Annotated in this window: 47 protein-coding genes and 5 tRNA genes (2 of these 52 only partly in view); 42 read left to right on the top strand and 10 right to left on the bottom strand. The window is 72.7% G+C overall.

Annotated features, from left to right (window positions below; all coding sequences use genetic code 11):
* Positions 1–54: the final stretch of a PP2C family protein-serine/threonine phosphatase gene (locus ACIF6L_RS05920; protein WP_352289197.1), read on the top strand. Its footprint begins 1,176 nt before the window's first position; only the last 54 of its 1,230 coding nucleotides appear in the window; the start codon falls outside the window, past its left edge; it ends in the stop codon at positions 52–54.
* A gap of 542 nt (positions 55–596) precedes the next feature.
* Positions 597–791: a hypothetical protein gene (locus tag ACIF6L_RS05925; protein ID WP_329487645.1), complete on the top strand. Its 195-nt coding sequence runs from the start codon at positions 597–599 to the stop codon at positions 789–791.
* A 62-nt stretch (positions 792–853) separates the two neighbouring features.
* Here ACIF6L_RS05925 and ACIF6L_RS05930 read toward each other — a convergent pair whose 3' ends face one another.
* Positions 854–1,594 carry a DUF6348 family protein gene (locus ACIF6L_RS05930; RefSeq protein ID WP_396487053.1) on the bottom strand — a complete coding sequence of 247 codons (741 nt, stop codon included), beginning with the start codon at positions 1,592–1,594 and terminating at the stop codon, positions 854–856.
* Between the two features lie 260 nt (positions 1,595–1,854).
* Here ACIF6L_RS05930 and ACIF6L_RS05935 point away from each other — a divergent pair, with 260 nt between their 5' ends.
* On the top strand, positions 1,855–2,406 hold the full coding sequence (locus tag ACIF6L_RS05935; protein ID WP_329487643.1) for a hypothetical protein: 552 nt from the start codon (positions 1,855–1,857) through the stop codon (positions 2,404–2,406).
* A 112-nt stretch (positions 2,407–2,518) separates the two neighbouring features.
* On the opposite strand, the gene ACIF6L_RS05940 is transcribed toward ACIF6L_RS05935, so the two are convergent.
* Positions 2,519–2,589: transfer RNA gene (locus ACIF6L_RS05940), tRNA-Gly, on the bottom strand.
* A gap of 143 nt (positions 2,590–2,732) precedes the next feature.
* Between ACIF6L_RS05940 and ACIF6L_RS05945 the strand changes: the two genes are divergently transcribed.
* From ACIF6L_RS05945 to clpX, 6 genes are all read left to right on the top strand, one after another.
* Positions 2,733–2,806 (top strand) — tRNA-Pro (locus ACIF6L_RS05945).
* Positions 2,807–2,969: 163 nt separating this feature from the next.
* Positions 2,970–4,439: a DHA2 family efflux MFS transporter permease subunit gene (locus ACIF6L_RS05950; protein ID WP_396487051.1), complete on the top strand. Its 1,470-nt coding sequence runs from the start codon at positions 2,970–2,972 to the stop codon at positions 4,437–4,439.
* A gap of 255 nt (positions 4,440–4,694) precedes the next feature.
* The gene (gene tig, locus ACIF6L_RS05955; RefSeq protein WP_329487641.1) at positions 4,695–6,098 is read left to right on the top strand and encodes a trigger factor; all 1,404 of its coding nucleotides are present in this window, start codon (positions 4,695–4,697) and stop codon (positions 6,096–6,098) included.
* 307 nt (positions 6,099–6,405) lie between these two features.
* Entirely contained in the window at positions 6,406–7,023 is a 618-nt protein-coding gene (locus ACIF6L_RS05960) for an ATP-dependent Clp protease proteolytic subunit (RefSeq protein ID WP_305067940.1), read from the top strand.
* A gap of 58 nt (positions 7,024–7,081) precedes the next feature.
* Positions 7,082–7,744 carry an ATP-dependent Clp protease proteolytic subunit gene (locus ACIF6L_RS05965; protein WP_327676905.1) on the top strand — a complete coding sequence of 221 codons (663 nt, stop codon included), beginning with the start codon at positions 7,082–7,084 and terminating at the stop codon, positions 7,742–7,744.
* Between the two features lie 282 nt (positions 7,745–8,026).
* Positions 8,027–9,316 carry an ATP-dependent Clp protease ATP-binding subunit ClpX gene (gene clpX, locus ACIF6L_RS05970; protein WP_396487050.1) on the top strand — a complete coding sequence of 430 codons (1,290 nt, stop codon included), beginning with the start codon at positions 8,027–8,029 and terminating at the stop codon, positions 9,314–9,316.
* Between the two features lie 79 nt (positions 9,317–9,395).
* On the opposite strand, the gene ACIF6L_RS05975 is transcribed toward clpX, so the two are convergent.
* Positions 9,396–10,208 carry a hypothetical protein gene (locus ACIF6L_RS05975; RefSeq protein ID WP_396487048.1) on the bottom strand — a complete coding sequence of 271 codons (813 nt, stop codon included), beginning with the start codon at positions 10,206–10,208 and terminating at the stop codon, positions 9,396–9,398.
* Positions 10,209–10,314: 106 nt separating this feature from the next.
* The gene (locus ACIF6L_RS05980) at positions 10,315–11,169 is read right to left on the bottom strand and encodes a hypothetical protein (RefSeq protein WP_359811631.1); all 855 of its coding nucleotides are present in this window, start codon (positions 11,167–11,169) and stop codon (positions 10,315–10,317) included.
* Positions 11,170–11,381: 212 nt separating this feature from the next.
* On the opposite strand from ACIF6L_RS05980, the gene ACIF6L_RS05985 reads away from it, so the two are divergent.
* Both ACIF6L_RS05985 and ACIF6L_RS05990 read left to right on the top strand, forming a co-directional pair.
* Complete coding sequence (locus tag ACIF6L_RS05985) at positions 11,382–13,994, top strand: valine--tRNA ligase (protein WP_396487134.1); 2,613 nt, start codon at positions 11,382–11,384, stop codon at positions 13,992–13,994.
* A gap of 315 nt (positions 13,995–14,309) precedes the next feature.
* Complete coding sequence (locus ACIF6L_RS05990) at positions 14,310–14,837, top strand: hypothetical protein (RefSeq protein WP_329487637.1); 528 nt, start codon at positions 14,310–14,312, stop codon at positions 14,835–14,837.
* 27 nt (positions 14,838–14,864) lie between these two features.
* On the opposite strand, the gene ACIF6L_RS05995 is transcribed toward ACIF6L_RS05990, so the two are convergent.
* The 3 genes from ACIF6L_RS05995 to ACIF6L_RS06005 form a co-directional block, all read right to left on the bottom strand.
* A complete protein-coding gene (locus ACIF6L_RS05995) occupies positions 14,865–16,406 on the bottom strand; it encodes a chitinase (RefSeq protein ID WP_396487047.1) in 1,542 nt (513 codons plus the stop codon).
* Positions 16,407–16,571: 165 nt separating this feature from the next.
* Entirely contained in the window at positions 16,572–17,714 is a 1,143-nt protein-coding gene (gene wecB, locus ACIF6L_RS06000) for a non-hydrolyzing UDP-N-acetylglucosamine 2-epimerase (protein WP_396487046.1), read from the bottom strand.
* 106 nt (positions 17,715–17,820) lie between these two features.
* Complete coding sequence (locus tag ACIF6L_RS06005) at positions 17,821–19,254, bottom strand: glycosyltransferase (protein WP_396487045.1); 1,434 nt, start codon at positions 19,252–19,254, stop codon at positions 17,821–17,823.
* A 174-nt stretch (positions 19,255–19,428) separates the two neighbouring features.
* Here ACIF6L_RS06005 and ACIF6L_RS06010 point away from each other — a divergent pair, with 174 nt between their 5' ends.
* The 8 genes from ACIF6L_RS06010 (at position 19,429) to rodA (ending at position 28,228) form a co-directional block, all read left to right on the top strand.
* Positions 19,429–20,820, top strand: a complete 1,392-nt coding sequence (locus ACIF6L_RS06010; protein ID WP_359808012.1) for a folylpolyglutamate synthase/dihydrofolate synthase family protein — start codon at positions 19,429–19,431, stop codon at positions 20,818–20,820.
* A gap of 2 nt (positions 20,821–20,822) precedes the next feature.
* Positions 20,823–21,167 carry a DUF4233 domain-containing protein gene (locus ACIF6L_RS06015; protein ID WP_329487632.1) on the top strand — a complete coding sequence of 115 codons (345 nt, stop codon included), beginning with the start codon at positions 20,823–20,825 and terminating at the stop codon, positions 21,165–21,167.
* A gap of 109 nt (positions 21,168–21,276) precedes the next feature.
* A complete protein-coding gene (gene ndk / locus ACIF6L_RS06020) occupies positions 21,277–21,690 on the top strand; it encodes a nucleoside-diphosphate kinase (RefSeq protein WP_329487631.1) in 414 nt (137 codons plus the stop codon).
* Positions 21,691–21,999: 309 nt separating this feature from the next.
* Positions 22,000–23,025, top strand: coding sequence for a rod shape-determining protein (locus ACIF6L_RS06025; RefSeq protein ID WP_305067939.1), 1,026 nt, complete (start codon positions 22,000–22,002; stop codon positions 23,023–23,025).
* Positions 23,026–23,118: 93 nt separating this feature from the next.
* Positions 23,119–24,072, top strand: coding sequence for a rod shape-determining protein MreC (gene mreC, locus ACIF6L_RS06030; RefSeq protein WP_329487630.1), 954 nt, complete (start codon positions 23,119–23,121; stop codon positions 24,070–24,072).
* A 3-nt stretch (positions 24,073–24,075) separates the two neighbouring features.
* The gene (mreD, locus tag ACIF6L_RS06035; RefSeq protein ID WP_329487629.1) at positions 24,076–24,717 is read left to right on the top strand and encodes a rod shape-determining protein MreD; all 642 of its coding nucleotides are present in this window, start codon (positions 24,076–24,078) and stop codon (positions 24,715–24,717) included.
* Between the two features lie 53 nt (positions 24,718–24,770).
* A complete protein-coding gene (gene mrdA / locus ACIF6L_RS06040) occupies positions 24,771–27,032 on the top strand; it encodes a penicillin-binding protein 2 (protein ID WP_329487628.1) in 2,262 nt (753 codons plus the stop codon).
* Entirely contained in the window at positions 27,029–28,228 is a 1,200-nt protein-coding gene (gene rodA, locus ACIF6L_RS06045; protein WP_352289164.1) for a rod shape-determining protein RodA, read from the top strand. The genes mrdA and rodA overlap by 4 nt, the downstream gene beginning before the upstream one ends.
* 77 nt (positions 28,229–28,305) lie before the next feature.
* On the opposite strand, the gene ACIF6L_RS06050 is transcribed toward rodA, so the two are convergent.
* A complete protein-coding gene (locus ACIF6L_RS06050; RefSeq protein ID WP_329487626.1) occupies positions 28,306–29,610 on the bottom strand; it encodes a M14 family zinc carboxypeptidase in 1,305 nt (434 codons plus the stop codon).
* Positions 29,611–29,886: 276 nt separating this feature from the next.
* Between ACIF6L_RS06050 and ACIF6L_RS06055 the strand changes: the two genes are divergently transcribed.
* The 11 genes from ACIF6L_RS06055 (at position 29,887) to ACIF6L_RS06105 (ending at position 44,723) form a co-directional block, all read left to right on the top strand.
* On the top strand, positions 29,887–31,812 hold the full coding sequence (locus ACIF6L_RS06055; protein ID WP_359808015.1) for a TIGR03960 family B12-binding radical SAM protein: 1,926 nt from the start codon (positions 29,887–29,889) through the stop codon (positions 31,810–31,812).
* Between the two features lie 222 nt (positions 31,813–32,034).
* Positions 32,035–32,835 carry a TIGR03936 family radical SAM-associated protein gene (locus ACIF6L_RS06060; protein ID WP_359808016.1) on the top strand — a complete coding sequence of 267 codons (801 nt, stop codon included), beginning with the start codon at positions 32,035–32,037 and terminating at the stop codon, positions 32,833–32,835.
* Positions 32,836–33,231: 396 nt separating this feature from the next.
* On the top strand, positions 33,232–36,861 hold the full coding sequence (locus tag ACIF6L_RS06065; protein ID WP_396487043.1) for a ribonuclease E/G: 3,630 nt from the start codon (positions 33,232–33,234) through the stop codon (positions 36,859–36,861).
* Between the two features lie 223 nt (positions 36,862–37,084).
* Positions 37,085–37,402 (top strand): 50S ribosomal protein L21, encoded by a 318-nt coding sequence (rplU, locus tag ACIF6L_RS06070; protein ID WP_030397424.1) that lies wholly within the window; start codon positions 37,085–37,087, stop codon positions 37,400–37,402.
* 12 nt (positions 37,403–37,414) lie between these two features.
* Positions 37,415–37,672 carry a 50S ribosomal protein L27 gene (gene rpmA / locus ACIF6L_RS06075; RefSeq protein WP_329487622.1) on the top strand — a complete coding sequence of 86 codons (258 nt, stop codon included), beginning with the start codon at positions 37,415–37,417 and terminating at the stop codon, positions 37,670–37,672.
* A gap of 99 nt (positions 37,673–37,771) precedes the next feature.
* The gene (gene obgE, locus ACIF6L_RS06080; RefSeq protein WP_329487621.1) at positions 37,772–39,250 is read left to right on the top strand and encodes a GTPase ObgE; all 1,479 of its coding nucleotides are present in this window, start codon (positions 37,772–37,774) and stop codon (positions 39,248–39,250) included.
* Between the two features lie 335 nt (positions 39,251–39,585).
* On the top strand, positions 39,586–40,722 hold the full coding sequence (gene proB / locus ACIF6L_RS06085; RefSeq protein WP_329487620.1) for a glutamate 5-kinase: 1,137 nt from the start codon (positions 39,586–39,588) through the stop codon (positions 40,720–40,722).
* A 118-nt stretch (positions 40,723–40,840) separates the two neighbouring features.
* Positions 40,841–41,368 (top strand): hypothetical protein, encoded by a 528-nt coding sequence (locus ACIF6L_RS06090; protein WP_329487619.1) that lies wholly within the window; start codon positions 40,841–40,843, stop codon positions 41,366–41,368.
* Positions 41,369–41,477: 109 nt separating this feature from the next.
* On the top strand, positions 41,478–42,800 hold the full coding sequence (locus ACIF6L_RS06095) for a glutamate-5-semialdehyde dehydrogenase (protein WP_396487042.1): 1,323 nt from the start codon (positions 41,478–41,480) through the stop codon (positions 42,798–42,800).
* A gap of 100 nt (positions 42,801–42,900) precedes the next feature.
* Positions 42,901–43,494, top strand: coding sequence for a hypothetical protein (locus ACIF6L_RS06100; RefSeq protein ID WP_329487617.1), 594 nt, complete (start codon positions 42,901–42,903; stop codon positions 43,492–43,494).
* Between the two features lie 134 nt (positions 43,495–43,628).
* Positions 43,629–44,723: a hypothetical protein gene (locus ACIF6L_RS06105; RefSeq protein WP_396487041.1), complete on the top strand. Its 1,095-nt coding sequence runs from the start codon at positions 43,629–43,631 to the stop codon at positions 44,721–44,723.
* A gap of 135 nt (positions 44,724–44,858) precedes the next feature.
* On the opposite strand, the gene ACIF6L_RS06110 is transcribed toward ACIF6L_RS06105, so the two are convergent.
* The gene (locus ACIF6L_RS06110; RefSeq protein WP_329487615.1) at positions 44,859–45,917 is read right to left on the bottom strand and encodes a M48 family metallopeptidase; all 1,059 of its coding nucleotides are present in this window, start codon (positions 45,915–45,917) and stop codon (positions 44,859–44,861) included.
* Positions 45,918–46,162: 245 nt separating this feature from the next.
* Here ACIF6L_RS06110 and ACIF6L_RS06115 point away from each other — a divergent pair, with 245 nt between their 5' ends.
* The 8 genes from ACIF6L_RS06115 to ACIF6L_RS06150 all read left to right on the top strand — a co-directional run bounded on the left by ACIF6L_RS06115 (position 46,163) and on the right by ACIF6L_RS06150 (position 50,935).
* Positions 46,163–46,309, top strand: coding sequence for a hypothetical protein (locus ACIF6L_RS06115; protein ID WP_329487614.1), 147 nt, complete (start codon positions 46,163–46,165; stop codon positions 46,307–46,309).
* 160 nt (positions 46,310–46,469) lie between these two features.
* A complete protein-coding gene (locus ACIF6L_RS06120; protein ID WP_329487613.1) occupies positions 46,470–46,628 on the top strand; it encodes a hypothetical protein in 159 nt (52 codons plus the stop codon).
* Between the two features lie 136 nt (positions 46,629–46,764).
* Entirely contained in the window at positions 46,765–47,397 is a 633-nt protein-coding gene (nadD, locus tag ACIF6L_RS06125) for a nicotinate-nucleotide adenylyltransferase (protein WP_329487612.1), read from the top strand.
* A gap of 19 nt (positions 47,398–47,416) precedes the next feature.
* Positions 47,417–49,285 carry an LCP family protein gene (locus ACIF6L_RS06130; RefSeq protein WP_396487040.1) on the top strand — a complete coding sequence of 623 codons (1,869 nt, stop codon included), beginning with the start codon at positions 47,417–47,419 and terminating at the stop codon, positions 49,283–49,285.
* 173 nt (positions 49,286–49,458) lie between these two features.
* Positions 49,459–49,929, top strand: a complete 471-nt coding sequence (gene rsfS, locus ACIF6L_RS06135; protein ID WP_329492097.1) for a ribosome silencing factor — start codon at positions 49,459–49,461, stop codon at positions 49,927–49,929.
* Entirely contained in the window at positions 49,926–50,573 is a 648-nt protein-coding gene (locus ACIF6L_RS06140; RefSeq protein WP_396487131.1) for a histidine phosphatase family protein, read from the top strand. Before rsfS ends, ACIF6L_RS06140 begins: the two co-directional genes overlap by 4 nt.
* Before the next feature lie 179 nt (positions 50,574–50,752).
* Positions 50,753–50,825, top strand: a tRNA-Ala gene (locus tag ACIF6L_RS06145).
* A gap of 37 nt (positions 50,826–50,862) precedes the next feature.
* A tRNA-Ala gene (locus tag ACIF6L_RS06150) sits at positions 50,863–50,935 on the top strand.
* 86 nt (positions 50,936–51,021) lie between these two features.
* On the opposite strand, the gene ACIF6L_RS06155 is transcribed toward ACIF6L_RS06150, so the two are convergent.
* Entirely contained in the window at positions 51,022–51,927 is a 906-nt protein-coding gene (locus ACIF6L_RS06155) for a helix-turn-helix transcriptional regulator (RefSeq protein ID WP_359808029.1), read from the bottom strand.
* A gap of 102 nt (positions 51,928–52,029) precedes the next feature.
* Here ACIF6L_RS06155 and ACIF6L_RS06160 point away from each other — a divergent pair, with 102 nt between their 5' ends.
* The 4 genes from ACIF6L_RS06160 to leuS all read left to right on the top strand — a co-directional run.
* On the top strand, positions 52,030–53,472 hold the full coding sequence (locus ACIF6L_RS06160; protein ID WP_352289137.1) for an MFS transporter: 1,443 nt from the start codon (positions 52,030–52,032) through the stop codon (positions 53,470–53,472).
* Positions 53,473–53,573: 101 nt separating this feature from the next.
* Positions 53,574–53,646, top strand: a tRNA-Ala gene (locus tag ACIF6L_RS06165).
* A gap of 224 nt (positions 53,647–53,870) precedes the next feature.
* Positions 53,871–55,349 carry a hypothetical protein gene (locus tag ACIF6L_RS06170; protein ID WP_396487039.1) on the top strand — a complete coding sequence of 493 codons (1,479 nt, stop codon included), beginning with the start codon at positions 53,871–53,873 and terminating at the stop codon, positions 55,347–55,349.
* Between the two features lie 208 nt (positions 55,350–55,557).
* On the top strand, positions 55,558–57,671 hold the 5' portion of the coding sequence (gene leuS / locus ACIF6L_RS06175; protein ID WP_380384814.1) for a leucine--tRNA ligase. Its footprint extends 784 nt past the window's final position; the window shows 2,114 of its 2,898 coding nt (coding positions 1–2,114); the start codon lies at positions 55,558–55,560; the stop codon falls past the right edge of the window.

A 57,671-nucleotide genomic window follows, 5' to 3' on the forward strand; every position in this document is an offset into this window, starting at 1 on the left:
GTCGCCCGGGACATCAACGACGACCGCGCCGTCCTGCTGCTCTGGCGCGACTGACCGCGCGCGTCCCCGCCGGCCCGGCCCGGGAGGCCCTGACCGGGCCGGTTCCCCCCGACGGGCGGGCGGGCGGTTCCCGGGCACATGCCGCGGGCAGCTGCTGTCAAGCCTGGCAGCTGATCTTCGGCCATTTCCGACCCGCCGTCACCGGAGCGGACCAGCCCGTTCCGGTCCGGCCCGCCGGCCGTTTCCCGGCCGCTCAGCGGCGCCCCACCGACGATTCGTCAGAACGGCTCCGCTATCGTCTCGGTCGGCGGAAACTCGTCTCGCATCGCAGGATATCGGCGTTCGGCTGACAGTCAGACCTTTACGCAATCGGCACGGTCGACCACACTGAGTCCGGGCGGGACTGGTCAGGATTCGGGGGATGGGGGCGCCACATGCGGCACGACGGACACCGTCCGGCCGTACCGGACTCTCCTTCCGGCCGCGACACGTCGGACGAACTGCCGTTCCGCCTCGGGACCGTCGGACAGGCCGGGGTCCGGCTTCGCAGGGGTCAGCCGATGGCGCCCCGCTATGAAACGAGGAAGTGAGTCCGGGTGGCACTCTCCGTCTCCGCACTGGTCCTGTTCGGCGTCATCTGCTTCATCTTCATCCGCAACAAGCAACTGAAGGTCGGGCACGCGATCCTGGCCGCCCTGTTCGGCTTCATGCTCAACCAGAGCACGGCCGCCAAGCCGATCCAGGACTTCCTGAGCCAGATCGCCAAGAGCATCTCCAACATCGCCAGCTGACCCCCGGCCCCGGTCGGGGCCCCGAGAGCGGGTTCAGTGGGGGAGGAGGCCGGCCGTCCGGGTCACCGGTCGGCCCGTCTGGCCTGCCGCCAGCGGGCGAACAGCCCGCGGGCCCGGGCCGCCGCCAGGGCCCGCGGCCGAACCGTGACGGGCGCCGCCACGCCCGTCGGCGCGGTCGTCGCCACCGCCGTGTCCGGGGCGGTCAGCAGCACGAACAGCCGCGCCCAGCACAGCCGTTCGCCGCGCGGCCAGTCCAGCGCGCGCAGCGCCGCCGACGCGGCCTCCGACACCTCGCCGTTGACCCGGACCTCGGCGACGTCGTCCCCCGACTTGCCGCCGAGGAAGAGCTTCACCCCGTTCAACTGCCGCCCGGCCAGGTCCGGCAGCAGCGCGGGCGCCAGGGCGGGCAGCACCCGGTGCTCCGCCAGCCAGCCGGCCAGCCGTTCGTTGCCGAAGCCGAACACCGCCGCCGGCCCCTGTACGGCGTGCCAGCCGGGCAGTTCCGCGTGATCGGCGTGGTCGGCGTACTCGCCGCGGCGTTCCCGCAGTTCGACCAGCGCCGCCGCGGTGGTGGTCGCCCACATCCGCACCGCGTTGTCGAGCTTCTCCTCCTCGGTCTTGCCGAGGCCGGCCGAGCAGTCCCAGACCACCGGCGCGTCCGCCCGGCCCAGCCGCAGCACGAAGCCCAGGTCGACGTGGCCGGCGCCGTCGATGCCGGGGTGCTCCCGGACGGCCACCGCGGTGGTGCCCGGACCGCGCACCACCTCGCCGTCGACGGTGAATTCCTGCCCGAAGCGTGCCATTTCCCGGACCACAGAGCGCTGTATGACGGCCAGTCGGTCCTGGGGACGCACCGGACACTCCTCCACCCTCGGGTTCGCAGCGTTCTCGAACTGCTCTCGAACTACTTTCGAACGCCGCCGAGGCTATCGGCCCGGAGCCCTGCCGGGAAACCGAAGCGGACCGCCGCCCGTCGGCGTGAGCCCGGCTCTCCGGTCGCAGAAATGTCCCTTATGCACCATTTTGGGTAGCGGCAACCGTAGGCCACCGCCTGGAGAACCGCATGCCCCGCACCGACCTGACGCCCGCTCCGCCGCTGCTCACCCCGGACGGCACCGGCCTGGTCGCCGAGATCGAGGCGTACCTCGCCACGCTGCCCGCTCCGGCGCGCACTCCGGCGCCCTACCTCCGGCCGCCGTACGTCTGCCCGCTCGGCTCGACCGTGCAGCCGTGGCACGCCGGCCACCCCTCGCCCCGGGCCACGCTGCTGGACCGCGCGCTGCGCCGGCCGCCCCGTCCGGTGCCGGTGAGCGCCGCCGAGCACCTGCGGCTGGCCTCCCGCTACATCGGCGCGGCCGGCTGGCTGCAGGGCGCGATGTGGGACGGCGCCGGCCGAGTCTGCCTGCTCGGCGCCCAGGCCGCCGTCCTCGCCCACGGCTACGGGACCCCGGACACCGTCCGCACCGCCCGGACGCAGCTGATGGAGGTGCTGCACGCCACCGGCCGGCCCGCGGCCTCCCCGGACGAGTACAACGACCGGCCCACCACCCGGCAGGCCGACGTCCACCAGCTGCTCGACCGGGCGGCGGCCCGCGCCGGACGGCTCGGCCTCTGACGGACCGCCGGGCGGCGCCGGTGCCGACGGGCGGCGCCGGGTGCTGACGGGAGGCCGGGAAACGCGACGGCCCCGGAGCGACGGTGACGTCGTTCCGGGGCCGGGCGGTCGGAGCGGGTGACGAGAATCGAACTCGCGTGACTAGTTTGGAAGACTAGGGCTCTACCATTGAGCTACACCCGCGCGATCCTCCGGCCGTCGCCGGACGGAAGGTCGGGAACAGCGTACCTGGTCCGGTCGCCCGAGCGCACACCACATTCGTTCCGGGGCCCCGGATATGTCGCCGACCGGGCGGGGCCCGGCGTGTACGCTTCCTCTCGGCACCACGGGGTGTGGCGCAGTTTGGTAGCGCGTCCGCTTTGGGAGCGGAAGGCCGTCGGTTCGAATCCGGTCACCCCGACAGTGCGGCAGGGTCTCGTCCTCGGCGGGGCCCTGTTGGCGTCTCCGGGGGTCCCGAGAGGTCCGGTCGCCGGCCCGTGGGTGCGGAAGATCGGGCCTGTTGTCCTTTTCGGCCCGGTCCGGCATGGTGAATGGTTGACCTTTCACCAAATGCTGGAGCCCGGATGAGCCTGATGAGGATGAACCCCAAGATCGCGGTCGGAGTCGTCTTCGTCGCCTCGCTCTTCATGTCGATCATGGACACCACGATCGTCAACGTCGCCCTGCCGGCGATCGGCCGGGAGTTCGGCACCGATCCGGCCGGGGTCGGCGTGATCAACGTCGGCTACCTGGTCAGCCTGGCCGTCTTCGTCCCGCTCTCCGGCTGGCTGGGGGACCGCTTCGGCACCCGGCGGGTCTTCCTCGCCTCGCTCGCCCTGTTCACCGTCGCCTCGCTGCTCTGCGGCGCGGCCGGCTCGATGACCTCGCTCACCCTCTACCGGATCCTCCAGGGCGCGGCCGGCGGCCTGCTCACCCCGGTCGGGATGACCATGCTCTTCCGGGCCTTCCCGCAGGAGGAGCGGATGCGGGCGACCCGCATCCTGATGCTGCCCACCGCCGTCGCGCCGGCCGCCGGGCCGGTGCTCGGCGGCTGGCTGGTGGACGGCTGGTCCTGGCACTGGGTCTTCATCGTCAACGTGCCGGTCGGCCTCGCCGCCCTGGTCTTCGGGCTGCTCGCGCTGCCGGACTACCGCGCCGAGCGGGCCGGGCGCTTCGACGCGGCCGGCTTCCTGCTCTCCGCCGTCGGCTTCGGCGCCGCGATGTACGCGCTCTCCGAGGGCGCGTCGCAGGGCTGGGGGAGCGCGCGAATCGTGGCCTCCGCGCTCGTCGGCGGCTGCGCGCTGGCGGCCCTGGTCGTGGTCGAGCTGCGCCTGCCCGAGCCGATGCTCGACCTGCGGCTCTTCCGGGACCGCATCTTCCGCACCACCAACCTGCTCTCGCTCTTCTCCGGCGCCGCCTTCCTCGGCATGCTCTACCTCTTCCCGCTGCTGATGCAGGACGCGCTCGGCATGGACGCCCTGCACAGCGGTCTGATGGTCTTCCCCGAGGCGCTCGGGGTGATGCTCGCCTCCCAGATCGCGAGCCGCCTGTACCCGAGGATCGGCCCGCGCCGGATCCTGGCCACCGGCTCCGCCGTGGTGGCCTGCTGCCTGGCCCTGATGGCCACGATCGGGCCCGACAGCAACCTCTGGGCGGTCCGCGCGCTGATGTTCGTCACCGGGTACGCGATGTCGCACGTCTTCATGCCCTCGCAGACCGCCGCCTTCGCCACGATCAGCGCCCGCGACACCGGCGCCGCCTCCACCCTCTACAACGCGCAGCGCCAGCTCGGCTCCGCGCTCGGGGTCGCGGTGCTCGGCACCGTGCTGACGGCCGTGGGGGCCGTCACCGTGAACGCCTCGGGTACGCCCGTGGCGAACCTCGCCGCCTACCGGGCGGCCTTCCTCACCGCCGCCGGCCTGGCGCTGGCGGCGGCCGCGATCGCCTTGCTGGTACGGGATTCCGACGCCGCCGCCACCATGCGCGCGGTACCGGCCGGGGGTACCGGCGTGGGGGCGGCCGAATCCGTCGCGGAGCCCGTCGGGAAGGGCTGAGCGACCCCCGGCGGCGACGTCCTGGCGTCCGCCTTTCGTGGTACCGGTAGGATGGGGCGCTGGCGGTAGTCCCTGTGGCGTCAACCCAGGTCAACCGCACGAGGGCGAGGAGTCACGCTCACCGTCCACCCCCCACGGGAGATGCAGCTCCAACCGCCCATCGCCCGTCTCGCCCGACCCGCCCGCACCGGCCCAGGCCGGCGTCGATGGGGAGGGCGGAGGCAACCTGACCGCAAGCCCATAGGAGACCAAACCGTGAAGAGCGCCGTCGAGACTCTGAACCCGACCCGGGTTCGACTCACCGTCGAGGTGCCCTTCGAGGAGCTCAAGCCCAGCCTCGACGCGGCGTACAAGAAGATCAACCAGCAGGTCTCGGTCCCGGGCTTCCGCAAGGGCAAGATCCCGAACCGTGTCATCGACCAGCGTTTCGGTCGTGGCGCCGTGCTGGAGGAGGCCGTCAACGACGCCCTCCCGCGCTTCTACACGCAGGCCGTCGACGAGGGCAAGATCGAGGTCCTCGGCCAGCCCGACATCACCAACATCGAGGGTGTCGAGACGATCGCCGACGGCGGTGACCTGAAGTTCACCGCCGAGGTCGACATTCGTCCCGAGATCACCCTTCCGGACTTCTCGACCATCGAGGTCACCGTCGACCCGATCGTGGTCACCGACGAGGACGTCGACAAGTCGCTGGAGCAGCTGCGCGAGCGCTTCTCCTCGGTCAAGGACGTCGAGCGCGCCGCGGCCGCCGGCGACATCGTGGTCGTCGACCTGGAGGCCAAGGTCGACGGCGAGGTGCCGGAGGACGGCATCGCCAAGGCCGTCAGCTACGAGATCGGCTCCGGCCGTCTGATCGACGGCATCGACGACGCCGTCGTCGGCCTGGAGGCCGGTGGCACCGCCACCTTCTCCACCGAGCTCAAGGGCGGCACCCAGGCGGGCAAGACCTCCGAGGTCACCGTCACCGTCACCGCCGTCCAGGAGAAGGAGCTCCCCGAGCTGGACGACGAGTTCGCCCAGCTGGCCAGCGAGTTCGACTCGCTGGAGGAGCTGCGCGGCGACTCCCGCAAGCGCCTGGAGCGCATGAAGGAGTACGACCAGGCCACCCAGGCCCAGGAGAAGGTGCTCGACGCGCTGCTGGCGCTGGTCGAGATCGAGTTCCCGGAGAAGCTCCTCAAGGACGAGATCGAGACCCGCAAGCACAACCTGGAGCACCACCAGCTGGAGCCGATGGGCCTCAACCTCGCGACCTACCTGGAGACCCAGGGCAAGACCGAGGAGGAGTTCCTCGCGGAGACCGAGGAGCAGGCGAAGAAGGGCATCAAGACCCAGTTCGTCCTGGACCAGATCGTCGCCGACGAGGAGCTGGGCGTCGACCAGCAGGAGCTCACCGAGCACCTCATCCGCCGCGCCGCCGGCTCGGGCCTGACCCCGGACCAGTTCGCGCAGCAGGTCGTCCAGGGTGGCCAGGTGCCGCTGCTGGTCGGCGAGGTCGCCCGCGGCAAGGCGCTGGCCACCGTGGTCGAGGCCGCCAAGGTCGTCGACACCGAGGGCAACGAGATCAACTTCGACGACGACGAGACCGACGAGTCGGCCGAGACCGTCGCCGCCGAGGCGCCGGCCGCCGAGGCCGACGCCGAGGAGAAGACCGAGGCCTGACCGCCCCGGTCCGACTGACGCAGTAGCGGGCCCGGACGCCGTACGCGGCGTCCGGGCCCGTCGCGTTCCCCGGCTGACCGCGTTCCCCGCCGGTCGCGGCGGCCGGCCGCCCCGGCCGCGCCGTGAACCCTGCGCTCACAGCGAACAGTTCGGCGTGAGGGATTCTGCGGCCCGGCCTGCGCGTTAGGGTCCTTGGACAGCAACAATCACACCGTGATACCCGGAAGCTGTGCGACACCGTGAGGGCCGTGGCACGGCCCTCCAAATCGACTGAGCAGGTGGCTAAGTGACGTTCCCGCAGATGCAGATGCCTGGCCCGATGGCGCCGCACGCCGCCTCTGGTGACGTGCTCGGCGGCCTGGGCGACCAGGTCTACAACCGGCTGCTCAACGAGCGGATCATCTTCCTCGGCCAGCAGGTCGACGACGACATCGCCAACAAGATCACCGCCCAGCTGCTCCTGCTGGCCGCGGACCCGGACAAGGACATCTTCCTCTACATCAACTCCCCGGGCGGCTCGATCTCGGCCGGCATGGCGATCTACGACACCATGCAGTACATCAAGAACGACGTCGTCACCATCGCGATGGGCATGGCCGCCTCGATGGGCCAGTTCCTGCTGACCGCCGGCGCCAAGGGCAAGCGCTTCTCGCTGCCGAACGCCAACATCCTGATGCACCAGCCGTCCGCCGGTCTCGGCGGCTCGGCCACGGACATCCGCATCCAGGCGGAGCAGCTGCTCCGCACCAAGAAGCGGATGTCCGAGCTGATCGCCTTCCACAGCGGCCAGTCCTTCGAGCAGATCACCGCGGACTCCGACCGCGACCGCTGGTTCACGCCCGAGGAGGCCCTGGAGTACGGCCTGATCGACGCGATCATGCACAGCGCCGCGGACGTCCCCGGCGGCGGCGGCACGGGCGCCTGAGCCTCGGCCCGGCTCCCACGAGACCACAGCCACAACGCTCCGGAGGACTAGAACCCCCATGAACATCCCCAGCCTGTCCAGCGCCAAGGCACGCGTCGAGGACATGCGCGCCGAGGGCCGCTACATCGTCCCGCGCTTCGTCGAGCGCACCTCGCAGGGCATCCGTGAGTACGACCCGTACGCCAAGCTGTTCGAGGAGCGCATCATCTTCCTCGGCTCGCAGGTCGACGACGTCTCCGCGAACGACATCATGGCCCAGCTGCTCTGCCTGGAGTCGATGGACCCGGACCGCGAGATCCAGATGTACATCAACTCGCCCGGTGGCTCGTTCACGGCGCTGACGGCCATCTACGACACCATGCAGTACGTGAAGCCGGACATCACCACCGTCTGCATGGGCCAGGCCGCCTCCGCCGCCGCCGTGCTGCTCGCGGCCGGCACCCCCGGCAAGCGGATGGCGCTGCCGAACGCCCGCATCCTGATCCACCAGCCGTACACCGAGACCGGCCGCGGCCAGGTCTCGGACCTGGAGATCCAGGCCCGCGAGATCTTCCGGATGCGCGAGCAGCTGGAGGAGATGCTCTCCAAGCACTCCAACAAGTCGGTGGAGCAGGTCCGCGACGACATCGAGCGCGACAAGATCCTCACGGCCGAGGAGGCCGTCGAGTACGGTCTGGTCGACCTCGTCATCTCCACCCGCAAGGCCTCGCTGACCTCCTGAGGCCGGCACTCTCCCGCCCTGCCCCCGTCGGGGCGGGGCGAAGCTCCCGGGCGGGGCGCGCAAGGAGTCGCGCGCCCCGCCCCCGGCGCATCGGCGGCGCGGCCGCCGGCATCTGTTCGGTATCAATTCGCCCAGGGCGTAGGGCAGACCTGGCGAAGAGGACGGAATCAGGGGCCCGGCAGAGTACCGTCGGATAGCGAGACCGGGCGCCGTCGGCGTGTACGGTCCACAGCACCAGGCCCCGGAACCCCCGCGGGGCCCCTGGCGAAGGGGAAGCACCTCGTGGCACGCATCGGAGACGGTGGCGACCTGCTCAAGTGCTCGTTCTGCGGCAAGTCGCAGAAGCAGGTGAAGAAGCTGATCGCCGGCCCAGGCGTGTACATCTGCGACGAGTGCATCGACCTGTGCAACGAGATCATCGAGGAGGAGCTCGCCGAGACCTCCGAGGTGCGTTTCGAGGAGCTCCCGAAGCCGCGCGAGATCTACGAGTTCCTGGACCAGTACGTGGTCGGCCAGGACCTCGCCAAGAAGGCGCTGTCGGTGGCGGTGTACAACCACTACAAGCGCGTGCAGGCGGGCGAGGCCGGCCGCAGCGGCGGCAACGGCCGTGAGGACGCCATCGAGCTGGCGAAGTCCAACATCCTGCTGCTCGGCCCGACCGGCTCCGGCAAGACGCTGCTCGCGCAGACGCTCGCCCGGATGCTGAACGTGCCGTTCGCGATCGCCGACGCCACCGCGCTGACCGAGGCCGGGTACGTCGGCGAGGACGTCGAGAACATCCTGCTGAAGCTGATCCAGGCGGCCGACTACGACGTCAAGAAGGCCGAGACCGGGATCATCTACATCGACGAGATCGACAAGGTCGCCCGCAAGAGCGAGAACCCGTCGATCACCCGGGACGTCTCCGGCGAGGGCGTGCAGCAGGCCCTGCTGAAGATCCTGGAGGGCACCACCGCCTCGGTGCCGCCGCAGGGCGGGCGCAAGCACCCGCACCAGGAGTTCATCCAGATCGACACCACCAACGTGCTGTTCATCGTGGGTGGCGCGTTCGCCGGCCTGGAGCGGATCATCGAGGGCCGCGCGGGCGCCAAGGGCATCGGCTTCGGCGCGAACATCCGCTCCAAGCGGGAGCAGGACGCCAGCGACCAGTTCCGTCAGGTGATGCCGGAGGACCTGGTCAAGTTCGGCATGATCCCGGAGTTCATCGGCCGCCTGCCGGTGATCACCAGCGTGCACAACCTCGACCGCGAGGCGCTGCTGCAGATCCTCACCGAGCCGAAGAACGCGCTGGTCAAGCAGTACCGCAAGCTCTTCGAACTGGACGGCGTCGAGCTGGAGTTCTCCCGCGACGCGCTGGAGGCGATCGCCGACCAGGCGATCCTGCGCGGCACCGGCGCGCGCGGCCTGCGGGCCATCATGGAGGAGGTGCTGATGTCCGTGATGTACGAGGTGCCCTCGCGTCAGGACGTCGCCCGCGTGGTGGTCACCGGGGACGTCGTCTCCAAGCACGCCATCCCCACGCTCGTCCCGCGTGACATGATCAAGCGGGAGCGGCGCGACAAGAGCGCCTGACCTTCCGCGTGAAAGGGCCCCCGGAGACCGTCGGTCGGTCTCCGGGGGCCCTCGCGTTCCACGCCGCGGGCGGAGGAGGTTACTTCGCCACCTCGGCGACCGCGCGCAGGTCGCGGGCGTCGGCCGCGAGCTTCTCCAGGTCCGGCGCCTTGCCGTCCTCGGGCGCCTGCATCAGCAGCACCAGGGTGCTGTTGTCGGCCCAGGCGCAGATGCCCAGGTCGGTGCCGGACTGGGTGGCCTTGGCGCACTCCATGGTGCCGCCCTTGGAGCCGGCGTCGACCGAGTGCCGGTCGGTGACGGCGGGGCCGCCGGACGAGAAGCCCTTGAACATGGCGTCCAGCTCCTGCTTCGGGAGCAGCACCTTGCCGTAGCCGCCGACCACGATGAGCTGGGGCTCCTCCGAGGAGTCCTGGTAGACGGCGCTGACGCCGGTCGGGTTCCAGGCGCCGTCGCCCTTGCCGAACTCGGAGGTGATCTCCTTCTCCATCGCGTCGGCGATCTCGTTGTCGGTGTCCTTCGTGAGGTCCTTGAAGGTGGCCGGCAGGACGATCTTCTGGGTGCCCGCGTTGGACGTCACGTCGAAGACGAAGTAGGCGAGACCGCCGCCGATCAGCGCCAGCACGCCGACGAACACGCCGAGCAGGATCCAGAGCGTCTTGCGGGACTTGCGCGGCGGAACCGGGGCGTACGCGCCGTAGCCCGGGTAGCCGGGCTGGCCCTCCGCCGGCGGGAAGCCGGGCGGCGTGCCCTGCGGCGGGACGGCGCCCCAGGCCTGGTCGGCCGGGGGAGGCGGGGGCGTCGCGCCGTAGCCGGGCTGGGGCGGCACGGGAGCGCCGCCCTGGGGCTGTCCGGCGGGCGGCGGCGGGGCTCCGTACGGGGTCTGATCGGTCACGATGGCCTTTCTGGGGACGGGAGGGGACGGGAGGGGACGGGACGGCGGACGTGACGCACTCCCACCCGGAGCCGGGTGGCAGGTGTGAGGGTGAGCGGCGCCGGGGCTACTTGGCGACGACCATGGCGGAGCGGATCGCCCGGGTCTTCTCGGCGGCCTGGGCCGGGGTGAGCGCGGTCTGGGCGGCGCCGGTGAGGCTGGCCTTCAGGAAGGAGACCCGGGCCGTGGTCGACTTGTCGGCCCAGATGCAGACGGTGGACTGCGACTTGCCGCCGAGCACGCCGTAGACGCCGCAGGAGAGCTTGGCCGAGGAGTTGTGGCTGTCCTGGGCCGGGAACTCCGCCAGCGGGGTGGTCCAGCTGCCGCCCTCACCGGGCTTCTCGGAGTCCTTCATGATCTTGTCCGGGTCGTCGAGGTTCCCGTAGACGCCGATCACGCTGATGGTGTCCAGCGGGTCCGCGCCCTTGGCGTAGCTGGCGACCAGCACGTGCAGGTCGGTGCCGAGCTTGGAGGTCTCGGCCTTGCTCGGGTCGGCGGCCTGCTCCTTGGCGGACTTCTGGGTGTAGCCGTCCGGCAGCGACTGGGCGGCGGTGATCTTGTACTTCCCGCCGGTGTCCCCGCCGAGGACCTTGTAGAGGCCGAAGCCGCCGCCGCCCAGCACCAGGGCCCCGATCACCAGGCCGACCACCAGCCCGGCCCTGCTCTTCTTCGGCGGCGGCGCGACCGGGTAGCCGGGCGCGCCGTACGGGGCCTGCGGCGCCGCCGCGCCGTAGGGCGGCTGCGGGGCGCCGTACGGGGGCTGGGGCGCGCCGTACTGCGGGGCCGGGGCCCCCTGCTGCGGATAGCCGTACTGCTGCGGCGGCTGGCCGTAGGGCGGCTGCGGCTGCGGTGCGCCGTAGGGCTGCGGTGCCCCGTACGGCTGCGGCTGACCCTGCGGATACTGCTGACCCTGGCCGTACATCTGCCTGTGCTCCCCCGCCGCACCCGCGGCCTGTCGTGATGAAGTCCTCCGTGTCCCTACCAAGGACCGGACGATTGTGCGGGCACGTTATCGCACAGGGCCGACGGCCCGCCCGGGCCGGGCGCGAGGGGCCCGGACCGAAAGCGGTTCGTAACCCACGTCCCCAGGTACGTAAACTGTGCGTCGTGACCGACACCACGAACCAGCGCCCCGTGAGCACTCACGCCGGGGACGACGCAGCCACCCTCCCGACGACCTACGCTCCGGCGGACGTAGAGGGCGAGCTGTACGAGCGCTGGGTAGAGCGCGGTTACTTCACGGCCGACGCCAAGAGCGACAAGCCCCCGTACACCATCGTCATCCCGCCGCCGAACGTCACGGGCAGCCTCCACCTGGGCCACGCCTTCGAGCACACGCTGATCGACGCCCTCGTCCGCCGCAAGCGGATGCAGGGCTACGAGGCCCTCTGGCAGCCCGGCATGGACCACGCCGGCATCGCCACCCAGAACGTCGTCGAGCGCGAGCTGGCCAAGGAGGGCAAGTCCCGCCACGACCTCGGCCGGGAGGCCTTCGTCGACCGGGTCTGGCAGTGGAAGGCGGAGTCCGGCGGCCAGATCTCCGGTCAGATGCGCCGCCTCGGCGACGGCGTGGACTGGTCCCGCGAGCGCTTCACCATGGACGAGGGGCTCTCCCAGGCCGTCCAGACCATCTTCAAGAAGCTCTTCGACGACGAGCTGATCTACCGCGCCGAGCGCATCATCAACTGGTGCCCGCGCTGCCTCACCGCGATCTCGGACATCGAGGTGGAGTACCAGGACGACGACGGCGAGCTCGTCTCCATCCGCTACGGCGAGGGCGACGCCTCGATCGTCGTCGCCACCACCCGGGCCGAGACGATGCTCGGCGACACCGCCGTCGCGGTCCACCCGGAGGACGAGCGCTACCGCCACCTGGTCGGCACCGAGATCGAGCTGCCGCTGACCGGCCGCCGCATCCCGGTCGTCGCCGACGCCCACGTCGACCCGGAGTTCGGCACCGGCGCCGTCAAGGTGACGCCGGCCCACGACCCGAACGACTTCGAGATCGGCCAGCGCCACGGCCTGCCGTCGATCGCCGTCATGGACGAGCACGCGGTCATCACCGTGCACGGCCCGTTCCAGGGCCTGGACCGGCTGGAGGCCCGCTCGGCCATCGTCGGCGCGCTGCGCGCCGAGGGCCGGATCGTGGCGGAGAAGCGGCCGTACGTCCACTCGGTCGGCCACTGCTCGCGCTGCAAGACCACCATCGAGCCGCGGCTGTCCATGCAGTGGTGGGTCAAGGTCGGCCCGCTCGCCCAGGCCGCGGGCGACGCGGTCCGCGACGGCAAGGTCAAGATCCACCCGCAGGAGATGGAGAAGCGCTACTTCGACTGGGTCGACAACCTCCACGACTGGTGCATCTCGCGCCAGCTCTGGTGGGGCCACCGGATCCCGGTCTGGTACGGCCCGGCCGGCGAGATCGTCTGCGTCGGCCCGGACGAGCAGCCGCCGACCGGTGAGGGCTGGCACCAGGACACCGACGTCCTGGACACCTGGTTCTCCTCCGGCCTGTGGCCCTTCTCCACCCTCGGCTGGCCCGAGCAGACCGACAGCCTGGCGAAGTTCTACCCGAACGCCGTCCTGGTGACCGGCTACGACATCCTCTTCTTCTGGGTCGCCCGGATGATGATGTTCGGCCTCTACGCGATGGACGGCACCCCGCCGTTCCACACCATCGCGCTGCACGGCATGGTCCGTGACCAGAACGGCAAGAAGATGTCGAAGTCCTTCGGCAACGTGGTGAACCCGCTGGACTGGATGGACAAGTACGGCTCCGACGCGCTGCGCTTCACGCTGGCCCGCGGCGCCAACCCGGGCGTCGACGTCCCGATCGGCGAGGACTGGGTCCAGGCGGCCCGCAACTTCGCCAACAAGATCTGGAACGCCACCCGCTTCGCGCTGATGAACGGCGCCACCGTCGAGGGCCCGCTGCCCGCGCCGGAGGAGCTGACCGCGGCCGACCGCTGGATCCTGTCCCGGCTGAACAGCACGGTCGCCGAGGTGGACGCGCTCTACGAGGACTACCAGTTCTCCAAGCTGTCCGAGGCGCTCTACCACTTCGCCTGGGACGAGGTCTTCGACTGGTACGTCGAGCTCTCCAAGACCACCCTCGCCAAGGGCGGCCCGCAGGCCGACGCCGCGCGCCGGGTGCTCGGCGAGGTCCTGGACGTCACGCTGCGGCTGCTCCACCCGATCGTCCCGTTCGTCACCGAGACCCTGTGGACGACGCTCACCGGCGCCGAGTCGGTGGTCATCGCCGACTGGCCGGCGGACAGCGGCTACCGTGACGCGGCGGCCGAGGCCGAGATCGCCACGCTCCAGCAGGTGGTCACCGAGGTCCGGCGCTTCCGCACCGACCAGGGCCTGAAGCCGGGTCAGCGGGTCCCGGCCCGGCTGGAGGTGGCCGGTACCGTGCTGGCCGTCCACGAGGACGCGATCCGCTCGCTGCTGCGGCTGACCGCTCCCGAGGAGGGCTTCTCGGCCACCGCCTCGCTCCCGGTCGCGGGCGCGACCGTGCTGCTGGACCTCTCCGGCACCATCGACGTCGCGGCGGAGCGCAAGCGCCTCGCCAAGGACCTCGCGGCCGCCGAGAAGGAGAAGGCCCAGACGGCCGGCAAGCTCGGCAACGAGGCGTTCCTCGCCAAGGCGCCGGACGACGTGGTCGCCAAGATCCGGACCCGTCAGGAGGCCGCCGAGACCGACATCGTCCGGATCACCGCTCAGCTCGCGGCGCTGCCGCAGGCCTGACCGGCCGGCTCACCAGGGGCCGCACTCCGCCGACGCGGGGTGCGGCCCCTCGGCGTTCGCGCGGGCTTTCGGCCGGGCGCCGGCCGGGGCGGCGGGAGCGCTCCGGCCGGCCGCTCCGGCCGAACGGTGAAATGGACCCTCTAATAGCCCAGTGCCATTGCTCTGTTCCGGCGAATATTCATCATGGACCGGGTGAAGTCCTATTCCGCCCGAATTCATTCCGGTCTTGCCCGCGCGGGTTCGCGGAAGTTTGCAGGTCGGCTGTGTACGGTGTGACGAAGTTTCGCCAGCCGACGACCGACGGGAGGGCATGGCGTGATGGTGACCGAGAAGTTGGCCGACGAACTGCCGGTGGAAGCGGTCCAGGAGGCCAAGGGCAGGGCGGCGACGCTGCTGCTCGCGTTCCGGCACGGGAACCAGCTCGCCTTCGACCACGCGCTGGACCGGCTCTTCGAGGAGCACGCGGAGCGCGAGGTGACCACCCTGCTGGCCTGGATCGCCGCCGAGGCGGTCCGCAAGGCGTACGCGCCCGAGGTGGGCGACCGGGTGCTGCACGCGATGGCCCGCCGGGCCCCGGCCGACTGCGGTGCGGTGGCGGTGGACGAGGACACCGCCGACGCGGCCCGCCTGATCGAGGCGGTGGCGGCGGGCGAGGTGACCGAGGTGCGCGGCCTGGTGGCCGCCACCGCCGACACCACCTTCCTGCTCGGCGGCCTGCTCCAGGGCGTCGCCATGATGCTGCCGCTGCTGCCCGAGGGCGAGCTGGCCGAGATCACCGCCGAACTGCGGCGCCGGCACTGCGGCCCGTGCCCCGAGATCCCGGAGGCCCGGGCCGGGGTCTGAGACCCGGCCCGGGCCACGGGGCCGCGCCTACGGCATCGCGTGCAGGTGCGAGCCGACGGTGCCGGCGATGCCGCCGCCGGCCTTGGCGTCCCAGTTGGTCGACCAGGTCATCGCCCCGCCGATGCCGGGCCACTTGGTGTCGGGCTTGAAGCTCCCGCAGTTGGTGCCGGCGGCCAGGCAGTCCAGGGCGTTGTTCACCACGGACGGGCTGACGTACCCGCCGCCCGCCGCGCTGGTGGAGGCGGGCACCCCGAGCCCGACCTGGTCGGGCCGCAGTCCGCCCTTGAGCTGGATGCAGGCGAGCGCGGTCAGGAAGTTGACGCTGCCCTGGGAGTACACCTGCCCGTCGCAGCCGAGCATCGCGCCGGAGTTGTAGTACTGCATGTTGACGATGGTGAGGATGTCCTTCACGTTCAGCGCCAGCTTGAAGTACTCCATCCCGGTCGACTGCATGTCGATGGTCTGCGGCGCCATGGTGAGGACGAACCCGCTGCCCGCCTTCGCCGCCAGCGCGTGCAGGGCCTGGCCCATGTAGGTGGCGCTGACGCCGTTCTCCAGGTCGATGTCGATCCCGTCGAAGCCGTAGCTCTGCATCAGGGCCCAGGCGGTGTTGGCGAAGGTGGTGGCCGAGGCGGAGCTGTTCACCGAGACGGTGCCGTTCTGGCCGCCGATCGAGAGCACCACCTTCTTGCCGGCCGCCTTCTTGGCCGCGATGTCGGCCTTGAACTGCGCGTCGGTGTAGCCGCCGAGCTTGGCCGACAGGGCCGGGTCCAGGGTGAAGCTCAGGCCCCCGGGCGTGCCGGTGGCGTCCGCGAAGGAGACCGCGATGATGTCGTACGCGGCCGGGACGTCGCTGATCCGCTGCACCGTGGCGGTGTTGTCGAAGTTCTGCCAGTAGCCGGTGAGCAGGTGCTTGGGCAACCCCGGCCGGGTCGGCGTGACGGTCGGCGTGACCGTCGGCGTCCCGGTGGGCGTCGGGGTCGGGGTCGTGGTCGGCGTCGCGGTGGGGGTCGCGGTCCCGGTCGGGGTGGGCTTCGGGTCGCCCGGCCCGATCAGTGAGACGTCGTCGGCCAGGTAGGAGGGCTGGCCGTACCAGCCGTGCAGGTAGACCGTGACGCTGGTGGTGGCGGCCCCGGTGGTGAAGGTGGTGGAGAGCTTGGACCAGCCCGCCGAGTTGGTCCAGGTGCCGGGGTCCGTGCCGCCGGTGCCGCGGGCGCCGAGGTAGACGTAGGAGCCCTGCACCCAGGCGCTCAGGGCGTACGTGGACGAGGGCTTCACGGTGACGGTCTGGGTGCACTCGCCGGTGTCGCCCGAGCCCGGGGTGGCGCGCAGCGCGTACGAGCCGGAGTGGACGGTGGCGGTGTCCGCGGCGGCGCCGGACGGACAGGTCCAGTGGCCGAGGTGGTCGGCGGCCTCGAAGCCGCCGTTGTCGATCACGTCGACGTCGGCGGTCGCCGCGCCGGAGGCGCTGGTGGCGACGACCAGGCCGCTCAGGCCCAGGGCGATCGCCGAGGCGCCGGCGAGCAGGGTGTGGACGACGCGGGCGCGCCGGTGTCGGGCAGGTGGCATGACTCCATCTCCTGTGGGGGGAGACCGTCGGCTCACGTGGGGGAGAGCCGTCCGGCTGTCGCTGGTGCGGGAGCTACCGACAACTCAAGTCCCTGTCGGGGGAGGAGACTTGCCCTCACAAGGTGGAGTAGACCAATCCGGCTGTCAAGAGTGCCTGTCCGGGCGTCAGGCGGCGGCGGCCTCCGACCGCGCGGCGAGCCCTGCCGTGAGCCGGGCGATTCGGGCGGAGGCCAGGCCGTCCCCGTACGGGCTCGGGATGGCCGCCAGCCGGGCGAGCCGCTCGGGGGTGTCGGCCAGCCAGGTCCGGGCCAGCCCGCCGAGCTCCTCGCCGGGGGCGACCAGGGCGGCGAACCCCGCGTCGACGGCCTCCGGGCGTTCGGTGGAGCGGCGCACCACCAGCAGCGGGCGGCCGAGTACGGTGCACTCCTCCTGGACCCCGCCGGAGTCGGAGACCAGCAGTGCCGCGTGCCGGGCCAGGCCCAGGAACTCCGCGTACCCGACCGGCGCGGTCACGGCGATCCGCCCCAGCAGGCCGTCCAGCGCGAACCGCTCGACGGCGGCCGCGGTCCGCGGGTGCATCGGGAACAGGACGGGAGTGCCGGCCCGGGCGATCCGGTCCAGTTCGGCGAGGACGGCGCCCAGGGCCTCGGCGCTGTCGGTGTTCTCCGGCCGGTGCACGGTGGCCAGGACGTAGCCGTCCGGCTCCAGCCCGTGCGCGGCCAGCAGCGCGGCCCGGGCGGCCCGGTCGGGCAGCCGGCGGTGGACCACCTCGACGACGGTGTTGCCGGTGACGGTGATCCGTTCCTCGTCCAGCGACTCGGCGCGCAGGTTGGCCGCGTTCTCCGCGGTGGCGGCGCAGAGCAGGTCGGAGACGTGGTCGACCATCACCCGGTTGTGCTCCTCGGGCATCGCCCGGTCGAAGCTGCGCAGCCCGGCCTCGACGTGCACCAGCGGGATCTCCCGGGCGTTGGCGGCCAGCGCGCCGGCCAGGGTGGCGTTGGTGTCGCCCTGGACGACGACGGCGGCGGGCCGGTCCTCGGCGAAGGCGGCGTCCAGCTGGCCGAGCGACTGGGCGATCTGGCCGGCCCGCGGGCGGCCGCCGACCCCGGTCAGCAGCTCCGGCCGGGGCAGGTCGAGGTCGCGCAGGAAGCGGCCGGACAGCGCCTCGTCCCAGTGCTGGCCGGTGTGCACCAGCCGGGTCGCGGCGCCGAGCTCGTGGATCAGCGGGGCGAGCTTGACCAGCTCGGGGCGGGTGCCGAGGACGACGGCGACACTGGCGGGCGGCAGCGGGGGAAGGCACGGGGACACGGTGGAACTCCGGACGGGTCTGGGCGGGACGGCGGGATCGCCTGCGGGCATCGAGGGTGTCGAGGACGCCGAGGCGCAAGCGGGTGGAGGGCGGAGCGGGCGCGGCTCAGGTTTCGAGGGCGGTGGGGGCGCCCACCGCGACCTTCTCGGCGTTGCGCCTGGTCTTGGCCCAGCCGTTGCGGCCGAGCAGCAGGCGGACGGCGGCCCGGGTGGCGACCAGGAACAGGTGGTAGGCGTAGAGCCAGACCAGGACGCCCCAGAGCAGGCCGGTGAGCCGGCTCCGGTCGGGGTGCACGCGCCGGCGGTAGGCGAAGCCCCAGAGCACCATCGGGAGCGTCGCGATCACGAAGGCGGCGGCCATCAGCGGCCCGAACCGGGCCTGGAAGTCGACGGTTTCCTCGGGGAACAGCGCCAGTCCGGCGGCCGTGATCCCGAGCGACAGCGGGGTGAGCACCGCCAGCAGCACGCAGACCACCGGCTGCAGGAAGGTGTACAGCACCTCGGCCTTGCCGGCCCAGCGGTAGTGGGGCGAGCGCAGCACCCGCCCGGTGTAGCGCAGGCACTGCATGTTGCCCTGGGCCCACCGGGTGCGCTGGGTGAGGAAGCGGCGGAGCGAGACCAGCCCCTCCTGGGACACCCGGGCCTCCGTCACGTGTGTCAGCCGCCACCCGGCCAGCCGCAGTTCGAGACCGGACTCGTAGTCCTCCAGGAGGGCCCGCTCCGGCCAGGGGCGGCCCTCGCGGCCTTCGTCGGCGGTGAGCGAGTCCAGCGCGGTGAGCCGGACGAACTGGCCGTTTCCGCCGAGACCGACGCTGCCGGTGCGCCGGCGCAGCAGCTGCATGCCGGCGTTGTTGGCCTGGAACTCGACGTCCTGCATCCGGACCAGCGCGCGGGCCAGCGCGTTGGCGGTCCGGCCGCGGCCGGGCAGCGGCCGTTCGTCGTCCGCGTTGCGCATCCGGACGCCGATCTGCACGGCGCCGGTGTCGGGGCGGGCCAGCGCGTGGTCGGAGCAGACCAGGCCCAGGGTGCCCGGCTCCAGCTCGCCGTCGGCGTCGACGACGCCGATGATCACCCGGGCGCGGTCGGCGTCCTCGGGCAGCCAGGCGTCGACGCTCCGGTAGGCGGCGTTGAGCGCGGCGCCCTTGCCGATCCGCGCGTGCGGACGGCGGCGCTGGACGAGGTGGATCCGGTCGTCCCGCTCCGCGGCGGCCAGGACCAGCTCGCGGGTGCGGTCCTCGCTGTCGTCGTCGATCACCCACAGGTGCGCCTCGGGGGCGGCGGCGCGCAGCCCGGCGAGGGTCTGGGTGACGACGGCCTCCTCGTCCCGGCAGGGGATCAGCAGGTGCCACTGGAAGGCGGCCGGATCGCCCGGCTCGGCGGGCCGGTCGTGCCGGAAGGCGTGCCGGGAGCCGGCCCAGTAGAGGAGGAAGCGGCCGAACACCAGGACCATGTAGGCGAGGAGCACCAGCGACAGCAGCTCGGCGAGCTGGACGACACCGCTCCGATGGACCAGGAACGACTCGCGCAGGGCGTCGGGCATGGGACTGTCCTCCTGGTGATCAAAGGTGATGCGTCTCCCTGGGGTGCGAATCGATGCTTCATTGCCGTCTGAACTCGCTGAATCAATAGTAAATCGGGTGAATCGGAAAGTCAGGGCAAAGTGGTGGTTCTCACCCCGTCGGGAGCGCGCGACGCCGCTCCGTAGACTGTGCTCGTGAGCGACAAGGCCGACCCGAACCCGTACACCCTCCGCCCCGCCGACGACGGCTCCGGCGACGCCCTGCGCGACGTCGAGGTGGAACTCTCCAAGCGCTGGCCGGAGAACAAGCTGGAGCCCTCGCTCGACCGGATCGAGGCGCTGATGGACATCCTGGGCCAGCCCCAGCGGTCCTTCCCCTCGATCCACATCACCGGCACCAACGGCAAGACCTCCACCGCGCGGATGGTCGAGCAGCTGCTCAACACCTTCGAGCTGCGCACCGGCCGCTACACCAGCCCGCACGTGGAGTCCGTCACCGAGCGGATCAGCCTGGACGGCGCCCCGATCACCCCCGAGCGGTTCGTCGAGGTCTACCGGGACATCGAGCCCTACGTCCGGATGGTCGACGAGCGCGAGCCGGTCGCGATGTCCTTCTTCGAGGTGCTGACCGGCATGGCCTACGCGGCCTTCGCCGACGCCCCGGTGGACGTCGGCGTGATCGAGGTCGGCATGGGCGGCTCCTGGGACGCCACCAACGTGATCGACGCCGCCGTCGCGGTGATCGCCCCGATCTCGCTGGACCACACCGACAAGCTGGGCGAGACCACCGGCGAGATCGCGGTCGAGAAGTCCGGGATCATCAAGCCGGGCTCCATCGCGGTCGTCGCCCAGCAGCAGCTGGACGCCGCCCAGAACATCCTGCGGCGCGCCGTCGAGGTGGACGCGACGGTGGCCCGCGAGGGCATGGAGTTCGGGGTGATCCGCCGTGAGGTCGCCATCGGGGGCCAGCTGGTGACGCTGCGCGGGCTCGGCGGCGAGGAGTACACGGACGTCTTCCTCCCGCTGCACGGCGCCCACCAGGCGCAGAACGCGGCGCTCGCGCTCGCGGCGGTCGAGGCCTTCTTCGGTGTCGGCGGCGCGCGCGGCGGGCAGCTGGACGCGGACAAGGTGCGGCAGGCGTTCTCCGGCGTCGCCTCGCCGGGCCGCCTGGAGGTCGTCCGCCGCAGCCCGACCATCGTCCTGGACGCCGCGCACAACCCGGACGGCGCGCACGCCACGGTGGCCGCGATCGGCGAGTCCTTCGGCTTCACCCGGCTCGTCGGCGTGATCGGCACCAGCGGCGACAAGGACGTGGCCGGCCTGCTGGAGGCCTTCGAGCCGATCCTGGCCGAGGTCGTCATCACCCAGAACTCCACCCACCGCGCGATGGACGCGGACGCGCTGGCCGCGCTCGCCGTCGAGGTCTTCGGCGAGGACCGCGTCCAGGTCGAGCCCCGGCTCGACGACGCCATCGCCGCCGCCGTCACCCTCGCCGAGGAGGACGGGGACCTCGGCGGCGCCGGGGTGCTGGTCACCGGTTCGGTCATCACGGTGGGCGAGGCCCGCCTGCTGCTCGGGAGGAAGTGACGATGAGGACGCTCTGTTCCTCGACGCTGATCGGCGAGGCGCTGCTGGCGCTCTTCGCCGGGCTGGTGGCCATGCAGCTGTCCGACGTGCCGACCGCCACCGTCTGGACCGTGACGGGCATCGCGATGGCGCTGTGCGTGCTGCTCTGCGGCATGATCACCCGCCCCGGCGCGGTCGCGATCGGCTGGGTGCTCCAGCTCGGCCTGATCGCCAGCGGCTTCATCCTGCCGACCATGTTCGGCCTGGGCGTGGTCTTCGCCGGACTCTGGTGGTGCTCGGTGCACTACGGCCGGAAGATCGACGAGTTCAAGGCCGCCCGCGCGGCCGGCGCGGTCCCGGCGGCATAGGGCCCGGGCTCGCCCAAGGCCCGCTGCTCACGCAAGGTAACCTCTGCGGTAGTCGCACTCCGCACCGCGAACCGGGTGCGCGCCGAACCGAATTCCCAGGAGACGCACCGTGTCCCAGCGCACTCTCGTCCTGCTCAAGCCCGACGCCGTCAAGCGCGGCCTGGCCGGCGAGATCATCAGCCGCATCGAGCGCAAGGCCGGCTGGCGGCTCGCCGCCGTCGAGCTGCGGACCTTCGACCGGGCGACGCTGGAGCAGCACTACGCGGAGCACGTCGGCCGCCCGTTCTACGAGCCGCTGCTGGAGTTCATGACCTCCGGTCCGTCGATCGCGCTGATCGTCGAGGGCGAGGAGGTCGTCCCCGGCATCCGGATGCTGGCCGGTGCGACCAACCCGCTGGAGGCCGGTGCCGGCACCATCCGCGGCGACTACGCGACGATCACCCGGGAGAACCTGATCCACGCCTCCGACTCCACGGAGTCCGCCGAGCGCGAGATCAAGATCTTCTTCCCGACGCACGCCTGAGAACCACCCAGGACCTTCGGGTGCCCCGGTCGGGACCATTGGCCCGGCCGGGGCATTCTTATCGTGAAATAGGGAACTGGGGACGCCGACACGGCGTCCCAATGCTCGGAGAAGCGATCACGCTCCGGACAATGGACGGTATGCCCCACGTCGACGTCCGTACTGGCGGGCGTGACTACGATGGACGCGACTCATGGGCCCGGTACGGCTGGTCAGCTCGTCTTCGCCCAAGCCGTGGGCGTGCTCCCTCGTCCACCCCCCGCAATGACTCCGAGCCCGGGAAGGCACCTACACCCCATGGCAACCAACCTGTCGTTCATCGGCCGCGATCTGGCGATCGACCTCGGAACCGCCAACACGCTGGTGTACGTCAGGGGCAAGGGGATCGTGCTCAACGAGCCGTCCGTGGTCGCGGTCAACACCAACACCGGCGGCATCCTGGCGGTCGGCGCCGAGGCCAAGAAGATGATCGGCCGCACGCCCGGCAACATCGTCGCCATCCGCCCGCTCAAGGACGGCGTGATCGCCGACTTCGAGATCACCGAGCGGATGCTCCGCTACTTCATCCTCAAGATCCACCGCCGCCGCTACCTGGCCCGCCCCCGCGTCGTGGTCTGCGTTCCCTCGGGCATCACCGGGGTCGAGCGCCGCGCCGTGATCGAGGCCTCCTCGCAGGCCGGCGCGCGCCAGGTGCACATCATCGAGGAGCCGATGGCGGCCGCGATCGGCGCCGGCCTGCCGGTCCACGAGGCCACCGGCAACATGGTGGTCGACATCGGCGGCGGCACCACCGAGGTGGCCGTGATCTCGCTCGGCGGCATCGTCACCGCGCAGTCGATCCGGGTGGCCGGCGACGAGCTGGACAACGCGATCGTCCAGCACATCAAGAAGGAGTACTCGCTCCTCCTGGGCGAGCGCAGCGCCGAGCAGATCAAGATGAGCATCGGCTCCGCCTTCGCGCTGGAGGGCGAGAAGGACGAGCACGCCGAGATCCGCGGCCGCGACCTGGTCAGCGGCCTGCCCAAGACCGTCGTCATCTCGGCGGCCGAGGTCCGCGAGGCCATCGACGAGCCGGTCAACTCGATCATCGACGCGGTCAAGACCACCCTCGACCAGTGCCCGCCCGAGCTCGCCGGCGACGTCATGGACCGCGGCATCGTGCTCACCGGCGGCGGCGCCCTGCTGCGCGGCCTGGACGAGCGGCTGCGCCGCGAGACCGGCATGCCGATCCACATCGCCGAGAACCCGCTGGACTCCGTGGCGCTCGGCTCCGGCAAGTGCGTCGAGGAGTTCGAGGCCCTCCAGCAGGTACTCGACGCCCAGCCGCGCCGTTAGCAGAGACGTCAGACCTTGTAGTCAACTGAACGGCCCCCGCCCGGGCCCACAGCCCGGGTGGGCGGCCAGGTACGAAGGGGCAGTACCAGCACCGTGAGGGACACACGAGAGAGCCGGCTGCTGCTCATCCTGCTGGTGGCCGTCGCCTTCGCGCTGATCACCGTGGACATCAAGGGCGGCGAGAGTTCGCCGCTCGGCGGCGCCCGGCGCGCCGCCGCAGGCGTCCTCGGCCCGGTCGAGCGCGGCGCCGCCACGGTGGTCGACCCGGTGGCCGACACCGTCCGCGCCTTCCGCGACGCCACCGGCCACAGCGGCCGCACCGACCAGCTGGCCCGCGAGAACACCGAGCTGCGCCAGAAGCTGGCCTCCTCCGACATGGCCGGCGGACGCACCAAGCAACTCGACGACCTGCTGCGCACCGCCGGCTCCGGCGGGTACACCGTCAAGGCCGCCCAGGTGATCGCGATCGGGCCGGCGCAGGGCTTCTCCTGGACCATCACCATCGACGCCGGCGGTGACGACGGCCTCACCCGGGACATGACGGTGATCAACGGCCAGGGCCTGGTCGGCCGGATCACCACCGTCGCCCCGACCACCTCCACCGTCCTGCTCGCCTCCGACCCGGGCTTCAGCGCCGGGGCCCGGCTGGAGGGCAGCGGGGAGATCGGCTTCGCCTCCGGCGGCGGCACCAGCGCGATGAAGGTCTCCCTGCTGAACGGCAAGGCCCAGGTGAAGGAGGGCGACCGGCTGGTCACCTTCGGCTCGCAGAGCGGCCGCCCGTTCGTGCCCGGAGTCCCGGTCGGCAAGGTGGTCCAGGTCGAGGCGACCCCGGGCCAGCTGACCAAGACGATCCTGGTCGAGCCCTTCGTCCAGTTCACCCGGCTCGACCTGGTCGGCGTGGTGGTCGTGCCGCCGCGCACCGACCCGCGCGACGCCGTCCTGCCGCCGGCCCCGGCCGCCCAGGGCCAGGCGGCGGCCCCGGCCCCGGCCGCGCCCGCCGTCCCGGCCGCCGCCGCCCCGCCCGCCAAGACCACTGGGGGGAACTGAACCATGCGCCTCGCCCGCGTCCCCGTCACCGCCGTCCTCGTCCTGCTCGGCCTGATCCTTCAGGTCAGCGTCTTCGGCAGGCTCCAACTCCCGGGCGCCACACCGGACATACTGCTCCTCGTGGTGGTCGGCCTGGCGATGGTCTACGGGCCGACCGGCGGCTGCCTGGTGGGCTTCGCCGCCGGCCTGCTGGCCGACCTCGCGCCGCCGTCCGACCACGCGATCGGCCGCTACGCGCTGGTGCTCTGCCTGATGGGCTACGCCGCCGGACTGCTGCGCCCCGACCACGGCCGGCAGCGCTCGGTCTCCAGCGCGCTGCTGGTGGTGGCCGCCGCGGCGGTCGCCTCCACCCTGCTGTACGCGATGGTCGGCGCCCTGGTCGGCGACACCGCCGCCCGCCACGTCGGCCTCGGCAGCCTGGTGCTCACCGCCCTGCTGTACGACCTGCTGCTGGCGCCGTTCGTCGTCCCGGCGGTGATGCTGATCGGCCGCCGCTTCGGGCGCGACCCGGTGGCCGCCGCGGCCGGTGACGACGAGGGCGGCCCCGGGCTGGGCACGCTCGCCCGCTACCGGACGACCCGTGAGACCTCGTCCGGGCCGGGCTACAAGAAGCGGCGCTCGCTCGGCTTCGCCAAGCGGCCGTAGCCCCCGCCCCCGCCCATGAACCCCGGAACACCGCACTCTGGAGCGCACGAGACGTGAGCAACATCCCCGAGACCGGCCGTACCCGGCGGGTGACGATCCGTCTGGTGGTACTGCAGATCCTGGTGCTGTCGCTGCTCGCCACCCTCGGTGGCCGGCTCTGGTACCTGCAGATCCGCAACGCCAGCGTCTACACCGCCAAGGCGACCGGCAACCACATCCGCGAGGTCGTCGAACCCGCCGTGCGCGGCGAGATCCTCGACGCCTCGGGCCGCATCCTGGCCGGCAACGAGACCCGGCTGGTGGTCTCGGTCAGCCGCACCTCGCTGCTCCAGCAGAAGGACGGCGGCAAGGCGGTGCTGGGCCGGCTCGCCGAGGTGCTCGGCATGCCGGCCAAGGACGTCCAGGAGAAGGTCCGGCTCTGCGACGCCAAGACGCCGCAGCCGTGCTGGAACGGCTCGCCGTACCAGCCGATCCCGGTCACCAAGGAGGCGACCACCCAGCAGGCGCTGCAGATGATGGAGCGCCGCGAGGACTTCCCCGGGGTGACCGCGCAGCCCACCGCCGTGCGCCACTACACCGGCGTCGAGGGCGCCAACATGGCCCAGGTGCTCGGCTACCTCTCGCCGGTGACGGACGAGGAGGTCAGCAAGACCGCCGACAAGACCGGCCTGGACCGCTACCTGCCGGCCGACCAGATCGGCCGCGCCGGCCTGGAGTCGGTGTACGACCGCGACCTGCGCGGGACGGCCGGGATCACCAAGCTGGAGGTGGACAACCTCGGCCGGGTGATCGGCAACGCCGGCATCGTCGAGCCGCAGACCGGCAACAACCTGGTGACCAGCATCGACGCCCGGGTGCAGAAGGTCGTCGAGGACAACCTGGCGCAGGCGATGAACGACGCCAGGAAGACCTTCGACAAGGTGACCAACCGCAACTACGAGGCCGACTCCGGCGCCGCGGTCGTCATGGACGTGCACACCGGGCGGATCGTGGCGATGGCCAGCGCGCCGACGTACGACCCCAACCTCTGGCAGGGCGGTATCTCCGGCAAGGACTACCAGGCACTGACCAGCAAGGACTCCAACTTCCCGCTGCTGAACCGGGCCATACAGGGTCAGTCCGCGCCCGGCTCGACCTTCAAGGTCATCTCCACCACCGCCGCCGTGCAGGCCGGCTACTCGCTGGACGGGACGTACCCGTGCCCGAAGAGCATGACCATCGGCGGCCGTGAGTTCAAGAACTTCGAGAGCGAGAGCTTCGGCTCGATCACGCTGGAGAAGGCGCTCGAAGTCTCCTGCGACACCGTCTTCTACGGGCTGGCCTACGACCAGTGGATGAAGGACGGCGGCATCAAGCCGAAGAAGGAGACCGCCGACTGGTTCTTCAAGACCGCCCACCAGTTCGGCCTCGGCGCCAAGACCGGCATCGACCTGCCCAGCGAGGTCACCGGCCGGGTGCCGGACCGGCAGTGGAAGCAGTCCTTCTACGACAACAACAAGGACGCCTGGTGCCGGCAGGCGGAGAAGGGCGGCAACACCTTCTCCGACCAGATCGCCCGGGAGAACTGCGTCGACGGCTACCAGATGCGCGCCGGTGACTCGGTCAACTTCGCGATCGGCCAGGGCGACACCCTCGTCACCCCGATCCAGATGGCCCGGATCTACTCGGCGCTCGCCAACGGCGGCACCTTCTACCGGCCGACCGTCGCCAAGGCGGTGATAAGCCCGGGCGGGGAGCTCGTCCGCGAGATCGCCCCGCACGAGGACGCCAAGTTCCCCGGCGACCAGAAGCTGCTGAGCTACATCGACCAGGCCACCGCGGGCGTCGTCACCAGCGGTACCGCCGCCTGGAAGTTCACCGGCGCCGGCTGGCCGCAGGGCAAGATCGAGCTGCACGCCAAGACCGGCACCGCCGAGGTCGAGGGCAAGCAGACCACCTCGTGGCTGACCACCTACAGCGGCGACTACGCGGTCGTGATGACGATAAGCCAGGGCGGCACCGGCTCCGGTGGCTCCGGCGACGCGATCCGACGGATCTACCAGTCGCTCTACGGCGTCGACGACAAGGGCAACATCGACAACGGCAAGGCACTGCTGCCCAAGCCGCAGGCCGAGCTGCCGAAGTTCAACGCGGACGGCACCGCCATCATCAAGCCGGCCGGCTTCACCGCCGCCGCCGGGGACCCGGGCGTGACCGGCGGCTCGCCGCGGGTCTTCCTGGACCCGGCACCGCCGGCCGGCCCGCCGATCGCGCTCGCCGCGGTGGACGCCGCCGCCGTCGAGCCCAACCGGAGCACCGGAAGGAGCCGGACATGACCTCCTACGGCTCGTACCGCCAGCTGCGGCTCGCCCCGCAGCGCAGCGGGGTCTCGAAGGCCCTCGCCAAGGACTCCCCGCTCTGGCGGATCGACTGGATACTGCTGCTGGCCGCGATGGTGCTGTCGCTGGGCAGCTCGCTGCTGGTCTGGTCCGCCACCCGGGGGCGGGACTCGCTCACCCACGGCGATCCGCAGTACTTCCTGTTCCGGCACCTCACCAACGTGGTGATCGGACTGGTGCTGTGCGCGGTGGTGATAGGGATAGGGAGCCGGCGGTTCCGCACGGTGGTGCCGTTCCTGTACGTCGCGGTGATCCTGCTGCTGGTGGCCACGCTGAGCCCGCTCGGCTCGACCATCAACGGCCAGCACTCCTGGATCCAGCTCGGCGGTGGCTTCTCCGTCCAGCCGGCCGAGTTCGCCAAGCTGGCGATCGTGCTGGCGATGGCCGTGGTGCTGTCCGACCAGGTGGACGCGGGGGAGCGGGAGTTCCCCTCGCACCGGGCGGTCTTCCGCGGACTGGTCTGGGCCACCGTGCCGATGGCGATCGTGATGCTGATGCCGGACGCCGGGTCGGTGATGGTCATGGCCGTCATCGTGCTGGGCATCCTGCTCGCCTCCGGCGCGGCCAACCGCTGGGTGTTCGGGCTGATCCTGGCCGGCGTCGGCGGCTGCGTGGCGATCTGGAAGCTCGGGGTGCTGAGCAAATACCAGATCGACCGCTTCGCGGCCTTCGCCAACCCGGCGCTGGACCCGTCCGGAGTGGGCTACAACACCGCCCAGGCCCGGATCGCGATCGGCTCGGGCGGGCTCACCGGCAAGGGCCTGTTCCACGGGACGCAGACCACCGGGCAGTTCGTGCCGGAGCAGCAGACCGACTTCGTCTTCACGGTGGCCGGCGAGGAGCTGGGCTTCCTCGGGGCGATGGCCATCATCGTGCTGCTCGGCGTGGTGCTCTGGCGGGCCTGCCGGATCGCCCGGCACGCCACCGACCTGTACGGCACCATCGTGGCCGCCGGAGTGGTCGCCTGGTTCGCCTTCCAGGGCTTCGAGAACATAGGGATGTGCCTGGGCATCATGCCGGTGGCCGGCATCCCGCTGCCGTTCGTCTCCTACGGAGGGTCGTCGATGTTCTCGACCTGGGTGGCGATCGGACTGCTGCAGGCGGTGCAGAGCCAGCGGCCGATAGCGGCCTGAGCGCACGGACGCACCGGCGGGGCCGGTCCGGGGTCACCCCCCCGGACCGGCCCCGCCGCCGTGCGGGCGGCCCGCCGCTACCGGCTCCGGCCGCGCAGGCAGGCGGCCGCGGCGAGCACCGCGCGGGTCTGGTGGGCGGTCTGGACCTCCACCGGCACCCAGCGGGCGCCGAAGCGGTGGCGCAACTGGTCCAGGCTCTCGGTGACGATCCCCAGCGCCCGCTCGCGGGCGGCGTCCACGGCCGGACCCCCGGTGTCCGCCAGCAGGCGCAGCAGCACCGAGGCCACCCGCAGCGGGATCCGCGCGGCGGCGAGCCCGGCGGTGGTCACCCGGGAGACGGTGAGCGGCTGGGCGCACCACTGCTCCAGCCACTCGTCGGCGACCGGCGAGCAGACCGCCAGCGTGAACTCCACGGCGCGCACCATCGGGCCGTAGGCCCGGCGGGCGTGCGGCGGGACGTGTACGAGCAGGCCGGACAGCTCCTCGGCGCGGTCCCGCAGCACCCGGGCGGCGGTCCCGACCGCCTGCCGGACGGCCGGGTGCCGGCGGCCGTCCCCCACCGCGTCGACGGCCCACATCGGCACCTCCAGGACGGCCGTCACCCCGCCGTGGCGGCCGGCGTACGACCAGGTGGACAGCTCGGGCTCGTCCGGGAGCGCCCGGGACAGGCCGGAGCCGCCGGGCGCGGGCATCAGGTACGTCCCGGGGGCGGGGCTGGCCCAGCCGACCGCGTCGTACGAGTCGACGTCCAGCGGGACGGCGCCGCGCGCCGCCGAGCGGCCGAAGCGCTCGGACAGGCCCGGGACGGGCCCGGTGAGCTGCACGAAGGCGCCGCCGAAGTCCACGCCGTGCAGGGAGCACTGCAGGAACGGCCGCAGCTCGTCGATCAGACCGGTCAGCGCCAGGCTCTCCGGCATCGGCGCGCGGTCGGCGCCGGCGGGCGGCAGCAGCTCGGGCTGCTCCTCGAAGGAGGGCCGGAAGAAGTGCTCGTAGTGGCGGCGCATGGTGAGCGGGCCGTCCAGCCAGCCGGCGTTGAACGCGGCGCCGTCCGGGTCCAGGCAGGGCAGGATGTGCCAGGAGACGCCCGGCCGGGGCGGGTGGTCCAGCAGCCGCTCGGCCAGCCGCAGGGCGCTGCTGACGCCGACCGGCTCGTTGGGGTGCGGGCCGCCGACCACCAGGACGGCGTCCGGGCCCGCGTCCACGGAGAGCAGCAGCAGCGGGTGCCCGGCCCGGGAGCGGCCCACCTCCCGCAGCCGGCAGCGGCCCGGATGGCGGCGGGCGAGCCGGCGGGCCGCCGCCTCGGCGCGGGCCACCGTGAGGTAGCGGTCGGCCTGCTCGGGCGCGGGGTGGCACTGGGGCACCCGCCGGCCGGTGTCGGTCATGTCAGGAGGCCGGTGTCGGTGCCGTCGTGCATGGTCAACTTCCTTGTCCCGATGGCGTGCAGGGCCTCCCGGCGGAGCCCTGCCAGTACCGCATGGGCCGTCCGGGGCTGTCAACAGCCGATTCGACCCCCGCTCGGGGGCCGGCCCAGGCCCGCGGCCGGCCGGAGCGTCCCGGGATTCGGCTACCCTTGAGGGTCACCCCTCCCAGCCGTCGCGCACCACCCCACCGGGTCCGATGCCAGCGACACCATTCAACGTCGTAAGGGTTCCTAGTACATGACTGTCGAATCGGTCTTCCCACGCCTGGAGGCCCTCCTCCCGCACGTCCAGAAGCCGATCCAGTACGTCGGCGGCGAGCTCAACTCGACCGTCAAGGACTGGGACGCCTGCGACGTCCGCTGGGCGCTGATGTACCCCGACGCCTACGAGGTCGGCCTGCCCAACCAGGGCGTCATGATCCTCTACGAGGTGCTCAACGAGCGCGAGGGCGTGCTCGCCGAGCGCACCTACAGCGTCTGGCCGGACCTCGAAGCGCTCATGCGCGAGCACGACGTCCCGCAGTTCACCGTGGACGCGCACCGGCCGGTCAAGGCCTTCGACGTGTTCGGGCTCTCGTTCTCCACCGAGCTCGGCTACACCAACATGCTGACCGCGCTCGACCTGGCCGGCATCCCGCTGGAGGCCCGCGACCGGACGGTGGACGACCCGATCGTGCTGGCCGGCGGCCACGCCGCGTTCAACCCCGAGCCGATCGCCGACTTCATCGACTGCGCGGTGGTGGGCGACGGCGAGCAGGCCGTCCTGGACATCACCGAGCTGGTCCGCGGCTGGAAGGCCGAGGGCCGCCCGGGCGGGCGCGACGAGCTGCTGCTGCGCCTGGCGCGCACCGGCGGCGTGTACGTCCCCCGGTTCTACGACGTGGAGTACCTGGCCGACGGCCGGATCGCCCGAGTGGTGCCGAACGCGCCGGGCGTGCCGTGGCGGGTCTCCAAGCACACCGTGATGGACCTCGACGAGTGGCCCTACCCCAAGCAGCCGCTCGTCCCGCTCGCCGAGACGGTGCACGAGCGGATGTCCGTCGAGATCTTCCGCGGCTGCACCCGCGGCTGCCGCTTCTGCCAGGCCGGCATGATCACGCGCCCCGTGCGGGAGCGAAGCATCACCGGCATCGGCGAGATGGTGGAGCGCGGGCTGAAGGCCACCGGCTTCGAGGAGGTCGGCCTGCTGTCGCTGTCCAGCGCCGACCACACCGAGATCGGTGACATCGCCAAGGGCCTGGCCGACCGCTACACCGAGGACAAGATCGGTCTGTCGCTGCCGTCCACCCGGGTCGACGCCTTCAACATCGACCTCGCCAACGAGCTCAGCCGCAACGGCCGCCGCTCGGGCCTCACCTTCGCCCCCGAGGGCGGCAGTGAGCGCATGCGCAAGGTGATCAACAAGATGGTGTCGGAGGAGGACCTCATCCGCACCGTCTCCACCGCGTACGGCAACGGCTGGCGCCAGGTGAAGCTGTACTTCATGTGCGGCCTGCCCACCGAGACCGACGAGGACGTCCTCCAGATCGGTGAGATGGCGAAGAACGTCATCCAGAAGGGGCGCGAGGTCACCGGCCAGAACGACATCCGCTGCACCGTCTCGATCGGCGGATTCGTGCCCAAGCCGCACACCCCGTTCCAGTGGGCCCCGCAGCTGTCCGCCGAGGACACCGACGCCCGGCTGGCCAAGCTGCGCGACTCGATCCGCGGCGACCGCAAGTACGGCAAGAACATCGGCTACCGCTACCACGACGGCAAGCCCGGCATCGTCGAGGGCCTGCTCTCCCGGGGTGACCGCCGGATCGGCGCCGTCATCCGGGCGGTCTACGAGGACGGCGGCCGTTTCGACGGCTGGCGCGAGCACTTCTCCTACGACCGCTGGATGGCCTCGGCCGCGAAGGGCCTGGCCGGCACCGGCGTCGACGTCGACTGGTACACCACCCGCGAGCGCACCTACGAGGAGGTGCTGCCCTGGGACCACCTGGACAGCGGCCTCGACAAGGACTGGCTCTGGGAGGACTGGCAGGACGCCCTCGAAGAGGTCGAGGTCGACGACTGCCGCTGGACCCCGTGCTTCGACTGCGGTGTCTGTCCTCAGATGGACACGGCCATCCAGATCGGCCCGACGGGCAAGAAGCTCCTGCCGCTGACGGTCGTCAAGTAGGGCGGCGCACGCCATCGCGGGACCCCGGCCGGGCGCTCCGGCCGGGGTTTCGCGCATCCGGGCTGACCAGGGGCGGAGCGAAGGTGGCGCGCGGGCGCGTACCCTTTGGGTGACAGAGTCCGGAGAGTGGCGCGATCGTGTCACGCCGGACGGGGACATCTGACTAAGGACTGAGCGACTCTGGCACGCCGTACGCCCGACGGTCCGCCGCCCGCGCCGACGGTGCAGCGGATCCGTCTCCGCTACACCAAGCGCGGCCGGCTCCGCTTCACCAGCCACCGCGACTTCCAGCGCGCCTTCGAGCGCGCCCTGCGCCGGTCGGCCGTGCCGATGGCCTACTCGGCCGGCTTCACACCGCACCCGAAGGTGTCCTACGCCAACGCGGCCCCCACCGGGGTGGCCAGCGAGGCGGAGTACCTGGAGATCGGCCTGGCGGCCCACCGCGACCCCGAGGAGCTGCGCGCGCAGCTGGACGAGTCGCTGCCGAAGGGCCTCGACATCATCGACGCGGTCGAAGTCCGGACGCCGAACTTCGTCGAGCGTCTGGAAGCCTCCGAATGGCAGGTCCGGCTGGACGGTGTCACCGGGCCGGAGGCGTCCCGCGCGGCCGCCGCCTTCCTCGCCGAGGAGCGGGTCGAGGTCGAACGCCGCACCAAGAACGGCGTGCGCGTCTTCGACGCGCGCGGCGCGGTCGCGGCGCTGGAAATCCTCTCGCCGCAGGTCGACGACGGTGCGGACACGGAGGGCGAAGGGGCCCGCGATGTTCGGACCGGCCGTGCCTGTGCGATACTGCGCCTGGTAGTACGACACGCCACACCAGCCGTACGACCCGACGACGTATTGTCCGGTCTCCGTGCGACGGCTGACCTGGCGCCGCCGGTCCCCGCAGAGGTGACCAGGCTGGCGCAGGGGCCGCTCGACGAGGAGACCGGCACGGTGACCGACCCGCTGGCGCTCGACCGCGCCGCGGCTCCGGTCGGCCCTGTGGCCGCCGACGAGCCGCGCGCAACCGCGTCCGCCTAGCGGGCGGAGGCCTGGTCCAGTGCCTCACTGGACCCGTTGGTCCTCCAGGCCCCCGCGGCTCCCCAGGGGAGCGAGCGTCGTCGAAGCACAGGCCGGCCTCTTGCGGCCCGCCGACCCGGATGGTCGGTGGGCCCGAGGTCCCCGTCCGGGAGCCACCCGGGGTTGGGGAACGGCGCAGCTTGGGAAAACCTCAGAAGACTGGGCAGACCAGAAGACTTTCGACACCCCGCCGCGTGCGGGGCGCCGAGCGAGACTACGAGCCCCTGTGCGGCCTCGCGTCCGCACGGCGGCACCAGGAAAGGGTCCGGCCCGAGCATCCTCGTGATGCCGGCCGGCCACCGGTGCCCTGCCGTGCCCGGATACGGAGCCCGGGGGCCTGACGGGAGATCCACCCGCATGCTCGATAACACCGATCCGCAGCAGAACGCGGCGACGGAACCGAACGAGAACACCGCCGCCACCGGCGACGGCACGACCGGCGCACCGCCGCGCCGCCGCCGCCGTGCGGTGTCCCGCCCCGCGGGCACCCCGCAGGGCGCGGCCGCCGACGGCGCCGAGACGGTCATCGCGACCGAGGCGCCCGCCGCCGAGGCCCCCGCCGTGGAGGCGCCGGCCGCCGAACCGGCCGCCGAGAAGCCGGTCCGGGCCCGCCGGACCCGCAAGCGGGCCGAGGCGCCCGCCGGGGCGCCGGAGGCCACCCCGATCGTCGTGACGCCGGCCGAGGCCGAGGCGCCCGCCGCCGAGGCCCCCGCCGCGAAGGCGCCGGCCGCCGAGCCGGCCGCCGAGCCCGTGGCCGAGAAGCCCGCCAGGGCCCGCCGGACCCGCAAGCGGGCCGAGGCGCCGGTGAGCGCGCCCGCCGCGGCCGACGCACCCGTCGAGACCCCGGTCGAGGCCGCACCCGCCGAGGCGCCCGTCGCCGAGGCCACGCCGGTCGAGGAGGCCCCCGCGGCCCCCGCCCGCCGCCCCCGTCGCCGCCGCGTGGCCGAGGCCGCGCCGGTCGTCGAGGAGGCCCCGGTCGAGGAGCCCGCCGCGGAGGAGGAGCCCGCCGAGGAGGCCGAGGCCGTCGCGCCCGCCGCCGAGCCGGAGCCCGCCCCGGCCCCCGCGCCGGTCGCCGAGGCCGAGCCGACCCACCGGGTGCGCCGCCGTGCGGTCCGCCCGTCCACCGCGATCTTCCAGGCCCCCGTCTTCCAGGAGCCGGCCCCCTACACCGCGCCGTCGGCCCAGGCCGCCGCCGCCCCCGTCGCGGCCGCGGCCGCCCCGGCCGAGACCCCGGCTCCGGCCGAAGCCCCCGCCGTGAAGAGCACGGAGGAGGACGAGTACGAGTACAGCGGCGTCGGCCGCCGTCGCCGTACCCGCACCCAGGTGCGGGTGCAGACCCCGAACCGCCGCAGGTCGGCCGCCGCCGCTCCGGTGGCGCCCGCCGCCCCCGTGGTCGAGGCCCCGGTCGCGCCGCCCGCCCCGGTCGCGGCCCCGGCCGCCGTCGAGGCGCCCGCCGCCGGTCCCGAGGCCGAGGACGAGTGGGAGGACGGTCGTCCGTCCCGCCGTCGCCGCCGGGGCGGCCGCCGCCGCCGTCGTGGCGAGGCCGAGGACTTCGAGGCCGAGACGGCCGAGACCGAGCAGCCCGTCCAGGAGCCGGCCGCCGAGGCCGAGGCCGAGGACGAGGACGGCGAGGACGACGACGACCTGTCGGTCGGCCTGGCCTCGTCCCGTCGTCGCCGTCGTCGCCGCCGTCGCAGTGGCGAGGCCGGTGCCGGCGAGGCCGCCGAGACCACCGAGGACGGCGTCCGCACGGTGGTGAAGGTGCGCGAGCCGCGCCGCCGCTCCACCGAGCCGTCGTTCGACCCGGACGAGGTGCAGTCCATCAAGGGCTCCACCCGACTGGAGGCCAAGAAGCAGCGCCGCCGTGAGGGCCGCGAGCTGGGCCGCCGCCGGGTGCCGATCATCACCGAGGCCGAGTTCCTGGCCCGTCGCGAGTCGGTCGAGCGCGTCATGGTGGTGCGCCAGAACGGCCAGCGCACCCAGATCGGCGTCCTCGAGGACGGCGTGCTGGTCGAGCACTACGTCAACAAGGAGCAGGCCACCTCGTACGTCGGCAACGTCTACCTGGGCAAGGTCCAGAACGTGCTGCCGTCGATGGAGGCCGCCTTCGTCGACATCGGCAAGGGCCGCAACGCGGTGCTGTACGCCGGTGAGGTGAACTTCGGCTCGCTGGGCGGCCACGGTGGCCCGCGCCGGATCGAGTCGGTGCTGAAGTCCGGCCAGTCCGTCCTGGTGCAGGTCTCCAAGGACCCGATCGGCCACAAGGGCGCCCGCCTGACCAGCCAGATCTCGCTGCCCGGCCGCTACCTGGTCTACGTGCCCGAGGGCTCGATGACCGGCATCTCGCGCAAGCTGCCCGAGAACGAGCGGGCCCGTCTGAAGCAGATCCTCAAGAAGATCGTCCCGGACGACGCGGGCGTCATCGTGCGCACCGCCGCCGAGGGCGCCTCCGAGGACGAGCTGACCCGTGACGTCCAGCGCCTCCAGCAGCAGTGGGAGGAGATCCAGAAGAAGGCCGCGACCGGCAACGCCCCCGCGCTGCTCTACGGCGAGCCGGACATGACCGTCCGGGTCGTCCGCGACATCTTCAACGAGGACTTCACCAAGGTCATCGTCTCCGGCACCGAGGCGTGGAACACCATCCACGACTACGTCTCCAACGTGGCCCCCGACCTGGCCGAGCGCCTGCAGCGGTGGACCTCCGAGGTCGACGTGTTCGCGACCTACCGGATCGACGAGCAGCTGATGAAGGCGCTGGACCGCAAGGTCTGGCTGCCCAGCGGCGGTTCGCTGGTGATCGACCGCACCGAGGCGATGGTCGTCATCGACGTCAACACCGGCAAGTTCGTCGGTCAGGGCGGCAACCTCGAAGAGACCGTCACCCGCAACAACATCGAGGCGGCCGAGGAGATCGTGCGCCAGCTGCGGCTGCGCGACCTCGGCGGCATCATCGTGATCGACTTCATCGACATGGTGCTGGAGTCCAACCGGGACCTGGTGCTGCGCCGTCTGCTGGAGTGCCTGGGCCGGGACCGGACCAAGCACCAGGTGGCCGAGGTCACCTCGCTGGGCCTGGTCCAGATGACCCGCAAGCGGGTCGGCCAGGGCCTGCTGGAGTCCTTCTCCGAGCCGTGCGTCCACTGCAACGGGCGCGGCGTGATCGTCCACATGGAGCAGCCGAGCAGCCACGTCCACACCGGCGGCGGCCACGCCGTCGCGGCGGGCGAGCCGGCCTCGGGCGGCGGCAAGCGCCGACGCCGGGGCAAGGGCGGCGGCGCCCAGGACGAGGCGCAGACCGTGGTCGAGGCCGACATCGAGGCCGACATCGAGGCTCCGGAGCACGAGGAGGTCGAGGGGCAGCTCGCGATCGACGTGCCGGTGGCCGAGGTCGAGGCCGAGGCCGTCGTCGAGCCGGTGGCCCAGCCGGTGACCGAGCCGGTGACCGAGCCGGTGGTCGTCGAGGAGACGGCCCAGCCGAGCCTGGTCGAGATCCCCGCCGCCACGGCGGCGCCGGCCGGCCGCACCCGCCGCCGGGCGGTGCGCAAGGCGACGGCTCCGGCCGGGGCGCCCGCCGAGGCCGAGATCGTGGTGCTGCAGGCCCGTGCCGACGCGGCGCTGCAGGCGGCCTTCGCGGCCGTCGAGACGCCCGCCGAGGCCCCGGCCGAGCCGGTGGCGGAGGCCGTCGAGGCACCCGTCGAGGCGCCGGCCGCGGCCGAGCCGGTCGCGACGGAGCCCGAGGCGGCCGCGGAGACCGGCACGCCGGAGCCCGCCGCCGAGGCCGCCCCGGCCGAGGAGCCCGCCGAGGAGGCGCCGGCCCCGAAGAAGCGGGCCGCCCGCAAGACCACCGCGAAGAAGACGGCCGCCAAGAAGACCACCACCACGGCGGCCGCCGCGAAGAAGACCACCGCCCGCAAGACCGCCACCAAGCGGACGAGCGCGGCGGCCAAGAAGGCCGCGGCCGCCGAGGGTGATTCGGCAGCCGAGTAGTGCGTCGGTCCGGGGCGGGCTCGCGCCCGCCCCGGACCGGGACGGCCCGGTTTGCCCCCGAGGGGGCCGGTCCGTATTCTTGACCCTCGGCGTGTCTACGCCGTCGCTCCCGAACACATCACCTTCCGGGCCCCTCGTCAGAGGAGTCGGGGAGAGGCCCCTGTGTCCGTACCCAGGTGGCTGGCATCTGGAGCTCCGACCGAGTTAGGAAAGTGGGTACCGCATGTACGCGATCGTTCGCGCAGGCGGCCGCCAGCACAAGGTCGCCGTCGGCGACGTGCTGGAGATCGACCGTATCGAGGCCAAGCCGGGTGACTCGGTGGAGCTCTCCACCATCCTGGTCGTCGATGGTGAAGCTGTCACCTCCGACCCGTGGGTGCTGGCCGGCGTGAAGGCTCACGCCGAGGTGGTCGACCAGACCAAGGGCGACAAGATCGTCATCCTGCGCTACAAGAACAAGACCGGTTACCGTCGCCGCCAGGGTCACCGCCAGCAGCACACTGCTGTGCGGATCACGAGCATCGACTCCGTCAGCAAGTAAGGGGATAGCGAGATGGCACACAAGAAGGGCGCAAGCTCTACCCGGAACGGCCGTGACTCGAACGCCCAGCGCCTCGGCGTGAAGCGCTTCGGCGGCCAGGTCGTCTCCGCCGGCGAGATCATCGTCCGCCAGCGTGGCACCCACTTCCACCCGGGCGCCAACGTCGGCCGTGGTGGCGACGACACCCTGTTCGCGCTGTCCGCCGGTGCGGTGCAGTTCGGCACCCGTCGCGGCCGCAAGGTCGTCAACATCGTGGCCGTCGAGGCCTGAGTCCGACAAGACTCACAATGAAGGGTGGGCCGGAATGATCCGGTCCACCCTTCATGCTTGAGAAGCAGGCAACACTTTCTTCGCACTGGAGGCACAACCATGACCACCTTCGTGGACCGCGTCGAGCTGTACGTCGCCGCGGGTAACGGGGGCCACGGCTGCGCCTCCGTTCACCGGGAGAAGTTCAAGCCGCTGGGAGGCCCCGACGGCGGCAACGGCGGTCAGGGCGGCAGCGTCATCCTCACCGTGGACGCGCAGATCACCACCCTGCTGGAGTACCACCACTCGCCCAAGCGCAAGGCGACCAACGGCAAGCCCGGCGCGGGCGGCAACCGGACCGGCGCCGAGGGCCATGACCTCGTCCTGCCGGTGCCGGACGGCACCGTCGTGATGGACCGGCAGGGCAACGTCCTCGCCGACCTGGTCGGCCACGGCACCAGCTTCGTTGTCGCGGCCGGCGGCCGGGGCGGCCTGGGCAACGCGGCGCTGGCCTCGTCCCGCCGCAAGGCGCCCGGCTTCGCGCTGCTCGGCGAGCCGGGTGAGGCCCGTGACATCGTCATGGAGCTCAAGTCCGTCGCCGACGTGGCCCTGGTGGGCTACCCGAGCGCCGGCAAGTCCTCGCTGATCTCGGTGATCTCCGCCGCCAAGCCGAAGATCGCGGACTACCCGTTCACCACCCTGGTCCCCAACCTCGGTGTGGTGACCGCCGGCGACTTCGTCTACACCGTCGCCGACGTCCCCGGCCTGATCCCGGGCGCCAGCCAGGGCCGCGGCCTCGGCCTGGAGTTCCTGCGGCACGTCGAGCGCTGCTCGGCGCTGGTCCACGTGCTGGACTGCGCGACCCTGGAGCCCGGCCGCGACCCGCTGACCGACCTGGAGACCATCGAGGCCGAGCTGGCGCAGTACGGCGGCCTGGAGGACCGGCCGCGACTGGTCGCGCTCAACAAGGTCGACGTCCCGGACGGCCAGGACATCGCCGACCTCACCCGGGCCTCGCTGGAGGAGCGCGGCTACCGCGTGTTCGAGGTGTCCGCCGCCTCCCGCAAGGGCCTGCGCGAGCTGAACTTCGCGATGGCGCAGATCGTCGCCGAGGCCCGCGCCGCCAAGCCGCTGGAGGAGTCCACCCGGATCGTGCTGCGGCCCACCGCCGTGGACGACGCGGGCTTCACCATCACCGAGGAGGACGGCGCCTTCCGCATCCGCGGTATCAAGCCGGAGCGCTGGGTCCGCCAGACGGACTTCTCCAACGACGAGGCCGTCGGCTACCTCGCCGACCGGCTGGCCCGCCTCGGCGTGGAGGACAAGCTCTGGAAGGTCGGCGCCCACGAGGGCGACACCGTCATCATCGGCGCGGAGGACAACGCGGTCGTCTTCGACTGGGAGCCGACCATGGCCGCCGGCGCCGAGATGCTCGGCCGCCGCGGTGAGGACCACCGCTTGGAGAGCCCGCGTCCGGCGGTCGACCGCCGCCGCGACAAGCTGAAGAACCGCGACGCGGCCGAGTCCGAGTTCCTCGCCTTCGAGGCGCTCTCCAGTGGCCGCCAGGCCGCCGTCGAGGGCGACGACGACGAGGAGTAGGGCCGGCCGGTCCGACCCGCGTAGCGCCGCGGCCCCGCCTCCTCCCGGAGGCGGGGCCGCGGTGCGTCGGGGGTGCTGATGAAACGTCACTTCGCTTGGCGGGGGCCGGACTTGGTGGGACCGCCCCCGGCCCGGGGGCGGGACGGGGGCCGCCCGGCGGGTGCGGTCCGCCCGGCGTCCCGCGACCGGTCCGGGGCGGCCGGTGACCGGGGAGGGGCGCGGTCCAGCCGGTGAAATGCCCTGCGGACGGGCTGCGCCGATCGCGTAGATTGCGGGGGTGACGGCCGGGCCCGGGCCCGCCGTACCCGCACCACACCGGAAGGGCGTACAGCGAGATGAGCGAGGACTCACTGCGGCAGGAGGTCCTGACCGCACGACGGATCGTCGTCAAGGTCGGTTCCTCCTCTCTCACCACGGCGGCCGGCGGCCTGGACGCCGACCGGGTCGACGCCCTGGTGGACGCGCTCGCCAAGGTGCGCAGCGGCCCGGACGCCCCCGAGGTGGTCCTGGTCTCCTCCGGTGCCATCGCGGCCGGCCTGGCCCCGCTGGGCCTGGACCGCCGGCCCAAGGACCTCGCCCGCCAGCAGGCCGCCGCGAGCGTCGGCCAGGGCCTGCTGGTCGCCCGCTACACCGCCTCCTTCGCCCGGTACGGCATCCGGGTCGGCCAGGTGCTGCTGACCGCCGAGGACGCCAGCCGGCGCGCCCACTACCGCAACGCCTACCGGACGTTGGACCAGTTGCTGGCGATGGGCGCGATGCCGATCGTCAACGAGAACGACACCGTCGCCACCGCCGAAATCAAGTTCGGTGACAACGACCGGCTGGCCGCGCTGGTCGCCCACCTGGTCCGGGCCGACCTGCTGGTGCTGCTCTCCGACGTGGACGGGCTCTACGACGGCGACCCGAGCCGCCCCGGCACCAGCCGGATCGCCCAGGTGGCCGGGCCGCACGACCTGGACGGCGTCTCGATCGGCAGCGCGGGCAAGGCCGGGGTCGGTACCGGCGGCATGGTCACCAAGGTGGAGGCGGCCCGGATCGCCACCGGCGCGGGCATCCCCGTGGTGCTCACCGCCGCCAGCCGGGCCGCCGACGCGCTGGCCGGCCGGCCCACCGGCACGCTCTTCCTGCGCACCGGCAGCCGCTCCTCCGACCGGCTGCTCTGGCTGGCGCACGCGAGCAGCCCGCGCGGCGCCCTCCACCTGGACGAGGGGGCCGTCGCGGCGGTCGTCTCGGGGGGCGCCTCGCTGCTGCCCGCCGGGGTCACCAAGGTCGACGGGGAGTTCGCCGCGGGTGATCCGGTGGACCTTCTTGGCGAAAACGGCCACATCGTGGCGCGCGGACTGGTCAACTTTGATGCGAGGGAGTTGCCCCGGCTGCTCGGCCGGTCCACCCGAGACCTGGCCCAGGAGTTCGGTGCCGCGTACGAGCGCGAGGTCGTCCACCGCGACGACCTGGTCGTCCTGCGGGGCTGACCGGTCCGCGGGCGCGGCGGCGGTGCGGGCCTTGCCGCGGGCGAGGGGGCGCAGCCGTACGCGCCGGACCGGGGCCGGCGGGTACGACGACACGAGATCGCCGAACAGGAGGCCGCCGGTGGAACGCAGGCGCGAGGCAGCGCTGACCGGAGGAACGGCGGGCCGGCGGCTGACCAGCATCGACGGCGGGCGCGGGGCGGACACCCCGGCCGGGCCGGCCGGTCCGCCGCCGCAGGAGCCCGGCGCGCTACGCGGGGTCCGGCCGGACCGCCGGGACGAGGGGGAGCCGCCCACGGTGCCCGAACAGGCCCGGCTCTGGCACGTGGTGCTGAGCGTGGCGGGGCAGACCACCCCGCTGTCCGCGTTGCGGGCGGGCCTGGAGCGGCTGGCGCACGACCACTCGTTCTTCCTGACCGCCCGCTACGCGGCCGACCACGCGGAGATCCGCTACTGGGAGCAGGCCCGGGACCTGCACGACGCGGCGGCGATCGCGCTGCGGCTCTGGGGCGAGCACAAGGTGACCGCGAACCTGCCGCCGTGGGAGATCGTCGGGCTGGAGGTGGTCGACCGGGCGACGTACCACAAGCGCGTCGCCGAGGGCTTCGGCGGCCCGCCACCCCATCCGGGCGGGGTGCACCCGTACTGACGCACGTGCCGTGCCCGGGGCACGGCACGTGCGGGCCTTGCTGGGCGCCCATGTCTCACCGGGCGAAATGCCCGGTGGGCGGGGGCGGCGCACTCGCTACCCTTGGCGCATGACCAGCGACCTCGCCACCGCCGACAGCCCCGTCCTCGCCGTAGCGCGCCGAGCCCGGGAGGCCGCCGCCGTGCTCGCCCCGCTCCCGCGCCGGGCGAAGGACGCCGCGCTGTCGGCGATCGCGGACGCCCTGGTGGCCCGGAGCGCCGAGATCACCGCCGCCAACGCCGAGGACGTCGCCCGGGCCCGTGAGGCGGGTACCGCCGAGTCGGTGATCGACCGCCTGACCCTCACCGACGAGCGGATCGCCGCGATCGCCTCGGACGTCCGCGACGTGGCCAGCCTGCCCGACCCGGTCGGCGAGGTGGTGCGCGGCTACACCCTGCCCAACGGCCTGGACGTGCGGCAGGTCCGCGTCCCGCTCGGCGTGGTCGGCATCATCTACGAGGCCCGTCCGAACGTCACCGTGGACGCCGCCGCACTCTGCCTGAAGTCCGGCAACGCGGTACTGCTGCGCGGTTCGGCCTCGGCCTACCGCTCCAACACCGCGCTGATCGCGGTGCTGCGCGACGCCGTCGTCTCGGCGGGCCTGCCCGCCGACGTGATCCAGCTCGTCCCGGGCGAGAGCCGGGACTCCGTCCAGGAGCTGATGCGCGCCCGGGGCCTGGTGGACGTGCTGATCCCGCGCGGAGGGGCCTCGCTGATCCGTACCGTGGTCGAGGGCTCGACCGTGCCGGTGATCGAGACGGGGACGGGCAACTGCCACGTCTACGTGGACGCCGAGACGGACCTGGCGATGGCCGTCGGCATCCTGCTGAACTCGAAGGCGCAGCGGGTCAGCGTCTGCAACTCGGCCGAGACCCTGCTCGTCCACCAGGACGTCGCGGGGGCCTTCCTGCCGCTCGCGCTGGCGGCCCTGGCCCAGGCCGGGGTGACGGTGCACGGCGACGACGCGGTCCTCAAGGCCGCCGAGGGCTCGGCGGCGACCGTGGTGCCGGCCACCGAGGCGGACTGGGAGGCCGAGTACCTCTCCTACGACCTGGCGGCGGCGGTGGTGCCCTCGCTGGAGGCCGCCGTCGCGCACATCCGCCGCTGGTCCTCCGGCCACACCGAGGCGATCGTGACCACCTCGCAGGCCGCGGCCCGCCGTTTCACCCAGTTGGTCGACGCGACGACGGTGGCCGTCAACGCCTCGACGCGGTTCACCGACGGCGGTGAGTTCGGCTTCGGCGCCGAGATCGGCATCTCGACCCAGAAGCTGCACGCCCGCGGCCCGATGGGCCTGCCGGAACTGACCAGCACCAAGTACATCGTCACTGGTGACGGGCATGTCCGGGGCGAGGCGACGCAGACCGTGGGCGGGGCGGCCGACGCCGGCTGAGCCGGCCGGGAGCCCCCGGCGGGCGGTCCGCGTCACACGGGTGACGGACCAAGTGCGAGGAGCCACAGACAAAACGCCCGACCGGTAATACGCTGAATCCGTGGCTGACGATGTGGGGGGCTTGCCGTACCCCGACGGCGCCGACCACGGTGGTGCGGACGACGAGTTCGCCACCGTGGTCTTCGATGAGGCCTTCGTCCGGTCCGCCGCCGTGCACGAGCCGACAGCCAAGGAGCGGCAGCTCGCCGCCGCCGAGGCCCGGTTCGAGCCGGACGCGGTGGTACCGGGCTGGGGCTATGACGTTCCCGTGGGGGACGGGGTGCCGCTGGAGCTGCGCCCCTACCCGAGCGGACTGGACGACGACCGCCTCTACCCCGATCCGTGGTCGGGCCCCGGCCGGGTGGTCGGGCGCCGGGCCGGGCGCTGGGGGCGGGACAGTGTCTACGACCCGGTCCGGTCGCGGCGCGGGCGCTATGTCGCCCAGCAGCGCTGGCACCGGCCGGTGGCCTGGGTGCTCGCCGTGATCATGGGCGTGAGCCTGGTCGCGGTGGCGGTCGCGGCGGTCTACCAGGGTGTGGGCGGCTCCGGTGGCGGTACGCCCCGGCGGCCCGACTCGGGGAGCAGCAGCGCGGGTGTCGATCCGGCGCCCACGCCGGCCGAACCGTCGCTCGTGGTCACCGCGCCGGCGGGCTGAGGCACTGGTTCGCGGACGCTGCGCCGGAGTGCGCCGGAGCGCGTTCGCGCGCCGGGCCTCCGGTCACGGAGCGCTCCCGGGAATCTGGGTGAACACCCTCGTGGCGGGGCGCGGATGCGGCTTACCCTGGTGTCATGGGTGACCCGCGAGAGCCTCCGGAGGGTGCGCCCGACGGTGGTTCCGGAAGCGATGACGAGTACCGGTCCGTCGTCTTCGACGAATCCTTCGTCCGTGCTGCCCGGATCCAGGAGCTCTCCGCCCGGGAGCGGCTGGCGGGCTCGTTCGGCCGGGCCACCCGCCCGCGGGTGCGGCTCGGTCCGCTGGGCACCGTGCCGCGGCAGGCGCTCGCGCTGCTGCTGTTGATCCTGCTGGCCTTCGCGGCCGCCGTGTACTTCGGCATCAGTACGCCGAACCGGCAGACCTCCCGCCCCGAGGGCAGCCAACTGACCGTCAGCCTGGTGGCGTTGAGCCCGGCGTCGGCCGTGCGGCCGGTCGCCGACCCGGCCGCCCCGTTCGCCGCGCTGCCGCCCGGCTACGGGGACGGTGCCATCGGTCTGGGGACGCCCGCCGGGGCGGCCACCGCGCACTTCAGCAAGATCGAGGTCACCAAGGCGCTCGACACCGTCCAGCGCTATCTGGTGGCGTCCTCGCTGGCGCCGACGGCCCTGGTCCAGGGGTCGACCGCCGATGTGCGGGCCTTCGTGACGCCCGGCGAGCAGGCCCAGTTCGACGCCAGTGCGGCGCACCCCGTCGACGACCGCCACCACGCGCTGACCGGGTGGGTGGTCCGGTTCGACCCGGCGCAGGTCGCGCTGGCCGCCGACAGCGTGAAGGTGGCCGGAGCGATGCGGATCGACGAGGCGGACAGCACCACCCTGCAGATCACCACCGACCACACCTTCGTCTACGCGCTCAAGCCCGCCGGGGCCCCGAGCGGCGCACCGGTGACGCTGGAGACCGTCCGGCGGCAGCTGACCTTCCAGTTCGACCGGATCGACCTGGCCTCCGCCCAGCTGCGGCTGGTGGACTCGGTGCTCCAGGCCGGGCCGGCGCCCTGCGCCGGCTCGCTGGCCGGGTACGTCCGGCCGCTGCTGGCGGGGGCGGACGGCGCCGTGACCGGTGCGCAGCCGACGGAAGGTGCGCAGCCGACGGAGGGCGCGCAGCCGATCGATCCGGGCAACCACGCCCGTCCGGCCTGGCAGGTCTGCGGGGTCCTGGCGGGCAGCTGACGTCCGGCGGCGGGCCCCGTCGCGGCCGGCCGCTCGGGCACACCGGGGCCGCTGCCGGGGCACGGCGGGTGCCGGGGCCGGGGACGCCGACGGCCCCCGGCGGGAAGCCGGGAGCCGTCGGGAGCCGTCGCGGGATCAGTCCTCGTCGCGCGGCGTCGAGGAGCCGTTGGCGCGGGTGGCGCCGGTGAAGGTGTCGCGGAGCTTGCCGCCGACGGTGGCGGCGCCGCCGGCGACGTCGCGGATCAGGCCCATCAGCGGGTCCTTGCTCTCCTTCACCGAGGTCGTGTAGTGGTCGGCCGCGGCCTTCCACTGCTCGCCGACCGAGGTGTCGCCGTCGTCGGAGCGGCGCGGGTAGGCACCGGCCAGGATCGAGCGGTACTCCTCGCTCTCCGCCCACTTCTTCAGCTTGGCGACCCGCACCACCGCGAACGGGTGGCTCTGCGGCAGCACCTGCAGCAGCTTGAGCACGCCGTCGCGCAGGTCCCCGGCCTTGTCGTACTCCTCGGCCTGCTCCAGGAAGGCGTCGACGTTCATCTCGGCCAGGTTGTGGCCGCCGGCCAGCTTCATCAGGGCCCGCATGGAGGCCTGGAGGTCCTGCCCGGCGAGCAGGCCGGCCCGGTCGCTGGAGAGCTCGGCCTTGCGGAACCACTCCTTGAGCGCCGTCACGATCGCCATGATCGCGAGGTTGCCGAGCGGCACCCAGGCGATCCGGGCGGCGATGTTGGTGAGGATCAGCAGCATCGTCCGGTAGACCGCGTGGCCGGACATCGCGTGGCCGACCTCGTGGCCGATGACGGAGCGCAGCTCCTCCTCGTCCAGGAGCTCGACCAGGCCGCTGGTCACCACGATGATCGGGGTGTCGATGCCGATGCAGTAGGCGTTGACCGTCGGGTCCTGGGAGACGTAGAGGTCCGGGACCTTCTCCAGGTCCAGCACGTACGCGGCGTCGCGCACCATCCCGTGCAGCTCGGGGAACTGCCGCTCGGACGTCTTCACCGCGGTGGCCAGGAACATCAGCCGGATCGAGCGCTCGGAGACCAGCCCGGCGAGCTTCTTCAGGATGTCGTCGAAGCCGGTCAGCTTGCGCAGCGCGACGAGCGCGGAGCGGTCCGCCGGGTGCTCCCAGGCGCGGGTGGAGATCTCCGGGAAGCGCTGGCGGCGCCGGCTCGGGGTCTTCGAGGTCGTATCGGTCATGGTGTGAGTACCCTCCTGGTCGACGGCGGCCCCGGCAGCTGGCCGGCCCCCGCTGGTCTTCGCCTGCAACGACTGTCTGTGCAACGTCCGTGGTTGCGTACTCGTCCCCGGGCTCACCCTACGCGGCGCGAACGGCGCCGCAGGGGGCGGTGGCCGTCGCGGGTGTGAGGCCGGTTTACCCTGAATGCCCTGGAGAGCCGAGACCAGACCTGGCCGCGGTACCGAGCAGTCCGAGGAGCCCGCAGATGTCCACCTCCGCCCTTGTCAGCCTGGCCGGCCCGATCTCCACGGAGAACGGCCCGGGGCTCTTCCTGCGCATCATCGTGGTGGCCTCCTTCGTCGGCGTCGGCCTGCTGGCGTGGGTCCTGCTGCGGGCCGGCCGCAACAACTGAGCACCCTCCCGCCGGGCCCCGCCGGGCGCCCGGCTCACGCCGGATCAGACGCGGTGGGCCGCCGAGCGGTTGCCGTGGCGGCACCCGTACGATGACAGGTGGGCCCTCACCGGCCCGCACACCCCTGGTCCGTCATCCGAGCCGAGAAGGTCCGCCGACCATGAGCACTGCCGCCGCACTCCCCGTCCTGAACCTGCTCGCCTCCGAGGGCGAGGGGGGCAATCACGACAGCCTCAACCCGTACCTGACGGGTGGCGCCGCGCTGTTCATCCTGCTGCTGCTGCTCTACGTCACCACGCGCTTCAACCGGGACCGCTGAGCGGGGCACCGAGCCCCCGCCGGGGCGGCCCGGGGAGCGTCCGGCGGGAGCGCCGGCCGCTCCCTCACGCGTCCTCCCGGCGGCCGCCACCCGGTCGTTCCCGCCCCGTCACGGGCGTCGCGTAAGGTGTGGCGCCATGGGAGAGCAGGCCGGGAATCCCGGCGGACCGGAACCGGTGAAGAAGCGGCTCGGTGTGATGGGCGGCACCTTCGACCCGATCCACCACGGGCACCTGGTCGCCGCCAGCGAGGTGGCGAGCGCGTTCCACCTCGATGAGGTGATCTTCGTGCCGACCGGACAGCCGTGGCAGAAGACCGACCGCCTGGTGACGCCGGCCGAGGACCGCTACCTGATGACGGTCATCGCCACGGCGGAGAACCCGCAGTTCTCGGTCAGCCGGATCGACATCGACCGCGAGGGCCCGACCTACACCGTCGACACCCTGCGCGACCTGCGCGCGCTCCACCCGGACGCCGACCTCTTCTTCATCACCGGCGCCGACGCGCTCGCGCAGATCCTCTCCTGGCGGGACTCCGAGGAGCTCTTCTCGCTCGCCCACTTCATCGGCTGCACCCGGCCGGGGCACACTCTGTCGGACGCCGGACTTCCGGTGGGCGGGGTCTCCCTGGTGGAGGTCCCGGCGCTGGCCATCTCCTCCACGGACTGCCGCAACCGGGTCGCCAAGGGCGAACCGGTCTGGTACCTCGTCCCGGACGGCGTGGTCCGCTACATCGACAAGCGGGCGCTCTACGCGCCGCACCGGACCTGATCCCCGGAGGGGCCGACGGATGACCGATCGCAGGGGACAGCAGGACGACTGGTCCACCGGGCAGTACCAGCAGCAGTACCCGCCCCAGCAACAGGGCGGCTACGAGCAGCAGTACGACCAGTACGGGCAGCCGGTCCCGCCGGCGCAGCCCTACGGGCAGGACCAGTACACCGCCTACCAGGGGCAGGGCCAGGACCAGTACCAGCAGGCGTACCAGCCGTACGAGCAGCAGCAGCCGCAGCAGGGCGGCGGGTACGACCAGCAGCAGTACGACCAGTACGACCAGTACGACCCGTACGGGCAGCCGCAGCAGGGCGGCGGCCAGGCGTACCAGCAGCCCGGGGTCTACCAGGGGCAGTACCAGCAGGGGTACCAGCCGTACGAGCAGCAGCAGCCGCAGCAGGGTGGCGGGTACGACCAGCAGGGCGGCTACGAGCAGCACTACGCGACCGCGCCGCAGCCGGTCGTCACCGAGCCGGTGGCCGAGCAGGCCGCCCCGGCGCCGCCGCGACCCCGGACGCCCCGGACGCCCCGGCCGGCCCCCGCCGAGGCGGCGCCGGCCCGGCCCGCGGCGCCGTCCGAGCAGGTCGGCGGAAGCCGCGCGGCCAAGGCCGCCGGCGGCGCCGGCAAGACGCCCACGGGCGACTACCCCACCGGTGAGTTCACCTTCGTCGACGAGGAGGCGGAGGAGACCGAGGACGTCATCGACTGGCTGAAGTTCGCCGAGTCGCGCAGCGAGGTGCGCGCCGAGCGCCGCCGCAAGCTCCGCAACCGGCTGGTCGGCGTCGGCGTGGTGCTGGCCCTCGCCGCGGCCGGCGCCGGCGGCTACCTCTGGTTCACCGGCGACAAGCAGAGCGCGGCGACCGCCGCGGGCCCGCGCCAGGTCAACGTGGTGCACCTGCGGGACCTCCAGGGCAAGGTCTCCAGCGCGCTGCTGGTCAACGACGCCTCGGGGCACAAGGGCACCGTGCTGCTGCTCCCGGACACGCTGCGCCTGCCCGGCCCGGGCGACCCGCCGGTCACCACGGTCGGCCAGGCGATGGACAGCGTCGGTCCGTCCGCCACCCGGGACGCCCTGGCCACCGTGCTGGGCGCCCCGGTGGCCGGCACCTGGCGGCTCGACACGCCGTACCTGGAACTGCTGGTCGCCCAGCTCGGCGGGGTCCGGGTGGACACCAACGCCGAGACCCACGAGGGCGGCAAGCCGGACGGCAAGCTGCTCGCCGCCGCGGGCAAGAACACCCTGCTGAGCGGGAAGGCCGCGGTCGCCTACGCCACCCTGCAGGGGGCCGGCGAGGGCCGTGACGCCCAACTGGCCCGGTTCGGGCAGGTGATGGACGCGGTGGTGCGGACCATGCCGACCGAGTTCAAGGACGCCAAGGACGACGTGCACCGGATGAACGCGGTGCTCGACCCGTCGCTGCCCGAGGACGCCCTGGCCGGCGTGCTGGTCCAGCTCGCCCAGCAGGCGAAGGACGGCCACCTCGGGACCACGGTGCTGACCGTGAAGCCGGACGGCTCGCTGGACGAGGCCGCCGCCGGCCAGCAGGTCAAGGACGTGCTGGGCGGCACGGTGAAGTCCGCCACCTCGGCCGACACCCCGGCCCGGGTCTCGATCCAGGACGCCACCGGCAACGACCAGGCGGCCGCCGCCGCGCAGGTCCAGGTGGTGAACGCGGGCCTCACCTTCATCCCCGGCGGGACGAAGACCGCGGCGCAGGCCGCCAGTGAGATCCGCTACACCGACGACGCCCGGCAGGCCGCGGCGAAGTCCCTGGCGCTGAGCCTCAACCTGCCGGAGACGGCGGCGAAGAAGGTCACCGACGCGCAGAACGCCGACCTGGTGGTCGTCCTCGGCAAGGACTACCAGCCGCCGAAGACCCCGTAGGGCGGCGGCGGCCCCGCGTCCTCCACGCAGGGTCGTGGGGGCTCGGGGCGGGGCCGCGGCGGGCGCGGGCCGGTAAACGGTTCCTGGGCCACCTGGGCGGCGTGAGATCCTGGAAGGCGATGCCCGGCCGCGTGCCGGGCATCGCCCCCAAGCCGCCGAGCCGGAAGAACATCGTGACCGCCACCGAGCACAGCCAGGAAATCATCAACGTCGCCGCCCAGGCGGCGGCCGACAAGCTGGCGCACAACATCATCGCGTTCGACGTCAGCGACGTGCTGTCGATCACCGACGCGTTCCTGATCGCCTCCGCGAACAACGACCGCCAGGTCAAGTCCATCGCCGAGGAGATCGAGGACAAGCTGCGCGAGCAGCTGGACATCAAGCCGGTGCGCCGGGAGGGCGAGCGCGACGGCCGCTGGATCCTGCTCGACTACCTGGACATCGTGGTGCACGTCCAGCACTCCGAGGAGCGCTCCTTCTACTCCCTGGACCGGCTCTGGAAGGACTGCCCCGAGCTGCCGCTGCCGGCCGACGCGCTGGCCTCGCGCAACCGCCCCGACGCGCACACCGACGAGGCCGGCAACGCCCTCGCCCCGGCCGAGGCCGCCCCGGCCGACAACTTCGGCGCCGAGGACTACAGCTGAGCCGGGAGGCGCGGGGCCCGCGCATCGTCTTCTGGCGGCACGGCCAGACCTCCTGGAACCTCGAATCGCGGTTCCAGGGCAGCACGGACATCGAGCTGACCGGCCAGGGCGTCCTGCAGGCCCAGCGGGCGGCCCGGCTGCTCTCCGGCCTGCTCCCCGACCTGCTGATCTCCTCGGACCTCCAGCGCGCCCGGCGGACCGCCGACGAGCTGGCCGTGATCACCGGCCTGGACGTGCAGCACCACGAGGGGCTGCGCGAGACCTACGCCGGCTCCTGGCAGGGGCTGACCAACGCGGAGATCCGGGCCCGGTTCCCGGAGGAGTACGAGGCCTGGGCGCAGGGCGAGCCCGTCCGGCGCGGCGGCGGAGAACTCTCCACCGAGGTCGCCGACCGTTCGGTGCCGGTGGTGCTGGACGCGGTCGGCAAGCTGCCGGAGGACGGCACGCTGGTGGTCGTCAGCCACGGCGGCACCATCCGCACCATGCTCGGGCGGCTGCTCGGACTGGAGCCGGAGCTCTGGGAGTGCTTCGGCGGCCTGTCCAACTGCTGCTGGTCCGTGCTGGGCCGCGGCGCGCGCGGCTGGCGCCTGCTGGAGCACAACGCGGGCACCCTCCCGCAGCCGGTGATCGGCGACGACACCTGACCGGCGACGGCACCTGACCGGTGGCGACGGCCGATCGGCGACGGTCGAGCCGCGCCCCCGCCGTTCGCCGGCACCGCGCGGGGACGGATTTCGCAGTTCCGGGCCTGACCGGTTAGAGTCTTCCTCGTTCGCACGGAAGAAACGCGGCCCGGAAGGGAAGCGGGAAATCCGGTGAGTGCGGGGCTGTAGCTCAGTTGGTAGAGCGCTTGCATGGCATGCAAGAGGTCCGGGGTTCAATTCCCCGTAGCTCCACTCCGCACCTGCGGTCCGCGAGGGCCGTGCGTGTCGCGGGGCTGTAGCTCAGTTGGTAGAGCGCTTGCATGGCATGCAAGAGGTCCGGGGTTCAATTCCCCGTAGCTCCACAGACCGCGAGAAGGCCGTCACCCACCGGGTGGCGGCCTTCGGCGTTCCCCGGGCCCCGGACGCAGGCGCGCCGGGCCCCGGCCGTTCAGGAGTGGCAGCTGTTCAGCCAGCCGCCGGGCGGCAGCGCGGCGAGCTCCTCGATCCGCTCACGGTCCCCGTCCCCGTCCGGGAGGTAGACCACCACGTAGGTCTCGGGCACCCCGGGCAGCGTCAGGTACGAGGCGTTCAGCCGCAGCACCCCGACCTGCGGGTGCCGGAACACCCGCAGCGAGGTCTCCGGCGGCGCCACCTCCTGCCGGGCCCAGAGGTCCCGGAACAGCTCGCTCTTCGCCGACAGCCCCTGCACGTGCTGCTCCCAGACCGGCTCGCCGACGTGCTTGCCGTACGCGGCCCGCAGCACCGCCACCATCCGCGGCAGCGCCTCCGCGCGGTTCAGGAACGGGTTGCAGCACGGCGGCATGAGCAGCGTGCACCAGATGCTGTTGAACCGCCCGCTGGGCGTCACGTTCCGGTTCGTCCCGAACAGCGACTCGTACGACCGGTTGTACATCAGCACGTCGAACCGGGTGTTCGAGACCGCGGCCGGCAGCGGCGCGAGGGCGTCCAGGATGGCCTGGGTGGACGGGTCGAGGACGGGGGGCTCGGGCCGGCTGCTCGGGCTCGCGGACACCCCGGCGAGCCGGAACAGGTGCTCCCGCTCGGTGTCGTCCAGCCGCAGCGTCCGGGCCACCGCCGCCAGCACCTGCTCGCTGGCGTTGATCGGCCGCCCCTGCTCCAGCCAGGTGTACCAGGTGACGCCGACCCCGGAGAGCTGCGCCACCTCCTCCCGGCGCAGCCCCGGCGTGCGGCGGCGCAGCCCCGGCGGCAGGCCGACCTCCTCGGGGGTGACCCGGGCGCGGCAAGCCTTGAGGTAGCCGGCCAGCTCGGTGCGGCGGCGGTCCTGCCGGCGCGGTCCGACGGGGGTGGCGGTGCGGTCGTCCAGGACGGTCATACCCGCCATCGTGCCGCAGACCGGGCGGCCGAGACAGGTGCTGCCAGTACCAGGATCGGCAGGCTCTAACCACCAGTACCGGACGCGCCGCAGGCTGGGCCCATGACGGACCTTCAGATCCGGCCCGGTGCGGCCGGCGCCACCACCACCGGCGGCCCGGCCACCAGGCCCGGGCTGCTCCTCACCCTCCTGCTCTGCGGCCAGTTCATGGCCATCCTGGACGTCTCCATCGTCAACGTCGCGGTGCCGACCATCCGTACCGACCTGCACGCCTCGGGCGCGGCCCTCCAACTCGTGATCGCCGGCTACACCATCGCCTACGCGGTGCTGCTCATCACCGGGGCCCGGCTGGGCGCCCGCTACGGCTACAGCCGGCTGTTCCAGCTGGGCCTGGCCGCCTTCACCCTCGCCTCGCTGGCCTGCGGGCTGGCACCGGCCACCGGCTGGCTGATCGCCTTCCGGCTGCTCCAGGGCGCCGGTTCGGCGCTGATGGTGCCGCAGGTCATGAGCCTGCTGCAGCGCACCTTCACCGGCGCCGCCCGGACCAGGGCGCTCGGCCTCTACTCGGCCGTGCTGGCCGGCGGTCTGGCGGTCGGCCAGGTGCTCGGCGGAGTCCTGGTCAGCGCCGACCTGTTCGGGACGGGCTGGCGCCCGGTCTTCCTGGTCAACGTGCCGATCGGGCTGGCCCTGCTGGCGGCCGGCGCCCGGCTGCTGCCGAGCCTGCCGGGCGACCGCGGGCGCGGGTTCGACCTCCCCGGCCTGGTGGTGCTCGGCGCGGCCCTCGGGCTGCTGGTGGTGCCGCTGGTGCTCGGCCACGAACTGGGCTGGCCCGTCTGGGGCTGGGCGATGCTCGCCGCCAGCGCCGTCCTGTTCGCCCTGTTCGCGGTGGTCGAGCGGCGGATCGCCCGGCGCGGCGGACAGCCGCTGATCAGCGGCCGGGTGCTGCGGACGGCCACGCTGCGACCGGCGGCGGGCGCGATCTTCATGATCATGGCCGCCTTCGCGGGCTTCCTGTTCGCCTTCGCGCTGCACCAGCAGTCCGGCCTCGGGCACAGCGCGCTGCGGGCCGGCCTCTGCTCGGCGCCGATGGCGCTCGGCTTCGGGTTCTCCAGCCTGCACTGGCACCGGCTGCCCGCCCGGCTGCACGGCGTCCTGCCGCTGCTCGGCGCCGGGCTGCTCGTCCCCGGCTATCTGCTGCTCGGGCTGCTGCTCGGCGGCGGCGCGGAGATCGGCCCGGTGGCGCTGCTGCTGATGACCGGGCTGGGCCTCGTGGCCGGCTGCACGTACTCGCCGCTGTTCGCCCGGGCGCTGGGCGGCGTCGCCCCGGCCGACGCGGCGGACGCCAGCGGGGTGATGGTGACGGTCGTACAGCTCGGCCAGGTGGTCGGGGTCGCGGTGCTGGGCTCGGTCTTCCTCGGCGGGGTCTCGCTGCCGGCGGCGGCCCGGGACTCCGGACACGCCCTGCTGGTGACCACCGCCGCGATCGCGGGCCTGGTCGGCGTCGGCGCGGCCTTCGCCGCCCGCGCCCGCCCGACGGCCGGGTAGTACCTCCGGTAACGGATTCGTGGAGCACCCCTTCGACCGTGTAAAGTAGTCGATGTCGCCGAGGGAAACCGAAGGAAACCTCCGGTGACGCAGCAGGTCAAGGGGCTGTAGCTCAGTTGGTAGAGCGCTTGCATGGCATGCAAGAGGTCCGGGGTTCAATTCCCCGTAGCTCCACAGCAGTCGAGGGCCGCCTCCCGTTCCGGGAGGCGGCCCTCGGTGTTTTCCGGGGCGCGCTGGCCGCGTTTCCGGGGCGCCCGGGGGTGCTTTCCGCGGCGTCCGGGGTGCGTTCTCGCGGCCCGGGATCCCTCCGTCGGGTTCGGGGGCGCTCGCGGCCCCGGCGGTCCGGGGTTTTCCGAACGGCTCGGCAGCCGGCCCCGCCGGACCGCTACCGTCGTCCCATGGCCGATCTGGAGCGCAGGCGCAACGAGGAGCTGGCCCGGATACTGCACCAGCTCGGCTGGAACCCGGAGCGCCTGGCCCGCGAGGTGAACCTCACCCTGCCGCCCGGCCTGGCGATCAGCTCCACCGCCCCGTACAAGTGGCGCGACCGGGGCATGGTCCCGCGAAGCCCGCACGACCAGACGGTCTGCGAGGTGCTCGGCCGCGCCCTCGGCATCGCCGTCACCTACGAGCAGCTCTGGGGCCGGATGGGCGGCAACCGGGGGGCCAAGATCCTCTCGCCGCGGCTGCTCACCGACCCCTGGACGGCCGACACCGCCCAGACCGCGTTGCGCGAGGCGGCCACCGACGCCGGCCCGGTCCGTCTCACCGACCTGTTCCGCGGCGCCGACCTCGACCAGGCCGCCGACCGGCTGGCCACCGCCCCGCCCCCGGTCGGCGGCGGGGAGGGCGCGCTGCGGATCGACCCCGCGCTGGTCGGAGAGCTCCGGCTCTCCTACCGGAGCAAGCTGCGGCTGGAGCGGGCCTGCGGCGGCGGCCTGGTGCTCGGGCCGACCCGGGCCGAGCTGGCCATGGTCGCGAAGCTGCTGGAACTCGGCGGTTACGACGAGGAGTTGGGTCGCGTGCTGTACGGCACGGCCAGTCGGCTGGCCCGGCTGGCGGGCTGGGCCGCGTACGACCTGGGGCACGAGGCGGCCGCCCAGCGGGCGTTCGTGGCCGCGCTGCGCGCCGCCCACCTCAGCGGGGACCTGCGGCTCGGGGTGGGCGTGGTGGGCTGCCTGGTGGTGCTGGCCACCCAGGGCGGGGGAGGGCGCGGGCTGGACGCGGTCACCGTGCTCGCCGGGGTGCTGGAGACGGCGGGTGACGCGCTCGGGCCGGTCGACCGGGCCCTGCAGCTCGGCCGGATGGCCCGGGCGTACGGGCGGCGCGGCGAGCCGGAGGAGCTGGCGGCGGTGGCCGGGCGGGCGTTCGCGGAGCTGGACGCCGCGGCGGGTGCGGGTGCTTCTGCCGGTGCGGGTGCGGGTGCGGGTGCGGGTGCGGGTGCGGGTGCGGGTGCCGGTGCCAGTGCGGGTGCCGGTGCGGGTGCCGGTGCTGGTGCCGGTGCGTCTGCTTGTGCTTGTGCTTGTGCGGGGCAAGGTGCGGCTTCCGGCGCGGGTGCCGGGCCGGATGTGGCGCAGGCCCGGGCGGACCTCGCGGGGATGGTGGGGGAGGGCCACCTGTTCCTCGGCGACCACCGCGGCGCCCAGGCCCTGCTCACCGAGGCGGTGGCCGGGCTCGGCCCCGGCCGCGCGCGGGCCAGGGCCCTGCTTATGGTCCGGCTGGCGGACTCCCAGCGCCGCACCGGCTCCCTCCGGGAGGCCGCCGACACGGCCGAGCGGGCACGCGCCCTGGCCGCGGGCATGCAGTCCGAACGGGTGGCCCGCGCGCTGCGCGACTTCGACGCGGCCTCGCGGTCGATATCTCCGGAGGAGGCCTGAGCCCCTTGCGGTACCCTGAGCCCATGCGAACCGTGCGCCTGCTCCTTAGCCGGCCGCGCTGACCAGGACCGGCCGCGCCCCAGGGCGGGTGCCGGAGTCGGCGTGGCACCCCCTCCTGCGAGGGGCTTTTTTGTTTTCCGCCGCCTTTCGTGCCGCGCCCGGCCCTGTGCCCGGTTCGCCCACTGACATCGATGGAGCCTGAAGGACCATGAGCGAGACGACCCCTGCTTCCGGCGCGGCCGAGGCCGCGACCGAGCCGTTCCGGTACAGCGCCACCCTGGCAGCGGAGATCGAGTCCCGCTGGCAGGACATCTGGGAGAAGGAGGGCACGTTCAGCGCCCCCAACCCGGCCGGTGACCTGGCCGACCCGAGCGCCGGGGACGTCTCCGCGAAGCCGCACAGCTTCATCATGGACATGTTCCCGTACCCCTCCGGCGCGGGCCTGCACGTCGGCCACCCGCTGGGCTACATCGCCACCGACGTCTTCGCCCGCTACCAGCGGATGACCGGCCACAACGTGCTGCACACGCTGGGCTACGACGCGTTCGGCCTGCCCGCCGAGCAGTACGCGGTGCAGACCGGTACCCACCCGCGGGTCTCCACCGAGGCCAACATCGCCAACATGCGCCAGCAGCTGCGCCGGCTGGGCCTGGGCCACGACCCGCGTCGCTCGATCTCCACGATCGACCCGGAGTACTACCGCTGGACCCAGTGGATCTTCCTGCAGATCTTCAACTCCTGGTACGACGAGGAGGCCGGCCGGGCCCGCCCGATCGCCGAGCTGATCGCCGGCTTCGCGGACGGCTCGCGCGAGGTCCCCGGCGGCCGCGCGTGGTCGGAGCTGTCCGCCGCCGAGCGCGACGAACTGCTGGGCGACTACCGGCTGGCGTACTCCAAGGAGGTGCCGGTCAACTGGTGCCCCGGGCTGGGCACCGTGCTGGCCAACGAGGAGGTCACCGCGGACGGCCGCTCCGAGCGCGGCAACTTCCCGGTGTTCAAGTCGAACCTGCGCCAGTGGATGATGCGGATCACCGCCTACTCGGACCGGCTGATCTCCGACCTGGACCTGCTGGACTGGCCCGAGGCCATCAAGCTGCAGCAGCGCAACTGGATCGGCCGCTCGGAAGGCGCCCGGGTCGACTTCGCGGCCCCCGGCGACCGGAAGATCACCGTCTTCACCACCCGCCCCGACACCCTGTTCGGCGCCACCTACATGGTGCTGGCCCCCGAGCACGACCTGGTCGACTCGATCGTGCCGGCCGCCTGGCCCGCCGGCACCCGTGACGAGTGGACCGGCGGCGCCGCCACCCCGGCCGAGGCCGTCGCCGCCTACCGCGCGAGTGCCGCTGCCAAGTCCGACGTGGAGCGCCAGGTCGAGGCCAAGGTCAAGACCGGTGTCTTCACCGGCGCCTACGCGGTCAACCCGGTCAGCGGCGAGCCCGTCCCGGTCTTCGTCGCCGACTACGTGCTGATGGGCTACGGCACCGGCGCGATCATGGCCGTCCCGGCCCACGACCACCGCGACTTCGCGTTCGCCCGGGCCTTCGAGCTGCCGATGCGCTGCGTCGTCAAGCCGACCGACGGCCGCGACGAGGACCCGCACACCTGGGACGACGCCTTCAGCACGTACGACTCCGTCATCGTCAACTCGGCCCACGCCGAGGGCACCGAGAACGGCATCTCGCTGGACGGTCTGAGCGTCGCCGACGGCAAGGCCGCCGTCACCGCCTGGCTGGCCGAGCGCGGCATCGGCGAGGGCACCGTCAACTACCGCCTGCGCGACTGGCTGTTCAGCCGCCAGCGGTACTGGGGCGAGCCCTTCCCGATCGTCTACGACGAGGACGGCGTGATGCACGCGCTGCCCGAGTCGATGCTGCCGGTCGAGGTCCCCGAGGTGGACGACTACTCGCCGCACACCTACGACCCGTTCGACTCGACCTCCTCCCCGAAGACGCCGCTGTCGCGCAACGAGGACTGGGTCAACGTCGAGCTGGACCTGGGCGACGGGCCGAAGAAGTACCGCCGCGAGACCAACACCATGCCCAACTGGGCCGGTTCCTGCTGGTACGAGCTGCGCTACATCGACCCGTCGAACGGCGCGCGGGTCGTCGACCCGGCCAACGAGCAGTACTGGCTGGGCCCGACCGCCGAGAAGCCCGGCGGCGGCGCCGACCTGTACGTCGGCGGTGCCGAGCACGCCGTGCTGCACCTGCTGTACGCGCGGTTCTGGCACAAGGTCCTGCACGACCTGGGCCACGTCTCCTCGGTCGAGCCGTTCCACAAGCTGTTCAACCAGGGCATGATCACCGCCGACGTCTACCG

The sequence above is a fragment of the Kitasatospora sp. NPDC086009 genome (assembly GCF_044540385.1).
In the GTDB taxonomy this organism is placed as follows: Bacteria; Actinomycetota; Actinomycetes; order Streptomycetales; family Streptomycetaceae; genus Kitasatospora.

Coding starts and splice junctions, on each gene's coding strand:
- ACIF6L_RS05930 (WP_396487053.1), bottom strand. CDS start 1,594: ATGGCACGCTTCGGGCAGGAATTCACCGTCGACGGCGAGGTGGTGCGC.
- ACIF6L_RS05935 (WP_329487643.1), top strand. CDS start 1,855: ATGCCCCGCACCGACCTGACGCCCGCTCCGCCGCTGCTCACCCCGGAC.
- ACIF6L_RS05950 (WP_396487051.1), top strand. CDS start 2,970: ATGAGCCTGATGAGGATGAACCCCAAGATCGCGGTCGGAGTCGTCTTC.
- ACIF6L_RS05960 (WP_305067940.1), top strand. CDS start 6,406: ATGCCTGGCCCGATGGCGCCGCACGCCGCCTCTGGTGACGTGCTCGGC.
- ACIF6L_RS05965 (WP_327676905.1), top strand. CDS start 7,082: ATGAACATCCCCAGCCTGTCCAGCGCCAAGGCACGCGTCGAGGACATG.
- ACIF6L_RS05980 (WP_359811631.1), bottom strand. CDS start 11,169: ATGTACGGCCAGGGTCAGCAGTATCCGCAGGGTCAGCCGCAGCCGTAC.
- ACIF6L_RS05995 (WP_396487047.1), bottom strand. CDS start 16,406: ATGCCACCTGCCCGACACCGGCGCGCCCGCGTCGTCCACACCCTGCTC.
- ACIF6L_RS06005 (WP_396487045.1), bottom strand. CDS start 19,254: ATGCCCGACGCCCTGCGCGAGTCGTTCCTGGTCCATCGGAGCGGTGTC.
- ACIF6L_RS06015 (WP_329487632.1), top strand. CDS start 20,823: ATGAGGACGCTCTGTTCCTCGACGCTGATCGGCGAGGCGCTGCTGGCG.
- mreD (WP_329487629.1), top strand. CDS start 24,076: ATGCGCCTCGCCCGCGTCCCCGTCACCGCCGTCCTCGTCCTGCTCGGC.
- rodA (WP_352289164.1), top strand. CDS start 27,029: ATGACCTCCTACGGCTCGTACCGCCAGCTGCGGCTCGCCCCGCAGCGC.
- ACIF6L_RS06050 (WP_329487626.1), bottom strand. CDS start 29,610: ATGACCGACACCGGCCGGCGGGTGCCCCAGTGCCACCCCGCGCCCGAG.
- ACIF6L_RS06055 (WP_359808015.1), top strand. CDS start 29,887: ATGACTGTCGAATCGGTCTTCCCACGCCTGGAGGCCCTCCTCCCGCAC.
- ACIF6L_RS06065 (WP_396487043.1), top strand. CDS start 33,232: ATGCTCGATAACACCGATCCGCAGCAGAACGCGGCGACGGAACCGAAC.
- rplU (WP_030397424.1), top strand. CDS start 37,085: ATGTACGCGATCGTTCGCGCAGGCGGCCGCCAGCACAAGGTCGCCGTC.
- rpmA (WP_329487622.1), top strand. CDS start 37,415: ATGGCACACAAGAAGGGCGCAAGCTCTACCCGGAACGGCCGTGACTCG.
- obgE (WP_329487621.1), top strand. CDS start 37,772: ATGACCACCTTCGTGGACCGCGTCGAGCTGTACGTCGCCGCGGGTAAC.
- proB (WP_329487620.1), top strand. CDS start 39,586: ATGAGCGAGGACTCACTGCGGCAGGAGGTCCTGACCGCACGACGGATC.
- ACIF6L_RS06095 (WP_396487042.1), top strand. CDS start 41,478: ATGACCAGCGACCTCGCCACCGCCGACAGCCCCGTCCTCGCCGTAGCG.
- ACIF6L_RS06105 (WP_396487041.1), top strand. CDS start 43,629: ATGGGTGACCCGCGAGAGCCTCCGGAGGGTGCGCCCGACGGTGGTTCC.
- ACIF6L_RS06110 (WP_329487615.1), bottom strand. CDS start 45,917: ATGACCGATACGACCTCGAAGACCCCGAGCCGGCGCCGCCAGCGCTTC.
- ACIF6L_RS06115 (WP_329487614.1), top strand. CDS start 46,163: ATGTCCACCTCCGCCCTTGTCAGCCTGGCCGGCCCGATCTCCACGGAG.
- ACIF6L_RS06120 (WP_329487613.1), top strand. CDS start 46,470: ATGAGCACTGCCGCCGCACTCCCCGTCCTGAACCTGCTCGCCTCCGAG.
- nadD (WP_329487612.1), top strand. CDS start 46,765: ATGGGAGAGCAGGCCGGGAATCCCGGCGGACCGGAACCGGTGAAGAAG.
- ACIF6L_RS06130 (WP_396487040.1), top strand. CDS start 47,417: ATGACCGATCGCAGGGGACAGCAGGACGACTGGTCCACCGGGCAGTAC.
- ACIF6L_RS06155 (WP_359808029.1), bottom strand. CDS start 51,927: ATGACCGTCCTGGACGACCGCACCGCCACCCCCGTCGGACCGCGCCGG.
- ACIF6L_RS06160 (WP_352289137.1), top strand. CDS start 52,030: ATGACGGACCTTCAGATCCGGCCCGGTGCGGCCGGCGCCACCACCACC.
- ACIF6L_RS06170 (WP_396487039.1), top strand. CDS start 53,871: ATGGCCGATCTGGAGCGCAGGCGCAACGAGGAGCTGGCCCGGATACTG.